Origin of the sequence: Kribbella turkmenica (genome assembly GCF_004348725.1) — a bacterium.
Taxonomy (GTDB): Bacteria; Actinomycetota; Actinomycetes; order Propionibacteriales; family Kribbellaceae; genus Kribbella; species Kribbella turkmenica.
Map to the genome: position 1 here is coordinate 1 of NZ_SMKR01000011.1, position 56143 is coordinate 56143.

Sequence of the window (56143 nt, forward strand, 5' to 3'; positions counted from 1 at the left end):
CCCTCGGTGAGCAGCTCTCCGCCCGGATACGTGCGGTCGAGGATAGCGGCCTTCACGTACGCGTAGACGCGCTCGGCTGCCGGGATCTTCTCCACCCCCGGCGCCGCCTCGACCACCACCCGGGCGATCTCCGCGGTCTCGTCCCCCAACTGGATGTCGGCCCCGGTCCGGGCCCGTGCTGTCGCCGGCTCATGCTCCGGCACCCCGCCTGTCACTGAACTCCCTTACCCATACGACTGGTATCTCTGTTGTATCTATCTTAGCAACCGTCGGCCGTCCACCGTTGTTCCCCAGCTTGTCCACCAGTTATCCACAGGCCAACCCACAGATGTGGGCAACCCGCTGTGCACAACCGGACCGTGGGTAGTGACGAACCGCCTCACCACCGAGAGCAGCGCGACTGCGCGTTGTCGGTCGTGGCTGCAGGTGCAGGGTTTCCCCTGCGTTGTGGATGAAGATCTCCGCCGTCCCGGAAACCGGCCTAGAGTTTCGGGTTACCTAGCTCTTGGGGCCCACCGGCCCCCGCCCCTGGAGGAGTCCGCGTGACCCGAAGCTCCCGTTCCCGCCGGCTGACCGCCGGCCTGGCCGCCGCCGGGCTGGCCCTGACCGCCCTCGGCGCCACCACGGCGAACGCCGTACCGGCCGCCGACCGAGCCACGGTGGCCGCGCCTGGACCGCTGATGAACTACGTCGTCAACAGCAAGGCCTCACCGGGGCACGTCCGCAAGGTCGAGAAGGCGGTCGAGGCGGCCGGCGGCACGGTGCTGCAGGCGTACAGCCAGCTCGGCGTCGTGGTCGCCCAGTCCACGAACCCGGACTTCAAGTCCGCTGTCCGCGCGGGCAAGTACGGGCGGGAGGTGCAGTCCGTCGGCGCCACCCGGACGGCCGCCGTCAGCGAGGGGCCGGCCGCGTCCGGGCTGAAGTCGCTCGGCGAGGCCGAGGCGGCGCCGGTGCCGGATCCGCGCGAGGTCGACCAGTGGGACATGGTCCAGATCAAGGCGGACCTGGCGCACGCGGTCACCGACGGCTCCCGCCGGGTCCTGGTCGGCATCAACGACAGCGGCGTCGACGACGCCCACCCGGACCTCGCGCCGAACTTCTCCGCGGCGGATTCGGTCAGCTGCGTCGACAACGGCGTACCGGACCGGAGCGAGGGTGCCTGGCGGCCGACCACCAGCTCGCACGGCACGCACGTCGCCGGAACCGTCGCGGCCGCACGCAACGGTGTCGGCATCGTCGGGGTCGCGCCAGGCGTCCGGATCGCGTCCGTCAAGGTGGTGAACGACGACGGATTCATCTACCCGGAGTACGCGATCTGTGGTTTCGTGTGGGCCGCCGAGCGCCACATGGACATCACCAACCACAGCTACTTCATCGACCCGTACATGTTCTGGTGCAAGGACAACGGTGACCAGGGCGCCGTGCAGGAAGCGGTGCGCCGTGCGGTCGACTACGCCACCGGGCGCGGTGTCCTGTCCGTCGCGGCGGCCGGCAACGCGAACTACGACCTGGCCAACAAGACCACCGACACCAGCAGCCCGAACGACACCACCCCGGTGACGCGGACGATCGACAACGACTGCCTGGACATGCCGACCGAGTTGCCCGGCGTGGTCACCGTCGCCAGCACGACCCGGACCGGCGTCCGCAGCGGCTTCTCGAACTTCGGACTCGACAAGATCGACGTCGCCGCGCCCGGTAGCTCGATCCTGTCCACACTGCCCGGCGGCGGCTACGGAAACATGAGCGGTACGTCGATGGCGTCGCCGCACGTCGCCGGCGTCGCGGCCCTGATGAAGTCGACCCATCCGTGGTGGGGCCCGCGCCAACTCGAGTCCGCCCTGCGCACGCAGGCCGACGACACGGCCTGCCCGACCGCCCCGGTCGACACCCGCTGCACCGGCACCACCGACAACAACGCCTTCTACGGCGAAGGCCTGGCCGACTCCCTCGACGCCGTCCACCGCTAACCAGTCCGAGAGGGGGTCCCCCGCCCGGGACCCCCTCTCCTCACAACTCGGGTCACCTCACGCGCGGCTCCTTGGTCGCCGTGCCACGCACCCGGCCGTACGCACCGTGTGTGCACTGTGCTCGCGGAGGCGACGGCAGTCACTCGACGGACCACGTTCCGCCGACGACTGTGATCGTCCGGCGGGCGCTCGTGTCTCATCCACCGTCCGTGGTTCAACTCACGCTGATCAGCACGATGCCGGCGACCACTACGACGGCGGCCAAGGCTCGGCGGGGGCCGAAGCGTTCGCCGAAGAAGAGGGTGCCGATGACGGCGCCGAAGATGATGCTGGTTTCGCGAAGGGCGGCGATCGCGGCGAGGGTGCCGCGGGTCTGGGCCCAGAGGACGAGACCGTAGGCGACCATCGAGACGAGGCCGCCGCCGAGGCCGGTGAGGATGGCCGATCGGGGTTGCCGGAAGACACCGGGGCCGCGGACGCCCAGTGAGACGAGCGGGACAAGGAAGCCCTGGATCATGAAAACCCACCCCAGGTACGTGATCACCGGCATCTTGTGGACCGCGATGCCGTCGACCACCGTGTAGGCCGCGATCGCGAGGCCCGTGCCGACGGCGGCGAGCAGGGCCGTCGTCTGCGTCCGTCCGCCGGTCCGCCCGATGAAGACGAGGGCGATCAACCCGGCCGAGATCAGCAGTACGCCGGCCAGCTCGGCCACGGCGAGACGCTGGTGCAGTACGACGATCGACACCACAGCCACCACCCACGGCGACGTACCGCGGGCCAGTGGATACATCTGGCTGAACTGGCCGAGCTCGTACGACACCAGCAACCCCGTGTAGTACAGACAGTGCAGGACAACCGAGGCGGCGATGTACGGCCACGTCCCGGCCGGCGGGGGACCGCTGATCACGACGGCCATCAGCCCGACGACCCCAGTCGACAGGCCGAGCAGCGCGAACCCGGCCACCCGGTCCGGCACCCCGTGCGCCATCGCGTTCCAGGCCGCGTGCAGCACCGCCGCACCGAGCACCACCATCAACACGAGCACCGCTCCACCCTCTCACCAAGGTTCGCGCGCCCATCCAAGTACGAGGCGCGGTATCCGGTCGGCGTGGTACGGCGAGCTCGGGGAGGTGGCTGCCGCGCATCAGCTCGGTGCGGGCGGGCGGGCGACCGTGAAAGCTCGCTCTCACTCTGCGCTGAGATGCGCGAAGGCCCGGGCGGTGGTCGCCCGGGCCTTCGTCGTCCGTCGTACTGCTCAGAACATCAGGGCGCGGGCGGGGTCCTCGAGGATGCCGGCGACGTCGGCGAGGAAGATGGAGCCCTTCTCGCCGTCGATCATCCGGTGGTCGAAGGACAGCGCCAGCGTGGTGATCCAGCGGGGCACGATCTCGTCGTCCACCACCCACGGCTGCTTGCGGACCGCGCCGAACGCGAGGATGGCGGCCTCACCCGGGTTGATGATCGGCGTCCCGGCGTCGACCCCGAACACGCCCACGTTGGTGATCGTGAACGAGCCGCCCGCCTGGTCGGCCGGCTGGGTCTTGCCCTCGCGAGCCGTCGCGACCAGGTCGTTCAGCGCTGCGCAGAGGTCGGGCAGCGTGAGCGAGTCGGCGCGCTTGATGTTCGGCACGATCAGGCCGCGCGGAGTGGCCGCGGCGATCCCGAGGTTCATCGAGGCCTTGTAGACGATCTCCTGGGCCTGCTCGTCCCAGGCCGCGTTGACGATCGGCGTACGGCGGGCCGCCAGGGTGACCGCCTTCGCGACGATCAGCAGCGGCGAGACCCGGAGGTCCCGGAACGCCTTGTCACCCTTCAACCGCTCGACCAGCGCCATCGTCTCGGTGACGTCGACGGTGATCCACTCGGTCACGTGCGGAGCGGTGAACGCGCTGGCCACCATCGCCTGCGCCATCACCTTCTGCACACCCTTGATCGGCACCCGGGTGTCACCCTGCCCGCTCACCACAGGCGCGGCCTCGACCGGCGCGACAGCAACCGTAGGCTCGGCCACCTGAGCACCGGCAGCGTGTGACTCGACGTCCGCCCGGGTGATGATCCCGCCGTCACCGGTCGGAGTCACCGCAGCCAGGTCGATCCCCAGGTCCTTCGCCAACTTCCGCACCGGCGGCTTCGCCAGCACGTGCACGGAGCCAACGTTGCCTTCAGCAACGGGAGACGAGGAGGGGGCGGCCGGAACCGGGGCGCCAACCGGTCCAGGCTGAGCGACGCCTGCGGCACCCACCGCAGTGCCAGGCTGCGCACCACCGGCCGGAGCCGGCGCCGAGCCGGCGGAGGCTGCGGGCTCGGCGCCCTTGCGGGGGCGGCGCTTGGCTTCGGTGGTGCGGGGGCCGTAGCCGACGAGGACCGCGGTGCGGCCACCGGGGGATTCGCCGCCGATCTTGCCGGCTTCGGGCTCGTCCGGGATCGCGGGGACCATGTCGTCGGCGAGCTGACCCTCGTCGCCGGCGGCGGACTCGGTCTGGACGGCGATGATCGGCGTACCGACCGGGACCGTCTCGCCCTCCGGCACGAGCAGCTCGGTGACGGTGCCGGCGAACGGCACCGGCAGCTCGACCAGCGACTTCGCCGTCTCGATCTCGACCACGGTGTCGTTCAGCTTGACCGTGTCGCCGGGCTTGACCTTCCAGCTGACGATCTCGGCCTCGACCAAACCCTCACCGACATCGGGGAGCCGGAACTGCTGGATGCCCATCAGTACTCCATCACCCGGTCGACGACGTCGAGCACGCGGTCGAGGTCGGGCAGGTACTCCTCCTCCATCCGCGACGGCGGATAGGGCATGTCGAACCCGGCGACCCGCAGGACCGGCGCCTCGAGGTGGTAAAAACACTCCTCGGTGATCCGGGCGGCGAGCTCGGCCCCCGGGCCGAGCGTGAACGGCGCCTCGTGGACGACGACCGCGCGCCGGGTCTTCTTCACGGACGCGAAGATCGCCGGCAGGTCCAGCGGCGAGATCGTCCGCAGGTCGACCACCTCGAGCTGCCGTCCGTCCTCGACCGCGGCCTCGGCGGCCTGCACGCAGGTCTTCACCATCGGGCCCCAGCAGAACAGCGTCGCGTCGGTGCCCTCGCGGATCACCTTCGACTGGTGCAGCGGCAGCGCGGGCGGGACGGACTCGTCCAGCTCGGCCTTCTCGTGGTACCGCCGCTTCGGCTCGAAGAAGACGACCGGGTCGTCGGAGGCGATCGCCTGCTGGATCATCCAGTACGCGTCCACCGGGTCGCCGCAGGAGACCACCTTCAGTCCGGCGACGTGCGCGAACAGCGACTCCGGCGACTCCGAGTGGTGCTCGACCGCGCCGATGCCGCCGCCGAACGGGATCCGGATGACGACCGGCATCTTGATCTTGCCGAGCGACCGGTAGTGCATCTTCGCGACCTGGTTGATGATCTGGTCGTACGCCGGGAAGACGAACCCGTCGAACTGGATCTCGCAGACCGGCCGGTAGCCGCGCAGCGCCAGGCCGACCGCGGTGCCGATGATGCCGGACTCGGCCAGCGGGGTGTCGATCACCCGGTCCTCGCCGAAGTCCTTCTGCAGGCCCTCGGTGACCCGGAAGACACCGCCGAGCTTGCCGATGTCCTCACCCATCACGACGACCTTCGGGTCGGCCTCCATGGCCGCCCGCAGGCCCATGTTGATGCCCTTGCCGAGGCTGATCTTCGCCATCAGTGACCCTCACCTTCGAACGAGGCGGCGTACGCGGCGTATTGCTGCTTCTGCTCGGCCAGCTGTGCGGTCTGCTCGACGTACACGTGGTCGAAAAAGTCGGTCAGCGACGGATCCGGCATGGACAGGCAGCCGGCCCGCAGCTCCGCGGCGATCTTGTCCGCGTCGGCGTCGATCTGGTCGAACCACTCGGCGTCGACACCGGCCGAGCGGGTCAGGTAGGCGCGGACGCGGGCGATCGGGTCCTTGAGCTTCCAGTGCTCGAGATCCTCGTTTAGCCGGTACTTCGTGGGGTCGTCGGAGGTGGTGTGCGCACCCATCCGGTACGTGTACGCCTCGACCAGGGTCGGGCCGCTGCCCTCGCGGGCCCGCTTCAGCGCCTGCTGGGAGACGGCGTACGTCGCGAGGACGTCGTTGCCGTCGACGCGGACGCCGGGGAAGCCGAAGCCGGCCGCGCGCTGGTAGAGCGGGATCCGGGTCTGCCGGTCGATCGGCTCGGAGATGGCCCACTGGTTGTTCTGGCAGAAGAACACGACCGGTGCGTTGAACACCGAGGCCCAGATGAACGCCTCGTTGACGTCGCCCTGGCTGCTGGCGCCGTCGCCGAAGTACGCGATCGTCGCCTCGCCGTTCTCGGCGTCGCCGATGGCGTGGTCGCGCTGCTGACCCATCGCGTACCCGGTCGCGTGCAGCGTCTGGGCGCCGATCACGATCGTGTACAGGTGGAAGTTGTTGTCGCGCGGGTCCCAGGCTCCCTGGTCGACGCCGCGGAAGAGGCCGAGCAGCCGCAGCGGGTCGACGCCCTGGCAGAAGGCGACGCCGTGCTCGCGGTAGGTCGGGAAGACCATGTCCTTGCTGTTGAGGGCGCGGCCGGAGCCGATCTGCGCGGCTTCCTGGCCGAGCAGCGATGCCCAGATCCCGAGCTCACCCTGGCGCTGCAGGGCGGTCGCCTCGGTGTCGATCCGGCGGACCAGGACCATGTCCCGGTAGAAGCCCTTGATCGCCTCGTCGTCCAGGTCGAACGAGTAGTCCGGGTGCTTGACGCGCTCACCTTCGGGCGTCAGCAACTGGACGAACTCGACCTCCTCGGAGGCCTGGGGCGGACTGACCGGCGCCTCGTGGGGCGCGAACACTTCCGGGACGGTACCCGGCACCGACTCACTCACATGCACTCCTCGGGTTCGAGCGCGGGATCGCCGCGACCGCAACGTTGCACGGGGGCCGGCCCTTCAGCCGGGTGAGGCTTCGCAGGCAGGACCGCGTGGATCCAGGGGTTGATGCACTGTCTCTCTACCAGTAGACCTCCTCACCGGCCTGCCTGGCTGTATTACTTGCCGCACACCGTACCCAGCAGTTGCCTGATCCGCTAACTGTCTGGACGCTCGCGGGTACGGCGGTACCGAAACTGGTCCTCGGCTGAGACACCAGTCCGTCAAGTGGTCATATCTTTCCGCTCATGTGACAGGCAATCGCTGAGTCGTGCGACAAGCGTCACAACTGGATACCGATTGTGGCAGCTCCTGCTGCCGGACCGACCTGCCCGGCCGGCGCCGACCTCGGCCGGGAGGACCTGACCTGGCGGGAAACAGCGGATTGCTGACCGGAAACCGCCTTGCGCCGATCCGCGCCGACGCCTAGCGTAATGACTGTTCTTGCATTACACCCCTGACGGTGAGGACGAGGATGGCTGCCGCTTCCCCTGCCGCTCTGCCTGACGCCAGCGGCGGCCGGCAGGCGTCCACGGCGATGATCTGGTCCGCGCTCGCGGTGGTGTACGTCGTTTGGGGTTCGACCTACCTCGGGATCCGGGTGGTCGTCGAGGCCGAGATCCCGCCGATGCTCGGCATGTCCGCCCGGTTCCTGGTGGCCGGCGTCCTGCTGGCCGCCTTCCTGAGCCTGAAGTCGGGGTGGCGCCGGCTCCGGATCACCCGGCAGGAGGCGGTCGGCGCGGCGGTCGTCGGCCTGCTGCTTCTCGCCTTCGGCAACGGCGCGGTCGCGATCGCGGAGCAGACTGTGCCGTCCGGGCTCGCGGCACTGCTGGTGGCCGCGATCCCGCTGTGGCTGATGCTGCTGCGCGTCGGTGGCGGCGATCGTCCGCGCGCGCTCACGTGGGTCGGCGTACTGATCGGCTTCGGCGGCGTCGCGCTGCTCGCGCTCTCCGGCGGCGACACGAGTGCGAAGCCGCTGTCGGTCGCGATCCTGGTCGTCGGCACGATCTGCTGGGCGACCGGCTCACGGTTCTCCCCACGCCTCGGTCTGCCGCGCGACCCGCTGGTGGCCGCGCTCTACGAGATGCTGTTCGGCGGTACGGCGATGGTGCTGATCGGCGTACTGCGGGGAGAGCCCGGGCGGCTCCACCTCGACCGGATCGACACGTCCGGGTGGATCGCGCTGGCCTACCTGATCGCGTTCGGGTCGCTGCTCGCGTACACGGCGTACAGCTATCTGCTGGCGAACGCCCCGATCTCGCTGATCGGCACCTACGCCTACGTGAACCCAGGCGTCGCCGTGCTGCTCGGCTGGCTGATCCTGGACGAGCACGTCACCTGGCAGATCCTCTTCGGCGGCGCGGTGATCATCGTCGGCGTGGCGCTGGTGGTGACGGCCGAGCGCCGGCCGCGGACGACGTCCTGAGAAGGAAAGACCCGGGCCCCTGAGGACCCGGGTCTCCCACCGCTGCCGATGCGCGCGGCAGCGGGACCTGGTTGCCGTCCGGCACTGTGCCCCGAAAAAACACGGCGCGGAACTACGGCAATGGTTCCAACGATATTCCGATTCATCATGGTATTGCCAATTCGGCGACCACCGAGCCCACCGAAAACAATCTTCCGAATCACCGGGTTTCATCCGTCACCCGCGCAGACTCAACGACGGACCCCCGCATCGGTTACGGCCCCCGCCGAGCAGGAGAGAGAAGTGTTCCACCTGCCCGGTTACCGGCAAGTTGCCTGGTCAGAGCGGGTTCGTTGCGCTGTCAGCAAACCCATCACGCGGGGGCTATGAGGCCGGCCTGGGTCGAATAGCTGACGAAAAAGTTTGTAACCGTCCCCGCCAGGTGTCGTTACCACTAAGACGAATCCGTCAAACCCGAAAGGAAACCTGGCATAATGCAGGTAACTCGCAAGATCGCCGCTGCCGCGGCCGTGGCGACCGTCGCCACCCTGGGCCTGGCCACCGTCGTGAGCGCGAACATGATCGACGACGCCAAGAGCACCACCGGCCTGGCCGACGCGGCGTCCCTGGCCAGCAAGGGCTACGGCAAGGGCGGCAAGCACTGGTACTGGGTGAAGGGTGACGGCTCGCTCGTCTCCGTCGACCAGAACAACCTCGGCCCGTTCCAGGCGTGCCACAACTTCGTTCCGGTCAACGCGGTCGGCGGCCAGGTGCCCGTCACCGACATCACCGGGATCGTCGGTCTGAGCAACGACGGCAACAGCGCGACCGCCGTCAAGACCTGCGAGCTGGACTCGGAGCAGAACAACAGCAAGTGGTACCGCGTCGGTGACGACGGCCTCGTGTCGGTCAGCCGCAACAACGTCGGCCCGTTCCAGGTCTGCCACAACGACGTTCCGGTGAACGCCGTCGGTGGGCAGGTCCCGGTCAGCGACCTGGCCGGCGTCCTGGGCCTGGGCAACGACGGCAACTCCGTCGACGTGCTCAAGACCTGCGAGCTGGACTCCGAGCAGGACAACTGACCCCTCCCTGGTCAGTGATGCAGGACCCGAAAGAGTCACCTCGGTGGGGCGACTGATTCGGTAACAGCAACGGCGGCGCCGGGAGAAAGCCTCACTCCTCCCGGCGCCGTTCCACCCCCGGCCCCCGTCCCAGCGCGGGCCGGGCGTTTTCTCGTCCTCAGGCGTACCGCGGGCGGGGTGACCACCAGCCGGGGCTTGACCAGGAACTGGTGGCAGACCACCTGAAATATCCTGTTCACGGGCACCGTCGAGTGCTGCCTGCCCCCAGAGCCGGCGCGGCTGAGTGAGCTCCAGCCAGAGGTTCCTCAGGTCCACGCAGGAGCCGTTGGGTAGGTCGCGGGTGAGCAGGGACCAGATGCCGGCGGCTGCCTCGGCGGGGGTGGAGAGGGCGCCGGTGTTCTTGAGGTCGTGGAAGCGGCCGACCGTCGGGAAGTTCTCGGCGGAGGTGGCGCGGATCTCGGACTGCATGGCGGTGTCGACCACGCCGGGGGCCACCGCGATGACCCGGCAGCCGTCGGCAGCTTGTTCGGCGCCGGTGGTGCGGACCCAGTGTTCGACGGCGGCTTTGCCCGCGTTGTAGGAGGACCAGCCGGCGTACGCCGTCTTGGCCGCGCCGGACGACAGCATCACCAGGTGGCGATCGCATCGAAGCGCAGCCGTCGCCCGGAGGAAGGCTCGGCCTAGAACCTGGGGTGCGGCCGAGTTCAGCAGGACCGCGCGGGCGTACTCGTCGCGGTCGGCCGCGGCCGCCGGGGCGATCGGCGTGATCGTGCCGGCGTTGTGGACGAAGACGACCCGCTCGCCGTCGTACCCGGCCAGCTCCTCGCGGAAGTGCTCCTCGACGCGTACCCAGTCACCGGGGTCCGCGAGGTCGGCCTTGAAGTGCTCGGCCGGGCCGCCGCCGCGGCGCGACAGGTCGATGACCCGGGCGTCGGCGTACGGGACCGACGCCGCCAGCGCCGCGCCGATCCCGGCAGACGCGCCCGAGATCCAGACCAGCGAGCTCACTGGCGCCAGGCGCGGGCGACGGAAAGGAACAGGTCGTTGGCTTCGCGTTCGCCGATGCTGACCCGGGCGCCGTCACCGGGGAACGGGCGGACCGAAACGCCTTCGGCCTGGACCGCCTCCGCGAACGCGACGGTGTCGTCGCCGAGCGGCATCCAGACGAAGTTCGCGTGCGTCTCCGGCACGTCCCACCCGGCCGCGCGCAGCTCGCCGACCATTCGCGTCCGCTCGGTCACCAGCGCCTCGACCCGCTCGAGCAGCTCCTCCTCCACGGCCAGCGACGCGATCGCCGCGGCCTGGGCGACGTGGCTGACGCCGAACGGGAGCGCGCACTTGCGGATCGCGGCCACGACCGGCGGGTGCGCGACGGCGTACCCGACCCGGAAGCCGGCCAGGCCGTAGGCCTTCGAGAAAGTCCGCAATACGACCACGTTGGGCCGGTCCCGGTACACGTCGATCCCGTCGACGATCTCGGGTTCGCGGACGAACTCGCGGTACGCCTCGTCGATCACGACCAGCACGTTCGACGGTACGACGTCCAGGAACGCGAGCAACTCGTCCCGGCGTACGACCGGACCGGTGGGGTTGTTCGGCGTGCACACCAGGACGGCCTTGGTGCGCTCGGTGAGCGCGGCCTCCATCGCCTTGAAGTCGTGCCGGGCGTCGTCGGTCAGCGGCACCTGGACCGACGTCGCGCCGGTGAGCTGGACCGCGATCGGGTAGGCCTCGAACGAGCGCCACGCGTAGACGACCTCGTCACCGTCGGTGCACGACGCCTGCAGCAGGTGGTACAGCAGCGCGACCGACCCGGTTGCGACAGCGAGGTCGCTGGTCGGTACGCCGAACCGGGCCGACAGCGCCTCGAGCAGGTCGACCGCGCCCATGTCGGGGTAGCGGTTCATCTGTCCCGCGGCCTCGGTCGCGGCGGCGAGGACACCTGGCAGCGGCGGGTACGGGTTCTCGTTGCTGGACAACTTGTACGTCGGCCGGCCGTCGGTGCGCGCGGGCGGACGACCGGGCTTGTAAGCCGCCACATCGTCCAGACAGCCGCGGAAGCGAACCTCGTTGTCAGGGGTCATGACCGCAGGTTAGTCCTTACACCAGCGGCGGACCAGCCTGTCTTGATCACATCCGACGACTGTGTTGCGTACGGCCGGGCGAGGCTGCACACTGACTGATTGTCGGACAATCAGGGGATCTGGCAAAGGATGTCAAGAGGCACCGCGCCCGTCGCTTCGCTCAGGGGCGCGGGGTGAGTCGGGAGCAGAGGGGTGTGCATGAGTGAGTCGCTGGAGTGGGGTCGCCGGTATCTGATGGTCCGCCCGGACCACTTCCGGATCGACTACGTGATCAACCCGTACATGTCCACGCAGGATCAGCCGGATTCCGAGCTGGCGCTGAAGCAGTGGGACTCGCTGCGACAGGCGATCGCGGACGCCGGCGGCGAGGTCGAGGTGCTCGCGCAGCGGCCCGACTCGCCGGACATGGTCTACGCGATGAACCTGGGGTTGGCGACCGTGGACGGGCGGGCCATGCTCTCGCACATGCGGTTCGAGCCGCGGCGGAGGGAGTCGCTCACGGCGGGCGACTGGTTCACCGAGCACGGGTTCGCGCTCGGCCGGACCGGGTCGGACGGGGTCGGGCCGCACTTCGAGTCCGGGGACGCGTTCGTGTTCGGCGACAGCCTCGTCGTCGGCTACGGGCCGCGCACCGAGGCCGAGGCGCTCGAGCACCTGGCGACCGAGTGGGGTATCCGGGTGCGCGGGATGCGCATCGCGCACGAGGGCATGTACCACCTCGACCTGCCGTTCTGCCCGGTCGACAGCACGCACGCGATGGTCTACCCGCCGGCGTTCGACGCCGAGAGCCAGGCGGAGCTGTTCGGGATCGTGCCGGACCCGATCGTGCTCACCGACGAGGAGGCGTTCGCGTTCAGCGCGAACTCGATCGTGGTGAACGAGACGATCGTCATGCCGGCGTGCTCACCCCGCCTGCGCGAGATCCTCACCGGCCTCGGCCTGCGCGTGGTCGTCCTCGACCTCACCGAGTTCCACAAGGGTGGCGGCTCCGTCCGGTGCCTCACCAACCCCCTCGACTTCCCGCTCACCCGGATCACCAGGCTCGGCGGAGAACTGATCCTCCCCGCCTGAGACCACGGGCTACTTGGTGTAGATCAGTTCCAGGGTCTCGGGCTTGTAGCCGTGGCCGGTGAGCCACTCGAGGGCCTTCTTGCGGCCTTCGGAGTCGGTGATCTTGATGTAGAAGGCGAGGTACTCGGGGTCACCGGGGTGATCCTGCGAGATGCCCTGGTTGACCGTGAAACCGGGCCCGATGTACGGGAGCTCCTGGAGGATCGGGTACTTCGCCTGCAGCCGGGCGTTCAGCTCGTCGAAGCGGCGGCCGGCCTCGGACTCCGCCTCCAACTGCTCCCCCGGGTGCGACTTCTCCCAGGCGCGGCCTTCGGCGCTGTTCGAGAACAGGTACATCTTGTACCGCGAGTCCTTCGTCATTTGGACGGTCTGGGTGTAGCTCTGGAAACCACGCCGCTCACCGGTGAGCGTGTGCGTGCCTTCCTTGACCTTGATCTCTCCGTTGGCCGGGATCTGCCTGCCGTCCAGGGTGAGCGTCAGGTCGCTCGGGATCGACCGCACGGTCAGCGTGTGCTCGGGACTGCCGCGGAAGGCGAGGTACCCGCCGAGCACCACCAGCGCGACCACGATGACCGTGCCGCTGAGAACGAACAGCCGCCGGTTCTCATCCATCAGACGAAGCTCCAGATTGCTTGAGCCGGGCCACCGTGTAGTGGCCGCGGGAGTCGGAGAAGTACACGTGCGACGCCTCCGGCACGTGACCGTACAACGACGCCGACGCGGCGTTGTACGTCCTCCCGTCGCCGCCTTCGTAGTTCCCGGTGTACAGGTAGGTGTGGCCGTCGATGATGAAGATGTCGCCGGGCCGCAGCTGCCCCTCGTTGTTCAGGTTCTCGTAGATGTCGTACCTGCCCGAACTGCGCAGGTAGTCCATCTGGACGCCGGTCCCACGGACGGCGTACTCCGGATCGACACCGCTCATCCTCATCACGGTAGCCACGAACACGCCGCAGTCGGTCAGCACGTCCTCGCCGGAGGAGCCGTTGTAATCCCGCACGGCCTGCTCGTAGGTGGGGTTGATCGGCTTCGGGGAATGGCCGTGTCCCGGCGTGTCCCAGGCCAGCTGGAGGGCGGTCCGGACGATGTCGCCGTTGCCGGCGCCGCAGCTCGCGCCGCCTTCGCCCGGCGCGGCGCCGCCGAAGGTGGACAGCACCTCCCGGGCCGCGGTCTTGCGCTGGGTGTAGCGCGGGTTGCTGAGGTCCTCGGAGCCGGCGAACCGTTCGTAGTACCGGCCGAAGGCGACGGCCGCGTCCTCCGCGGAGTCCGCCTGTTCGAGCATGTCACCGGCGTGCGCCTCCGGGATCGCGGTCTCCCCGGCCAGCTGTTTCTTGAGGAACTCCAGCTGATACTCCAGAGACCCGATGACGGCGTCGTCGACGCCCGCCTCCCGGGACGGCCGGATCATCTTGCCGGCCGGGGTCCACTGCACGATGCCCCAGCCGAGCGGACTGTCGATCGCGTCGGCCGGGTTGGTGACCTGGCCGGGCGGGGTGTTCTGCAGCCGGCCGGGCTCGACGCCCGACTCGTGGATCATGTTGCCGACGATCCCGGCGGCCTGCTCCTTGCTGTACCCGTTCGAGGTGAAGTAGTTGAAGGCCTTCTGCTGGTTGTTCGACCCGACCAGGGTGCTGCAGCCGCAGCCGGACTCGGTCTCGCCGGTGTCCTCGCCGAAGGTGTCGTTGTCCGGGTCGGGGTCGACGGCCTCGAGGTCTCCGCCCTCGTCCTTCTGCACCCACAGCTCGAAGTGCAGGTGGTCACCGGACAGCCCCGGGCTGGCTTCGCTGCCGGAGCCGGAGGTGCCGATCTGGTCGCCGCGCTCGACCTCCTGGTCGACCCGGACGGAGATGTCCTTGAAGTACTTGTACCGGGTCTCGACCCCCTCGTCGTGCCGGATCCTGACCTGGTTGCCGGCGATCGAGACGACCCTGCCGTCCTCGGCGGCGTAGACCTTGCTGCCTTCGTCGACGTCGAAGTCGATGCCGCGATGGGCGCTCCGGCCGCGGCCGCCGGACTCCGACCAGCGCACGTCGATCTCGTGCCGGTCCGTCGGCCAGGCGAAGGCCTTGCCCTCACTCTGGGTGGGCACACAGGCGTCCGCGCTCGCCATCCCGGCCAGGCCGCCGAGGATCAGCGCCAGCACGATCAGCAGCGGCAGGAACAGCACCAGCAGGACGCCGCCGAGGATCGGCAGTGCTTTGCTGTCACCCACGATCGGCTCCTCGCTGGCTCAGCGGCCCTCCACGCCGGATCGTGGAGAGGGGCGGCCACTGGGGAAAATGCTGCCCCAAAACCAGGTCATCACGTCGAGAGTTATCCACAGGCGGGTCGTCAACTGCGCCCGGGAACCGGGTCGCGCGCGACAACGGACCTTGACTGGACGAGAATCTTCCCATGTACGAACGGCTGCGGGTGGACCGCTCGACCACGGTGGACCGGGTGGTCGACGCGCTGCGCGCCGCCCTCTTCGCCGGCGACCTCGAACCCGGGACGCCGCTGCGCGAGCAGCCGCTCGCGGAAGCGCTGGGTGTTGCCCGGAGCACCGTTCGCGAGGCGATGACGATGCTGGTCACCGAGGGGCTGGCGATCCGCGAGCCGAACAAAGGCGTCAGCGTGGCGATCCTCCACCCGGACGCGGTCGCGGACATCTGCCGGGCCCGGTTCGTGCTGGAGTCGGCCGGGATCCGGGCGTGGTTCGACGCCGACGAGGCCGCGCGGGAGCAGGTCCGGGAGGCGATGCGGACGTTCGCCGCGACCGCGAAGGACGGCGCCGACCCGGAGGCGATGACCGAGACGCACCTGGCGATCCACCGCAGCCTGGTCGCGCTGACCGGCAGCGAGCGGCTGATCGCGACCGCGGACGCGGTCACCGGCGAGGCGCGGCTGGCGCTGGCGCGGGTCGACGCCCTGCGCCAGGACGCCCGGCAGCAGGTCGCCTCACACCGCAAACTGGTCCGCCTCCTGGAGCGCGGCGAGCTCGACGAGTGCGTCGAGGAGCTCCGCCGTCACCTCGCCGGCGCCCAGGAGTCCCTGCTCGAAGCGATCGCTACCCCGCCGGGCTGACCCCCGATGCGGCGACGGTGTAGGTCGTGGGGCCGACGCGGAGGCCGGTGAGGCGGGCGTCCGGGTCCAGGGCGGCGACCTGGGGATTCGCGGTGACGGTGCCGTCGAGCGCGACCTCGATGCCGAAGACGCCCTCGATGATCAGGCTGACCCAGGAACCGGACGACGAGCAGGACCAGTCGATCAGGTACGGGAACTGCGGTGGCGACTTCCGCGCACCGCCGGCCATCGCCGGCGCGGCCTCCTCGACGAAGTGGGCCTGACCGCACGGACCCTGGTTCGCCGAGCGCGCCAGCCCGGGCAGCCAGTCGAGTACGACGTCGCCCCGCCCGAGCGCGAACAACGCCCGTCCCGCGTCCGCCGGCCAGGCCGGATACGCCCCGTTCCACTGGTGGTCGGGCCGCAGGCTGAACGCGGCGTCCGCGTCGTACGGCGACAGCGCCCGCATCCACGTCGGCGTCTGCAGCTCCCGCTGGAAGAACGACACCATCTCGGTCTTCTGGGACTCCGAGAGGTCGGCCGCGATCGTCGTACCGACGATGTTGAAGTCGTAGCAGTGCCGGACCGGGACGAGCGAGCCGTCGGGCTGCCGGGCGTGCCAGAAGCCGACGCCCTCGATGTACAGCTCGTTGACGTGACCTGCCTGCTCATCGGCCTCCTTCAGCAGCAGGGTGGCGCGGTCGTCGTCGCGGGCGCGCGCGGCGACCTCGGCGGCCACCCGGAGGCACCAAACGTTGGCCGCGTTGAAGCTGGCCACCTCGTGCACGTAGCTGCTGACGCACTCCAGCAGGTTGTCGATACCGCCGTAGTCCGCGAGCGCGTGCTCACCTCGTAGTCCGCGCCACGCGGTCGCCCAGTCGTGCAGGTGCTCGGCCATCGGCTTGTCGCCCACCGCAGCGTCCAGGAAGCCGGCGTCGCCGGTGAACCGGACGTAGTCGCGGACCAGCCGCGTCATCGCGAAGTCGTTGACCGAGTACCAGTAGCCGACCGGTCCGCCGGTCAGCCACTCGGTACCGAAGTGCTTGTGGATGTCGAGGTCGACCCAGTGCTCGATGTGTTCGCGCATCGGCTCCGGATCGAGCAGGGCGTGCGTCAGCGACGACAGGCTGTAGTCCCAGATGAACGTCGTGGTCTGCCAGTACCGCGGCATCAGCGTGTCGTACGTCCGCCCGAGCACGCTGGCGGGGTTGTCCCGGCGGAACCAGATCACTCCGAGCACGCCCCACCAGTACAGCTTCCGCAGCGCCTCGTTCGAGGTCTCCAGGATCGGCAGCGACCCGCTGAACCCGTCGCCGTCCGGGTCGAAGGCGTCGGCGAGCGCCTTGTCCCACGCCGCCTCCGACGCCGCGAACACCGCCGGTACGTCGGCCGCACACGCGTCGAAGTGCTCGGCGGCCTCGGCCAGGTCGCCGGCCAGCACGTGCACGTAGCCGACCCGGCCGCGCCCGCAGGCATCCAGCTCAACCGTTGCCGTAAGCATCGACCGGTCCACCGACGAGGGCACGTCGAGACCCTGGAGACTCACCGCGGACCCGGACTCCCCGGTACCCGCCACGCGATCGTCAACCTTGGTCAGTGTGTTCGGCTCCGACGGGGGCTCCGGCTTCAGCCACCCGCTCGGCGAGCGCGTCGCCGTACTGTCCAGCGCGAAGCCGAGGCGGACCGTCCGGCCCGGCGTTCCCTCCACGTCGAGCTGGACGACGACGGCCGGCCGGCCGGGCGCACAGGCCGTGACCGACCGCAGTCCGAGTCCGTCGACGACGGTCGAGCGGACCACGCAGTCCGGCCGCCACAGCACCTCGACCGTGCCGCCGTACGAGCGGGCCAGGCGGCCGTCGACGGACAGCTGACCGGTGATGCAGTCGCCGTGCGAGTACGGCGGGAAGTTCACCGAGCGGATCGCGAACACGTCCAGGTCGACCTGCGCGGTGCCCAGGAAGTTGGTCAGCCCGGGCGGATTGAACATGTCGTCGTAGGTGTGCGTGAGGACGTCGCTCGCCAGGTCGGCGGAACGAGGGATCGTCATGGTCATGGGGCCTCCCGGCCTGGACTGAGGAGTGTAGAAAGCGAAGCGCCTGCAACGACGAGGGGGAGCCGGGAATCAGGGCCCCATGACACGGCGTGCCGGAGGCCCGGCAGAAGGTGCGGGGTCGGCCCAATCGGTGTTCGGGAGCAGGGGGTACCAGTCCGGGCGTGCCGGGTCGCGGTCGTACGGGTAGGGGCCGAGCTCGCGGAACAGCTCGGCGTACTCGGCGAGTTTGTCGCGGTCCAGCTCGACGCCCAGGCCGGGACCGTCGGGGACGGCGATCGCGCCGCCGCCGTACGGAAGCTTGCCGCCGGCAATGATGTCGTCCCGCAGGTGGTGGTAGTGGGCGTCGGCCGCGAACGAGAGGTTCGGTACGACGGCACCCAGGTGGAGCATCGTGGCCAGCTGGATGCCGAGCTCGCCCGAGGAGTGCACGGCGACGCCGAGCTGGAACGTCTCGCAGACGCCGGCGGCCTTGATGCACGGCCGGATGCCGCCCCAGAACGTGGTGTCCAGCAGGATCACGTCGACCGCGGGGTCGCGGACGTTGGCAGCGAGCTGCTCGAAGTTCACCACCACGGTGTTGGTGGCCAGTGGGATGGCGGTGTTCTCGCGGACCCGGCGCATCCCGTTCAGGCCCCAGGTCGGGTCCTCCAGGTAGTCGTTGTCGAGGTCCTCGATGCCCCGGGCGAACCGGATCGCCTCCTCGACGCCGAGCGCGCCGTTCGGGTCGAACCGCACCCGGTGACCGGGGAACGCCTCGGCCAGCGCGCGGAAGCACTCGCGCTCATAGTCCGGCGGGAAGACGCCGCCCTTGAGCTTGTGCACGCTGAAGCCGTGCTCGTCGACGAGCTCCCGCGCGTGCTCGACCAGCTGCTCGGCGGTCCGGATCTCCCCGGTGCCGTCGTCGGCCGGGTGCCGGAAGAACAGGTAGCTCGCGAACGGCACCGTCGAGCGGACCTTGCCGCCGAGCAGCTCGTGCACGGGCACGCCGTGCTCCTTGCCCTGCAAATCCAGGCAGGCGAACTCGATCGCCGCGAGCAGCTGCGTGCGGTTGTTGTACAGGCTCGCGGTCGGGTTGGCGAGCATCCAGCGCAGTGCCTCGGTCCGGGCCGGATCGTGGCCGACCAGGTACGGCTTCAGACCGGTGACCGCGGCCTCGGCGCTCTGCCCGCCGCCGCCCATCTCGCCCAGACCGATCAGTCCGTTGTCGGCCTCGACCTCGACGACCGTACGGACGAAGCGGCCCCAGTGCGCGCCGTTGCTGTGCCGCAGCGGCGCCTCGAGCGGCATCGTCACGGTGGTCGCCCGGATGTCCACGATTTTCATGGCTTCCCGCACCCCATCACCCCGGTCCGGCTTCACTTCTGATCCTCCGGCAGGACGACGGCCAAGCCGGCGGTCAGCCCACCATCGACCTTCACGTCCGCCCCGGTGACGAAGGCCGCGGCCGGGGACGCCAGGAAGTGGATGACCTCGGCCACCTCACCCGGGGTCGCCACCCGGCCGATCGGATGCGACCGGCCCCACTCGGCGACCACGTCGCCCGTCGACCGCCCACCACCGAACTCGGCGGCCGACGTCCGCAGCATCGGCGTGTCCACCGAGCCCGGGCAGACCGCGTTCACCCGGATCCCGTCGGCGGCGTGGTCCACCGCCATCGCCCGGACCAGGGACAGCAACGCGCCCTTTCCCATCGAGTACGCCGCCACACTCTTCTGCGCGGCGTACGCCTGCACGGACGCCACCACGACGACACTTCCGCCCCGGGGCAACTTCGGCACGAACGCCTGACAGGCGAAGAACACCCCGCCGACGTTCACCGCCATCACCTCGTCGAAGACCTCCGGCGGGGTGTCCACGACCGTCCCGTACCGCTGCACACCCGCAGCACAAACCAGCACGTCGACACGGCCGAGGTCCGCGGCGGCAGCGGCGAGCGCGGCACGGTCACCGACGTCGACCACCAGACCGCGCACCCCGAGCTCCTTCTCGAGCGCCGCCAGGGCGTCCGCGTCCCGGTCGAGGGCGACGACGCTGTCGCCGGAGGCGGCGAAGCGCTCGACGGCACCTCGCCCGATGCCGGCCGCACCCCCGGTGACGACGACGGTGCGAGTACCGGACGCCAGGGCCATCACAATTCCCCGATCCCGGCCGGCCGACGCTCACCGCGTCCGCCATCGGGCGATTGTGATGGCCTGGCGGTCCATAGCTGCTGCATGAATCCTCCGAGAGATCAGAACTGACCGAGGGCGAGGCCCCGGGAGAAGAAGCGTTGTGCGGCCAGGAAGAGGATGACCGTGGGCAGCGACACCAGCAGACCGCCGGCGAGCACGGTCGGCAGCGCGGCGCCGCCGTACGTGCTCTGCAGGCCGGTGAGCGCCGGCATGATCGGGCGGACCGACTCGGACTGGCTCAGGGTCAGGCCGAGCAGCAGGTCGTTCCAGACGAAGGTGGCCTGCAGGATGAAGATCGCGGCCAGCGCCGACCCGGCCATCGGCAGGTAGATGCTGCGGAAGATCCGGAACATCCCGCCGCCGTCGACGATCGCCGCTTCGAACACGCTACGCGCGATCCCGGTGAAGAAGTTGCGCATCACGAACGCCGAGAACGGAACGCTGATCGCGGTGTAGACGATGATCATGCCGGTCCGGGTGTCGTACAGGCCGGTGTCGGCGTACCCGGAGAACAGCGGCATCAGCACCATCTGCAGCGGGAAGATCGTGCCGCCGAAGATGACGACGAACCAGAGGAAGCCGTAGCGCAGCCGCAGGACGACGATCGCGTACCCTGCGGCCGCCCCGATCAGGACGGCGAGGATCGGCGACACCACGCTGTAGAGGGTCGTCGCGACCAGGGTGTCGCCGAGCGCGGCCTTGTCCCACGCCTCGGCGAAGTTGCCGAACAGCGAGAACCCGGACGGTTCCCACACCGTCGCCGCATCGTACCCGTCGACGGACTTCGACGCGTTCACGATCAGCAGGTAGAGCGGTGTCAGCCAGATCAGGCCGAGGACGACGAGCACCGCCGTCCGGACCGGCCCGGAGGAGGTCTTGTTCACTTCGGCTCCCCCAGTTGGTAGCGCAGGTACAGGATCGACGCGGCGAACGTGACCAGGCTCAGGAACAGCGCGATCGCGGAGCCCTGGCCGTAGTCGTTCAGCACGAACGTCTCCTTGTACATCGAGAGCGCGAGCGTCTCGGACGACGTACCAGGACCGCCCTGGGTCATCACCCAGACGACGTCGAAGGTCTTCAGGCTGCCGACGATCGACAGTCCGATGACCACCGTGGTGATCGGCCGGAGCTGCGGCCACAGGTGGTGCGAGAAGAGCCGCAAGCCCTCGGCGCCGTCCAGCCGGGCGGCCTCGAGCGGCTCGGCCGGGATGGACTGCAGCCCGACCACGAACAGCAGCGCGTTCACGCCGGCCGCCTGCCAGGTGACGGCGACGATCATCATCAGCGTGTTGCCCGGACCGGCCTGCAGCCAGCCGGTGTGCTCACCCGGCAGCCCGAAGAACCCCAATGCTTGTCCGAGCGCGCCGTCCGGCTGCAGCACGAACCCCCAGATGACACCCACGGCCACACCGGAGATCGCGTACGGCAGCAGGAACGGCAACCGCAGCCACGTGCCCCACTTGTGACCGTACGTCAGTACGGCGACCAGCAGCCCGAGCACCACGGGGAGCGACACCATGCCGACAACCCACAGCAGGGTGTTGACCAGCGCCCCTACCAGATCCGGGTCGCTGAACATCGCCTGGTAGTTGGCCAGCCCGGACCACACCGGCGACGCGAGCCCGTCGTAGTCGGTGAAGCTGACATATGTCGTCCACAGGAACGGCAGGTACAGCAGCAGCGCGACCACGGCCACGGCCGGCACCCCGAAGAGCGGCGCCACCCGGGCACCGGTCCGTGCCGAGGTGCTGGCCGGCGCCGCGCCGGCCCGCTGCTTGGCAGGGGCCGGCGGCTGGATGGTCGACGTCACTTCTGCTTGGCCCAGTACGCGTCCGCCTCGGCCTGGATCTTCTGCAGGCCGGGCATCGGATCGCCCGGCTTGGTGACGAACGCGCCGAACACCTCGAGCGCCTTGTTCGCGACCGGGACCGGCGTCGCCTCGAACCACCGGTTGATCAGCCGGTAACTAGCACTGCCGTCGCCGCCGACATCCTTGTTCAGCGCCGCCAGGCTCGGGTCCTTGACCTCGGCCTTCGGGTTGAAGGACAGGTCGCCGCGGGAGTTCGCCCACGCGGTCTGCGCCTGCGGGGTGACCCACCACTCGGTCCACTTCTTCACCGTGGAGGTGTGCTCGCTCTGAGCCGCCGAGCACACCGGGCCGGTCTCGAAGATCATCGAGGTCTTCGGCAGCGACGCGTTCACGTTCGGGATGACGAAGAAGTCGTAGTCGGTGCCCGCCTTCATCTTCAGCGAGTTCAGGTTCCCGCTGAACCAGGTGCCGAAGTTGATCATGCCGACGTCACCGTTCTTCAGCTGCGCCTGCGGCTCGGTCTTCGCGCCCGGGTCGCTGAAGTAGCCGGCGTCGATCATCTTCTTCCAGTCGTTCATCACCTCGACCACACCCGGGTCGGTGTACTTCGCCTTGCCCGCGGCCAGGGCGTCGTACAGGTCCGGGTCCTTGCCGGCCAGCAGCGTCTCGAACCAGACGAAGCTGAACAGGATGTTGGTCTGGTAGAACGGTTTCACCCCGGCCGCCTTGACCTTGTCGGCGACCGCGAGCAGCTCCGGCCAGGTCTTCGGAGTCTGGGTGATCCCGGCCTTCTTGAAGACGGCCTTGTTGTAGTACATCACCCAGTAGCCTGCGAGCAGCGGGAGGCAGTACTGCTTGTCGTCGTAGGTGAAGTACTGCTTGAGCTGCTCCGGTACGTTGCCGTCGGCAATCGCCTTGTCCCACTGCTCGGTGGTCTCGGCGACCAGCTTCTGGTCGACCAGGTCCTCCAGCTCCTTGCCGGTGTGCCAGGTGAACAGATCCGCCTTCTCCTTGGTCCGGAACGACGACCGGATGAACGCGGTGTAGGTGTTGGAGTCGGAATACCCGACCGGCTCCATCCCGACGCCGATGTCCTTCTTGCTGGCCGCGCCGACCTGGACGAAGGCGTCCTTCCAGCCGCCCTTGTCGTTGTAGAACTTGAGCGAGTCGACCGGCTTGTCCTCGCCCTCGGCGCCTTCCGGGCCGCCACCCCCGCCGCCGCAGGCGGACAGCACGAGCGCACCGGCCACCGCCAGAGCGGTCAGTGCTTTCCGGTTCGTGATGCGTTGCATGGTGCGTCCTCTCAGCTTCGGGGGTGCTGAAGTCGGTTGTTGATGACGGCAAGGACTCCGTCGAGGTGTTCGCGGGTGAGGAGTTCGGCCAGGTCCGGGTCACCGGCCAGCACGGCCTCGTAGATCGCCCGGTGCTCGTCCAGGTCGGCCTGCCGGTCGCCGTGGAGGTGCAGGATTTCCAGCTGCTCGCGGACGTTGACGACCGTGACGGACTCGACCACCTCGGCCAGCGTCGCGTTCCCGGACGCCTGCGCGAGCGAGCGGTGGAAGTCCATGTTGACCTCGGCCAGCTGGGCGTGGTCGGCGGCCGCGATCAGCTCAGCCGCGGCGGTCAGGTCCATGTTGACCTCGGCCAGCTGGGCGTGGTCGGCGGCCGCGATCAGCTCAGCCGCGGCGGTCAGGTCCTTGTCCATCCGGTGCAGCGCGGCCTCGGTCCGCACCCGCGCGGCCAGTGCGGCGACCGGCGGCTCGATCAGCGCCCGCGCCTGCAGGAGCTCGATCAACCGGTCGGACGACGGCGGCGGTGCCAGCGGGTTCGGCAGCACCAGGCGGCCGATGTGCCGACCGACGTACACGCCGGAACCGTGCCGGAGCTCGACCGCCCCGGTTGCCTCGAGCCGGCGGAGCGCCTCCCGGACGGTCGGTACGGCGACCTTGAACCGGTCGGCGAGCGACCTGACCGACTCGAACTGGTCGCCGGACGCGAGTTTGCGGTCGGCGATCAGGGTCAGCATCGACGTCGCCAGGTCGTCGAGCAGACTCCGCCGGACGACACCACCCGGCGCACTCATCGAGTGCCGGCCGCGGTGAGCGTGACGCCGACGAATCTCGGGCGGTAGATGCTGACGTCCGCATACAGGTCGTCGTTGGGGTCGAGGCTGTTGACGTTATAGCTGACCAAGAGCGTGTTGCCGCTGCGCAGGTCGGGGTGGTCGTGTGAGTTGTAGGTGATGATGTCGCCGTCCCCGTAGCTGCCGTACGCGCCGGTCTCCGGCGTCTGGTAGAGCTCGACCGGGTTCACGAACGGGCCGGTCGGCGAGCAGGAGAAGTACCCGAGGACCCGCCTGCTGAACGGCTCGGTGGTGTCATGCGTGACCAGCACATAGCCGTCGCCCCACCGGGTCACGCTGTGCTCGTTGGCGACGCCTCCCAGCACGCGCACCGAGGCGTGCTCGTCGGGCGACCATCCGATGCCGGTCCAGTACTCCCATCGTGCGGCCGCAAGGTCGTCGCCGCGGACTCGCGCGACATGCTGGAACTTCAAGGATCCGAGGTCCTCGACGCCGTAGACGTAGGTGTATTCGCCGTCACGCTGCAGCCAGGCCGACCACTGCACGTTGGCCGCAGAGGGGATCGGAATCAGCTTCTGGAGCTTGAGTGACGCACTGTCGAACCTGGCCAGGTAGTTGCTGTGCCAGCGCCAGTCCCACTGACCTGGGCCGGTCTTCTCGAACCGGATCGCCACGACGTCGAGGTTGCGGCCTGAGTTGCTGGTGGCAGCGGCGCCGAACCAGTACCAGCCGTTGTCCGGCGGTGGCACGAGCGCGGTCGGGTCGGCCGCCGTACCGCCAGTCACGGTTTTCACCGCGTCACCGCGCTGGACGACGAACGAGTTGTTGATGAACGGCGTCGTGGTCGGGCGGCTGCCGTCGGGGTTGACCGGGCCGAGGAACGTGTCGGAGAAGATCCAGGCGGTCCGGCCGCCGGAGAGCTTGACCGAGTAGGTGCTGTCGCCGCCGGTCCAGCCCTTGCCGGTGTTGCTGTAGGCGTTCAGCAGGGACTCCGGGTCGGCCTGTGGCTTCGCTTGGGCCGTCCAGTCGGTCCGGACCGCGTCGCACTGCACCGCGCCCACGGCCTCGGGCTCGGCTGCCTGCGCGGACGGGATGCCGGTTGCCACCAGCACGAGGGCGGCCGCAGCGATGCCGAGTCGTCGGTTGATTGGCTGTGACTTGTTGGCTCTCACGCTGATCCCTCCGGCAATCATTCACCTCACGAGAAAATGATCAGATCACTTGGTCATTTGCGTGTCAAGAGTCAGGGTCGGTTCAGGGCGAGTACGGGCCGTCGCGCTACCGGCGGGGTGGGAGGATCGACCGCATGAAGAACTTGATCATCAAGTTGCTCGCCAACGCGGTCGCGCTGGCGATCGCGGCCTGGCTCATCAGCGGGATCACCATCCAGGGTGCGACCACCGGCCGGCGGATCCTCACCCTGCTGATCGTGGCGGCGATCTTCGGCCTGGTGAACGCGGTGGTGAAGCCGATCGTCAAGCTGCTGTCGCTGCCGTTCATCATCCTGACGCTGGGGCTGCTGATCTTCGTCATCAACGCCGCGATGCTGCTGCTCACCTCGTGGATCACCGGGAAGCTGGACGTCCAGTTCCACGTCGCGGACTTCTGGCCGTCCGCGCTGCTCGGCGCCCTCGTGATCACGATCGTCGGCATGCTGCTCAACGCCGTCCTGCCGGACAAGGCGGAGCTCCGCTGATGCTCCCCGGTGCGGAGCACTTGGGAGACGTGGTCCAGATGCGGAAGGTCGAGATCGTCTGCAGCGGCAACATCTGCCGGTCGCCGATCGGGGAGGTGGTGCTGCGCGCGAAGCTGGCCGAGGCCGGGATCGACGACGTGGTCGTCACCAGCTCGGGGACCGGCGGGTGGCACGTCGGCGACCCGATGGACCCGCGGGCCGCGGCGGCGCTGCGCCGCCGCGGGTACGACGGCAGCGCCCACCGGGCGCAGCAGTTCCGGGCCGACTGGTTCGGCGACCGGGACCTCGTGCTGGCGATGGACTCCGGGCATCTCTCGGAGCTGACCCGGCGCGGCGGGACGGTCCAGCTGTTCGCCGACATCGACGTACCGGACCCGTACTACGGCGAGGAGGAAGGGTTCGACGAGATCCTCGACCAGATCGAGAAGGCGGCCGACGTGTGGGTCGGCCGCCTCCGCACTCCGTCCTAGGGCTGGCCGACCTCGGCCTTCAGGGCGACGAACCAGTCGACGCCCGGGTCGAACTCCTTGCCGCCGGCGATCCGCGGGAACTCGATCGCGCGCAACTCGTCGCCGCGCTCCTCGTCGTGGCCGACCACGCCGCTCTCACCACGCAGCGCGGCGTCGACGGCGAAGTCGGTGCACTCCTTGATCAGCGCGAGGTCGCGGTCGTTCGCCGCGGCCGAGCGGCTGAAGTAGCCGCTCTTCTGCACCATCGTCTTCTCCGCGCCGATGCGCTCGGCGAACTGCTTGGCGAACCAGGCACCCGGGTTGATGGTGTCCAGCTTGACGTGGCCGAACGGGTCCCGGGCGACGGTCTCACCGCGCGCCTCCAGCTCCGCCACGATGGCCGGTACGCCGGCGCCCTCGGACAGGAAGATGTTCACGCAGTCCTCGCGGTCCATCGCCGCCTTGAGCCGCTCCGCCTCGGCGTCCAGGTCGATCGACTCCTCCGGCACGTAGACGGCGTCGACGTCCCAGCGGCCGGCGGACAGGCCGATCCCCGGGTTCCACTCCTGCTCGGCCCACCAGTCCCGGTAGGACTGCGCCGTTGCCGCGGTCAACCATCCGCAGTTGCGGCCCATCACCTCGTGGACGATCAGCATCCGTGGGTTCGAGGAGTGCTCCGCGATGATGTTGCGCGCGTACAGCGCACCCTGCTCGGCCGCGGTCCAGGCACCCAGGCTCTGCCTGATCGGGATCACGTCGTTGTCGATCGTCTTCGGCAGGCCGACCACGGTCAGGTCGTAGTCGTGCTCCTGCAGGTACGCCGCCAGGTCCGCGGCGGTGGTGTTGGTGTCGTCACCGCCGATGGTGTGCAGCACGCCGACGCCGTCCGCGACCAGCCGCTCGGCCGCGACCTGGAGCGCGTTCTGGCCGTCGGCGATCAAGCCGCGCTTCACCAGGTCGGCGGTGTTGGTCAGCTTGACCCGGCTGTTGCCAATCGGGCTGCCGCCGAACTTGTGCAGCACCGAGGCCTTCGCCCGCACGTCCGGGGTGATGTCGAGGTGCCGCCCGCTGAGCAGACCGTGGTAACCGTTCAGGTAGGCGATGATCTCCACGTCGGGCGCTACTTCGGTGTAGCGCTCGATCAGCCCGCCGACGGCGGACGACAGGCAGGGTGCGAGCCCGCCGGCGGTGAGCAGGGCAACTCTGCGGACGGGCTTGTCGGCAGCCATGGGTCAGGGTCCTTCCGAACGTCCATGAATGTCACTGAAGTCGCCACCAGACTAGTGATGCAGACCACTCCCGACAGTGGTTGGGGGGTCACCCTGCGGACGGCCGGTCGAGCGGGACCGCGCGGGGTGGCACCGGGGTGGAGACGACGAACGAACTGTTCGTCCGGCCGTACGGCGCGAACCGGTCGAGCAGGTCCTCGAGCTTGTCGATCGCCGGCACCTGGACCCGCATCAGGAAGCAGTCCTCACCGGAGATGCGATGGCACTCGACGACTTCCGGCGTACTGCGGGCCAACTCGGCGATCCGCAGCACCTGGCCGGGGCCGGGCTGGAGCCGGACCCACGCGGCCACCGGCCGGCCGAGCGCCGCCGGATCGATGTCCAGGCGGTAGCCGCGGATCACCCCGGCCTCTTCCAGCCGGGTCACCCGCTCCCGCACGGTCGGAGTGGAGACACCGAGCCGGCGAGCCAGCTCGGTGGTCCGCAACCGGGCGTCCGTGGTCAGCTCTTCGAGAATCCGGACGTTCAACTCATCCAGCAATGTGCTTTTCGTTTCGGTAAGCAAAACCCTCACCTCAGCTCCGATTCGGCATGGGAACCTACGGAATCAGTTCTTAGGGTAATCATCGTGACCGCACTTGTTGAAGCTCCGCCCCAACGGGGGCTCGCAACCGGCGCGGCGGCCGTGACCGTGCTGCTCTGGGCCTCGTCGTTCGTCGCCATCCGGCACGCCGGCACGGAGTTCTCGGCCGGGGCGCTGTCGTTGGCCCGCCTCGGGCTCGGCAGCGTCTTGCTCGGCGCTCTGCTCTTCGTCCGGCCTCGCGGTGTCCCCCGGCGGGCGGCACGCCGTTGGCCGGGGAAGGGCGACTGGCCGCTGCTGCTGGCCTGCGGGCTGCTCTGGTTCGGCGTCTACAACGTCGCCCTGAACGAGGCCGAACGCCGCCTCGACGCCGGTACCGCGGCCATGCTCGTCCACATCGCGCCGCTGCTGATCGCCGTACTGGCTGGTCTGGGCCTCGGCGAAGGGTTCCCTCGCCAACTCGTGCTCGGCGGCCTGATCGCGTTCGCCGGTGTGGTCCTGATCGGTACGTCGACCTCCACCGGCCGGGCGGAGACGTGGGGCGTCGTCCTGTGCGTGACCGCAGCCGTCTCGTACGCGGTCGGAGTGGTCACGCAGAAGCCGCTGCTCAGCCGGCTCCCGGCGGCTGAGGTGACCTGGCTCGCGTGCACGATCGGCGCCGTCGTCTGCCTTCCCTTCGCCCCCGCCCTGGTCGATGAGGTCCGGTCCGCGAGCGGTTCGACGATCTGGTGGGTGGTGTACCTGGCGGCGTTTCCCACGGCGCTCGGCTTCACCACCTGGGCCTTCGCCCTGCGCCGTACCAGCGCCGGCAGGATGGGCGTCACGGTCTACGCGGTACCGGTGGTCGCCATCATCCTCGGCTGGCTCTTCCTCAGCGAGACTCCCACCCTGCTCGCCCTGGCAGGCGGAGCGTTGTGCCTCGCGGGAGTCGCCGTCTCCCGCCGGCCGGGGAGATCCCGCTGAGATCCGGGATCGCCGACCGGCCCTCAGCTGAGCGAGGCCGCGAGGTCGCGCAGGTGGCGGTGGATGCCGCTGTAGACGTCTGCCGTCGGTAGCAGGCGCTTCGGGACTCTGGTGACCACGCTGTAGTTGACGTCAACCACATTGGCCAGCGGTACTTCGCTCACCTGGCTGAGCAACTGGTAGGCGTCCAGCTTGTCCAGGCCGTAGAGCGAACCGAGCCACCCGACCATGTCGACCTGACCGGCCCGCCACGCGTCCTCCAGTGGCCGGCTCGACCCGACGACGGCCAGGTAGTCGTCGTTCTCGATCCGCGGCCACACCGGTCCGGGCGTCTTGAGCAGGTCCACGATCAGGACGACGTTCATCGCGCCCTCGACCGCGGTCCCGCAGGACTCGCCCTCGCCCTGGCGGTAGTGCCCGTCGCCGACCGAGAACAGCGCGCCCTCGACGTTGACCCGCAGGAAGCACGTCGCGCCCGCGCGCATCTCCGGAGTGTCCATGTTGCCGCCGAACATGTCCGGCACCAGCGACGACCGGGCCTCCCCCGCGGCCGGCGCCACGCCGACTGTGCCCAGCATCGGTTCCAGCGGCAGCGCGAGCTCCAGCGGGGCGCTCTGCGCCACGAACCCGACGGTCTGCTTGTCGGAGTCGACCTCGTAGATCCAGGTCCGCTCCGGCAGCGGGTCCTGCAGGGTCGCCGTGCGGTCGGTGCTGGTCAGACCGCCGAAGAACGGGATCGTGGTGGACACACCCCAGGTCCTGGCGGGCGTGAGCTCGACGAGGTGCAGGACCAGGGTGTCCCCCGGCTCGGCGCCCTCGACGTAGAACGGGCCGGTCTGCGGGTTCACGAACGGCATCCGCAGCGAGGCGCTGGGTAGGTCGGCCGTGCTGCGCAGGGTGCCGCAGTACGCGTCCTCGGTCCACAGCCGCAGCGCGGTCCCGGGCCTGATCCGGCGAACCGGGGCCACTCCGCCGAAGGTCCAGGCGTACTGATCGGGCTCCGGGGTGAATTCGGCGACGTCCACGACTGCCCAACCTAGAGTGTGCAGCGGGGATTGGCGAGGGATCCGCGGGTTCTCAGGGGATTCTCAAACAGACGGCCTAATCTCACGGTGGAGACACCTTTCGAGCGGAGCGGGGAACGAGATGCGCGTACTGGTGGTGGACGACGACCGGGCGGTCCGGGACTCGCTGCGCCGTTCGCTGGAGTTCAACGACTTCGAGGTGGTGACCGCGTCCGACGGCGCCGAGGCGCTCGCGGTGATCGGCAACGTCGAGCCGGACGTCGTGGTGATGGACGTGATGATGCCGCGGCTGGACGGCCTGGAGACCACCAAGGCCCTGCGGGCCGCGGGCAACAACGTGCCGATCCTGGTGCTGACCGCGCGGGACGCGGTCGCCGACCGGGTGGACGGCCTGGACGCCGGCGGCGACGACTACCTGACCAAGCCGTTCGCGCTGGAGGAGCTGCTCGCCCGGCTGCGGGCCCTGCTCCGCCGCAGCAGCGCGCCCGGCGAGGGCGGCCAGCGCGGCGAGGTGCTCCAGTACGCCGACCTCGTGGTCGACGTGGACGCGCACGAGGTGCACCGCGGTGACGTCCCGATCCCGCTCACCCGGACCGAGTTCTCGCTGCTCGAGCTGCTGATCCGCAACCCGCGCCGGGTGCTCGAACGTGCGGTGATCCTGGACGCCGTCTGGGGCTACGACTTCCCGACCACCGCCAACTCCCTCGAGGTCTACATCGGCTACCTGCGCCGTAAGACCGAGGTGAACAACCTGCCGCGGCTGATCCACACCGTCCGCGGCATCGGCTACGTCCTGAGAGACACCCCACCGTGAGCCCGTCCAACCCCGACTTCCCGTCGTACGCCGAACGCCCGAACGACCCGCAGCACCCCGGTGCCCCCGGCCGGCACCCCGCACCGGCCGGTGAGCCACCTGTTGCCCACGGCAACCGAGTGGCCGCGACCGCGGCCCGCACCCAGAGCTGGGCCCAGCAGAAGCTGCATCAGCTCAGCCTGCACGCCCGCGTCACGCTGCTCGCCGCGGTCGCGGTCGGCCTGGCGGTCGCGTTCGTGAGCGCGGCGGCCTACCTCACGGTGCGGCAGCAGATGTACCGCAACCTGGACGACAGCCTGATCCAGCGCACCGAGCTCGCCGCCCAAGGCCCCGTGCTGACCAGCCCGCAGCTGGTCCAGGGCCTGCCCCCGGAGGCGCTGGGACTGGCCGACATCCGGATGGGCCTGCTGGCCGCGGACGGCCGGACCGCGGTGAGCCCGAAGTCGTACCTCCCACCGATCGGCCCGGAAGAGCTGGCTGTTGCGCAGGCGGATCCCGGCAGCGAGGCCAGCATCCGTACCGCGGGCTCCCCGAACAACCACCATTACCGGGTCGTCGCCGTACCGCTGGGTGACGACACGGCGCTCGTGGTGGCCCAGTCACTCGGCCCGATCGACCACACCTTGCACAACCTCGGCATCGTGTTGTGGGCCGTCGGGCTGCTCGGCGTGATCGGCGCAGCGATCGCCGGCAACGCCGTCGCCGCGTCCGGACTGCGGCCGCTCGCGCGGCTGACCGGAGCCGCCGAGCACGTCGCCCGGACCGAGGATCTGCAGCCGATCCCGGTGAGCGGGTCGGACGAGATCTCGCGGCTGGCGCAGGCGTTCAACGCGATGCTGGCCGCACTGGCGCGGTCGCAGGACCGGCAGCGGCGGCTGGTCGGGGACGCCGGGCACGAGTTGCGGACGCCGCTGACCAGCATCCGGACCAACCTCGACCTGCTCGCGCAGGCGGACAAGCGCGGCGGTCTCCGCCCGGAGGACCGGCAGCAGCTGCTGGACGACGTCCGGGCGCAGATGGACGAGCTGACCACCCTGATCGGCGACCTGACCGAGCTGGCCCGCGACACCCCGCAGGTCCGCAACGCCGAGCTGATCGAGCTGGCGAACGTGGTCGAGGACGCGGTGATCAAGGTACGGCGCCGCGCGCCCGGGCTGGAGTGGGACGTCCAGCTCGCCCCGTTCCCGGTGTGGGGCGACGAACGGCTGCTGGGCCGGGCGGTGACGAACCTGCTCGATAACGCCGCGAAGTACAGCGTGCCGGAGGGTGCCGGCACGCGTGCCGACGGTGAGCCGGTCGGGCGGGTCACGGTGCGCCTACTGGACGGCGTACTCACGGTGACCGACTCCGGGCCGGGCATCGCCGAGTCTGATCTGCCGCACGTGTTCGAGCGGTTCTACCGCTCCAGCGAGGCGCGCAGCCGACCCGGCTCCGGCCTGGGGCTGGCGATCGTCAAGCATGCGGCCGAGCAGCACGGCGGGGTGATCTACGCCCGCAACACGCCCGGTGCCGGCGCACAGTTCACGCTCTGGCTCCCGCATGCGGCCACCCAGACGCGCTGAGCGGTCTGAAGAGGTGCTGACAGATCCTTCAGGGGATCTTCATGGAGTTCTTCGGTAGCTCTGACGGGATCTTCAGGGGCTTCTCAGGTCCGGCCGACAGAGTACTCGTCATGACCGAGAACCAGCCGCAGCAGCCGCAGAACCAGCCGGGTCAGAACCCGCAGCAGCCGGAGCGGACGCAGCAGATGCCGATGGGCGGCTATGGCCAGCATCAGCAGCAGCAGTTCGCCCCGGCAGGCGGGCAGCCGCGGCCGGGTCAGCACCCATCGGGCGGGAGTGCTCACCCACAGTTCGGTGCCCCGGGGCCGCATCAGGGGGCGTCTCCGGGCCCGAACTGGCCTTTCGGTCCGCAGCCCGCGCAAAGCGCGGCGCCCGCGCCGGCCAAGCCGAAGCGGCTGGGTCTGGCCCTGGTGGCCGCGACGGCCCTGCTCGTCGGCACCGCCGGCGGTGTGGGCGGCGCGGCCGTCTACTCGGCGACGAACGATTCCAACAGCAGCCCGTCCGTGACGGCGCCGCTGAACGGGAATCAGGCCGCGCCCGCGTCGGCGCCCGACGGTTCGGTGCAGGCGGCCGCCGCGAAGGTGCTTCCGAGCACGGTGAAGATCGCGGTCGCGACCTCGCGGGGCTCCGCGGGCGGCTCCGGCATCGTGATCAGCAAGGACGGCCTGATCGTCACTAACAACCACGTGGTGGCGGGCGCCGGCAACGGCGGCCGGATCTCCGTGATCCTGAACGACGGCCGCACGGTGCCGGCCACCATCAAGGGCACCGACCCGCTCACCGACCTCGCGGTGATCAAGGCGGACGCGACCGATCTGACCCCGGCCACGCTCGGCAGCAGTGGCAAGCTCGCCGTCGGGCAGGGCGTGGTCGCGATCGGTTCGCCGTTCGGGCTGGAGGCGACCGTGACGAGCGGCATCGTCTCCGCCCTGGACCGCCCGGTGACGTCGGGCGACGACGAGCCGGGCAGTACGACGGTCTTCCCAGCAGTACAGACGGACGCCGCCATCAACCCGGGGAACTCCGGTGGCGCCCTGATCGACCTCGCCGGCCAGGTGGTCGGGATCAACAGCGCGATCAAGACCGCCGGAGGATCGGGACAATCCGAAGGCGGCAACATCGGCCTGGGCTTCGCAATCCCGATCGACCAGGCCAAGCCGATCATCGACGAGCTGGTGGCCAAGGGCAAGGCCACGCATGCGCGGCTCGGCGTCCAGGTCGGCGACGCGCAGTCGTCCGACGGGCTCTCGAACGGAGCACGCCTCGGCGAGGTGACGCCTGGCGGTGCGGCGGACAAGGCCGGTCTGCAAGCGGGTGATGTGGTGACCGCTGTGGACGGCAAGGTGATCGCGTCAGGGGACGCGCTGGTCGCCGCGGTCCGTTCGCACCGCCCGGGCGACGAGGTGAAGATCACCATCGTCCGCGGCGGCAAGACGCAGACGATCACCGCCACCCTCGGCTCCGACAACGGCAACCCCACCGGCTGACCCCCACGTCATCCCTCCCTGGTCGGGACTGCGGCCGCCCACCGAGCGGCCGCAGTCCCGCTGGTGCGGCTCACGTCGGCCAGCTGGACGCTGCGCGAGCTCCTCGACGGCCGGAAGGGGTACTACTAGATGTCATGAGTGTGCAGATCAGGCGGGCCGGGGACCGGTTCCGGACGTCGAGCGAGTGGTTGGAGTCCCGGCACTCGTTCTCGTTCGGGCCGCACTATGATCCGGCGAACGTCGGCTTCGGCTTCCTGGTCGCCCACAACGACGAGACCGTTGCCCCGGGCACCGGATTCGGCACGCATCCGCACCAGGACCTGGAGATCGTCACCTGGGTACTGCGAGGCGCGTTGGCGCACCGGGACTCGGAGGGCAACAGCGGAATCGTGCACCCGGGGCTGGCACAGCGGATGAGCGCCGGCTCGGGCATCCGGCACTCAGAGTGGAACGACGGTGGCCAGCCGGTGCACTACGTGCAGATGTGGGTCCGCCCGGACGAGCTCGACCTGCCCCCGTCGTACCAGCAGAGCGAGGTCGATCTCGCGTCCGGGGAGCTGGTTCCGATCGCGTCCGGTCTGCCGAAGCACGCGCGCAGTACAGCGATCCGGATCAACCAGCGGTCCGCCGGAATGTCCGTGGCCCGCCTGGGGCCGGGGCGCACCGTGGACCTGCCGGCAGCGCCGTACGTCCACCTTTTCGTTGCCCAAGGCACCGTAGATCTCGAGGGCGCCGGCGACCTGGGGACAGCGGACGCGGTCCGGCTGACCGGCGTCGACGGCCCCCGCGTCACAGCAGGACCGGACGGCGCCGAGGTGCTCGTGTGGGAGATGTCCGACTAGGGTGCGTCGCGCTGCTCGCTCATCGTCCAGACGTGGCGGAGGGCCTGGCCGGCGACGCCTTCGGGGTTCTGGGCGAAGCCCTCGACGAACTGGCTCATGTGCTGCTGCCAGCGCTGGTCGACCGGGTCGTCCTTGAGTCGCGCGACCGCGGCCTCGAAGTCGGCGCACACGACCAGGTGGAAGAGGTCGCGGCCACTGCGCCAGATGGACCAGTCGTCGATGCCGGCGGCACGCATCACGGCGATCAGTTCCGGCCAGACGCGGGCGTGCTCGAGCTCGTAGGCCTCTTCGGTACCGGGGATCAGTCGGCTGTGGAGAGCTAGGCGGGTCGTCACAAGGGAGCAGAATACGCCGCGCCACCGCAGGGGTGACCGAACCGTTACGCAGCCGGATGGCCTGATCGTCTCGACGGGGCGCGCCGGTGACTGGCAGGTTTGGGGCTCACTCGGACAACGTCTTCCCGGAGGGCTCATGGGCGAGCGGACCCGGCCATGGCCGGCAGGTACGCCGAACTGGGTCGACCTGTCCGTCGACGACCCGGTGGCGGCGACGGCGTCGTACGCCGAGCTTTTCGGCTGGACGTGTGTCCGGCGGGGGACCGATGAGTACTGGCTGTCCTCGGTGGACGGCCGGGACGTCGGCGGGATCGGCGCGAAGCGGACCAGGGACGCCCCCAGCCGGTGGACGACGTACCTCGCGACCGACCAGGTGGAGCGGACGCTCGACGCGGTGATCGCGCACGGCGGCCGGGTGGTCTCCGAGCCGCGCGAGGTCCAGGAGCTTGGCCGGCTGGCGACCGCGGCCGACCCCGGCGGCGCGGTCTTCGGTCTCTGGCAGGCGGGCGAGCACATCGGCACCGATCGCCGGACCGACCCCGGATCGCTCGTCTGGAGTGAGGCGCTCAGCCGCGACTTCGAGGCCGCGAAGGCGTTCTACACGACGGTGTTCGGCTACGAGGCCGAAGAGATCGGCGGCGACGGACCCCGGTACGCCGCGCTGTACGCCGGCGGACGGCCGGTCGCGGGGGTCGCCGAGCTGCACCCGGATCTGCCGGCCGGAAAGCTCTCGCCACAGTGGCTGCCCATCTTCGCGACCGACGCGACCGACGCGGCGGTCGGTCGAGTGTGTGCGGGCGGCGGTGACGTGGTCTGCGATCCGTTCGCCACCGACTTCGGCCGGATGGCGATCCTGCGGGACGCCGAATCCGCGCCGTTCGCCGTCATTCGCCTGGGCTGAGGTCGATTCGTCCTGGCTCTTGCCGTTGATTCACAGCAGCGATCAGTACCTTCCTGATCAGGTGAAATCCGCCGATCGGCGCCAACTCGGTCCGCTTCGCGGGCGTCGGACTTGAGTGGCTTGAGTAGTTTCGCCCTCGTGGGCCGGGGGCTACACGCCGAAGACTGTGCCAGGTCTCCATCCGTCATCGTGCGAGAGTTGAGAACGTGAAGCGAACCACTGCCATCGCCTGTCTGAGTAGTCTGCTGATCACCGCCGGTTGTTCCGACAACCTGTCCGGCAGCGACGGCCCACCGGATCCGAACGACGAGAAGCAGGCGTCCGCCGAGGTGGTGAAGCAGTTCGCCGCCGCCTGGGTCGCCGCCTGGGCACCCGAGGGCAAACCGGACGCGGCCGGCGCCCTGACGGACAACCCGACGGTGTTCACCAAGCGGCTGGACGACGTCGACTCCGCCCTGGTCGCGAGCACCGTGAAGGTGGAGCCGCAGGGCGAACCGGAGTGCGCCGACGACACCAACTGCACCCAGGACCTGGCTGTCGAGGCCGAACTGCGCGGCATCGGCCCGATGAAGTGGACCAGTACCGCGACCGCCACGAAGGTCGGTGACGCCTGGAAGATCAAGGCCTCCGGCGACACCATCTACCCGGGCCTCGGCGACGCGAACTACCTCAAGCGGGTCCGTGCCCTGCCCGCGCGGGCGTCGATCCTGGACCGCAACGGCGTCGCGCTGACCGCGAACCGACCGGTCGTGATCGTCGGGGTCGCGTCCGGCAACGTGGCGACCGCGGCGACGTACGCCGCCTTCACCAAGAACCTCGACGTGGACGGCGCGAAGCTGGCCGCCCGCGCGAAGGCCGCGCCGGCCGGCCAGTTCGTCGACGCGATCACCATCCGGGCCGAGGAGTGGGAGAAGCTGCGGCCGACGATGGGCAAGCTGCCCGGTCTGCTGACGATGGGCGGCACGCAGTCCCTGCCGCCGACCTCGTCGTTCGCCCGGTCGGTGCTCGGCACGATGAGGACCGCGACCGCCGAGACCCTGAAGAACGCCGGCCCGACCGCGTCCGCGCAGGACCAGGTCGGCACCACCGGCCTGCAGTACGCCTTCCAGCAGCAGCTCGCCGGGACGCCGGGCGGCACCGTCACCCTGCGGGACGGCAAGACCAAGATGACGATCGAGGTGGTCCACAGCCAGAAGGGCACCGCCGGGAAGCCGGTGAAGACCACCCTCGACCTGAAGCTGCAGACCGCCGCCGAGGCCGCGCTGGCCACCAGCAAGCTGCCCGCGTCCCTGGTCGCCGTACAGGCCTCGACCGGCCAGATCCTGGCCGCCGCGAACGGGCCGACGGCGACGAGCTACAACCGCGCCTTCCAGGGCCACTACGCGCCCGGGTCGACGTTCAAGGTCGTCACCTCGGCGGCCCTGCTGGGCAGCGGGCAGACCGCGGCGACCTCGCTCCCCTGCACGAACACGATCACCGTGTTCGGCAAGTCGTTCAAGAACTACGACGGCCTGGCGGCGTACGGCGCGGGGACCATGCAGAAGGCGTTCAACGAGTCCTGCAACACCGCGTTCATCTCCCAGCACGGCCGGCTGCCGAAGGACGCGATGACCAAGGCGGCGGCGATGTTCGGGATCGGCCCGGAGCTGAACCTGTCGATCCCGGCGTACGGCGGCGCGGTGCCGGCTCCCAAGGACGACGTCGCCGAGGCGGCGTCGATGATCGGCCAGGGCACGGTGACCGCGAGCCCGCTCGGGGTCGCGATGATCGGCGCGACGGTCGCCCACGGGACGGCGATGAAGCCGGTCCTGGTCCCGGGCAAGGACGCGTCCGGCCCGGCCGCCTCCCCGTTGCCTGCGGCAACTGTCGGCGCACTGCGGACGTTCATGCGGACGACCGTCACCGGCGGCACCGCAAGCGTCCTGGCCGGGAACGGCGCCGTGGCCGCGAAGACCGGGACCGCCGAGGTGGTCCAGAACGGCAAGGTGGTCACCAACGGCTGGATGGTCGGCTACCGCGGCGACGTGGCGTTCGCGGTGATCGTCGAGGGCGGCGAGTCCGGCAGCAAGGCGGCCGGCCCGATCCTGAAGAACTTCCTCGGTCGCTTCAAGTAGGACAATGGCGAACGGCGGCACCTCGACGGGGCCGCCGTTCCGCTGTCTACCACCGGATGTTGTGGTTGCCGGCGAACAGGTTGCCGGGGTCGTACTCGCGTTTGACCGCGGCGAGCCGCTCGTAGGTCGCCGCCGGGTAGACCGCGGCGACGTCCTCCTCGGTGGCCGTGGTCAGGAAGTTGGCGTACGCGCCGCTGACATGCGGTGCGAGCCGCGACCAGATCGCGTCCAGCCCCGGGCGGGCGCCCTCGACGACCGGAGCCGGCCCGACCGTCATGGTCACGATCATCAACTCCGCCTGCCGGTGCGCGTAGGCGGTGGCGTCGGCCGGAACCCGGGCGACCGCGCCGCCGACACTGCGGATGGAGATGACCGGCGACCGCTCCGAGGTAGCGACGTCGGCGAGGATCCGCAGCGCCTCGGCCACCGACTCCTTGGCGACGAAGCCGCTTCTGGTGGTGATCCGGATGCCCGGCGGCGGGGTCATGCCGTCCTGGAGGATCTCGGCGGCGGGCGTCGGCACCACCGCGTCCTCGAGCACCGTGCCGAGCCGGCGGATCGGGTCGATCGCCGCCGCGGCGGCGTCCGCGTCGTCACCGTCGTACGCGAGATGGATCTCGACCGGCGCCTCCGGCCCGCCCGCGAACGGGTTCGCACAGGTCACGATCGCGGTGAGTTCCTCGGGCGCCGTGCGCAGGTACTCCGCCCAGCCCTGGAGGACCGTGGCCGCCTCGGCCGCCGGGAAAGTCATCCTGCCGAAGAAGATGTCCGTCGTCGGGTGCGCGGCGAACTCGAAGGCGGTCACGATCCCGAAGTTGCCGCCGCCACCACGCAGCGCCCAGAACAGCTCCGCGTTCTCGGTCGCACCGGCCCTGACGACGGAGCCGTCGGCGGTGACCAGTTGCGCGCCGACCAGGCTGTCCAGGGCCAGGCCGTACTTCCGGACCTTCCAGCCGATGCCGCCGGACAAGGTCAGCCCGCCGACGCCGACGCTCTTGGTGTCACCGGAGGAGATCGCCAGCCCGTGCGGGGCCAGGGCGGCCGCGACCGCACCCCAGGTGGCACCGCCGCCGATCCGGACCAGATGACGGCCGGCGTCGACGATCTCGACGCTCGCGAGCCTGCCGAGGTCGATGACGACTCCGCCGTCGTTCGTCCCGAAACCGGGGAACGCATGACCGCCACCACGGACCGCCAGCCGCAACCCCGACCCGGCGGCGAACCGCACCGCCGCCTGCACGTCCTCGACGCTCTCCGGCCGCAGCACACAGACCGGGCTCCCCACCACCAGCACCGAACGAGCGGCCGCCTCGTACTCCGCTGCTCCCGGTTCGATCACCTCTCCGCCGAAGTCACGACGAATGCTCTCCAGCGCTGAACTCATGACGTCATTCCTCACAGCCGATCCGATTGTTCACACAGCACTGACGAGACCGGCGACGCGGATGTGAGACCGTACGAGTGTGACCTGAGTCACGCCGAACGGTGGCTGTCGGTGGCTGTCGGTGGCTGTCGGTGGCTCGGTCTAGCGTGCGGGCATGAGTACTCGGGATGTGGTGGGGCGGTACTTCGAGACGATGCGGCAGCGGGACTGGGACGCGTTCGCGGAGGTGGTCGCGGACGACGTCCGGTACGAGTTGCCGCAGACCCGGGAGGTGATCTCGGGCAAGGCGAAGTACGTCGCCTTCAACCGGGAGTACCCGGGCGACTGGGAGCTCACGCTGACGCGGCTGGTCGTGGACGGCGAGACCGCGGCCGGGTCGATGAACTTCACCGTCGGTGACCAGGAGCTGGTCGGCCTGGTGTTCCTCGAGGTGCGGGACGGCCTGGTCAGCAAGGTGACCGACTTCTGGCCGGAGCCGTACGAACCACCCGCCGGGCGAGAGCACCTCGTTGACCGGGAGCCGGCGTCGGTCGACCGGCTGTCAATGCCTTGAGCCGCCGATCGGTTGCACGCTCCAACCATTCTGCCGGGTTCTACCTGAAAGTTCCCTGAGGTCCCGTCGTTCCGGGGAAATCGTCACTTAGGGTGGCTGGATGGAGAGCCTGACCTGTCCCAAGTGCCGAGGCGCGATGCGCACCTACGAACGCAGCGGCGTCACCGTCGACCAGTGCACCGAGTGCCGCGGGATCTTCCTCGACCGTGGTGAGCTGGAGCGGCTCGTCGACGCCGAGCTGAAGTACAACGCGCCGGCGCAGCAGCCTCGCTACGAGGAGAAGCGGTACGACAACGACCGCCGCGACGACCGCCGGTACGACGACGACCGCCGCCGTTACGACGACGACCGCCGCTACGACTCGCGGTACGGCAACCAGCACCCGCGCAAGAAGAAGAAGTCCTTCCTGGAGGAGCTCTTCGACTGACCTGACTCGTTACCGGCGGGCCGCGAGCACCGTCCCTTGGGCGATCGCGGTCAGCCTGGTGGCACCGGCCTCGTCGACGGTCGACAGCTCACACGTACAGGTGACCTGTCGGCTGCCGGCGTGGGCGACTCTTGCCTCCGCCCGCAGCAGCAGCCCTTGAGCGGGCCGGAGATAGCTGATCGTGAAGCCGCCGGTCAGCACCTCGGGTCCCAGGGCGGTGCCGGCGGCGAACGTGATCGCGTTGTCCGCCGCGTAGCCGAGCACCCCGCCGTGCAGGAAGCCGTTCTGCTGCTGCAGCTCAGGGCGGACGTCGAGCTCCAAGGTCGCGGCGCCGTCGCCGAACGCCGTCAGCCGGGCACCGAGCAACACGCTGAACGGCTGCTGGGCCAGAACCTTCTCGGCCACTTCGCGGGTCAGCTCCATGCCCACAGGTTAACCGGTGGGTAACGCCGAACCTCAGTGGCGCCGGGCGTGCAGCGCGGGCTCGCGTTCCTCCTCGGTGGTCCCGCCCCAGACGCCGTACGCCTCGCCGACGACCAGCGCGTGCTCGCGGCACTCGCGCCGTACCGGGCAGGTGCCGCAGAGCGACTTGGCCAGCACCTCGCGGGCGTGCTTGCGCAGACCGCGCTCGGACTCGGCGGCGAAGAACAGCTCGGGGTCGACGTCGCGGCAGGCGGCTCGGTCCTGCCATGCCCAGTTCTCCATCAGCGGGTCCGGCAGGCCGACAGGTGCTTTCGCGACTGCCCCGGCGGGCGGTTTGCGCCGTCTCATGACGGGCTCCTCACGTGCGACCTGATCACATGTTCTGGTACCCGCCGTGCAAACCCCGGAGCTATGGTCGGCAGATGACCACGCCGTCCACCACGCCGTCCACCACGCCGTCCACCACGCCGCCCACCACACCCACCGTCACGCTCCGCCCGATGACCGTGACCGAGTTCGAGGCCTGGAAGCACCGCAACGCCGAGTCGTTCGCCGCCGGGATGGGACCGGCCCGCGGGCTCGGACCGGAGGAGGCGATCGAGGTCGCGCACCGCGAGGTGGACAAGCTGCTGCCCGACGGCCGGGACACCGACCAGCACGTGATCTGGACGGCCTGCGACGGCGACGAGCCGGTCGGCAGCCTGTGGATCACCACCAAGCCGCGGATCCCGTTCGTCTACGGTCTCGAGGTCGACGAGCAGCACCGCGGCAAGGGGTACGGGCGCTCGATCATGCTGGCCGGGGAGGAGAAGTGCCGCCGACTCGGTCACCGGTACCTCGACCTGAACGTGTTCGGCAACAACACCACCGCGATCAACCTCTACAGGTCGCTCGGCTACACGGTCACCTCCCAGCAGATGCGCAAAGTGCTCTGATGTCCCGCGCGCCGAACTGGTGGATCCTGCACGTGGACATGGACCAGTTCATCGCGGCCGTGGAGATCCGGCGCCGGCCGGAGCTGAAGGGCCTGCCGGTGGTGGTCGGCGGGTCCGGGGACCCGACCCAGCCGCGGCAGGTCGTCGCGACCGCGTCGTACGAGGCCCGCGAGTTCGGTGTGCACTCGGGGATGCCGGTGCGGGCGGCGTACAAGAAGTGTCCGCACGCTGTCTTCGTGCCCTCGGACGCGGCCGCCTACGAGGCCGCGTCGACCGAGGTGATGGACACGCTCCGGTCGTTCCCGGTGGTGGTCGAGGTCTGGGGCTGGGACGAGTGCTTCGTCGGTGCGCAGACCGATGATCCCGAGCGACTGGCGGCCGATCTGCGGACGGCCGTGGTCGAGCGGACGACGCTCACCTGCTCGATCGGCATCGGTGACAACAAGGTCCGGGCCAAGCTGGCGACCACGTTCGCCAAGCACGCGCGGTCGCACGCCGGGCCGTTCGAGGAGGCCGGCCGGCGTGCGGCCGAGGGGATCTACCGGCTGACCGGCGAGAACTGGCGGGAGGTGATGGACCACCGGCCCGTACGCGAGCTCTGGGGCATCGGCAGCCGGATGGAACGCAACCTGAACGAGCTCGGGATCGTCACCGTCGCCGACCTCGCCGCCGCCGACCTGGACGTCCTCCGCAAGCGCTTCGGTCCGAGAATGGGTGCCTGGTACGCCGCCCTCGGCCGCGGTCTCGGCGACACCGAGGTCACCGACGTCCCCCGCGAACCGGTCTCGCGAAGCCGCGAGGAAACCTTCCCCGAGGACCTGGCCGAGCGCGAGCAGATCGTCGAGCAGGTCCGCCGGATCGCCGTCGAGGTCACCCGGGACGTGGTGGCCGAGGGCCGCAGCATCCGCCGGATCGCGGTGAAGGTCCGGTTCAGGAACTTCTACACCCCGATCAAGAGCCGCAAACTCCCGGCCGTCACCCAGGACCCCGAGGTGGTCGCGGCCGCGGCCCTGGAGGTCCTGGAGAAGTTCGACCTGAAGCGCCCGGTGCGGCTGCTCGGCGTCCGGGTGGAGTTCGCGCAGCCGGAGACGAGCTAGAGGTTGTAGGCGCGGGTGGCGGTGGCACGGAAGACCGCGTCGCGTTCGGCGGGGGTGAGGCCGGCGGTGAGGGTTTCGGCGGTTTCCACGACCTGGGCGTAGGTGGCGGCCAGGAGGCAGACGGGCCAGTCCGAGCCGAACATGACCCGGTCGGGCCCGAAAGCGTCGAGGACGACGTCGGCGTACGGCTGGAGGTCGGCCGGTTTCCAGTCGGTCCAGGAAGCCTCGGTGACCATGCCGGAGAGCTTGCAGGTCACGTTCGGCAGGGCAGCCAACCGGCGAAGGTCGGTGGCCCAGGGCTCGAAGGGCTCGCCGACGACCGGCTTGGAGATGTGGTCGACGACGAAGTGCAGCTGCGGCAGCGCCCGGGCCGTCTCGACGGCGGACGGCAGGTGCGGGGCCTTGGTGAGCAGGTCGTAGACGAGACCGGCCTCGGCGACGGCGGCCAGACCGCGCTGGACGTCAGGGCGGACGAGCCAGTCGACGTCGGGCTCGTCGTGGACCTGGTGGCGGATTCCCTTGAGACAGGCACCGTCGGACCGGGCCCGCAGCCCGTCCAGCTGGTCTGCCACGTCCGCGGCGGTCAGGTCGACCCAACCGACCACTCCCGCGACCAAGTCGTTGCTGGCAGCAACCTCAAGGAGCTCGACGGTCTCGTCGACGATGCCGACGGTCTGCACGAGCACCGTCGCGGTGACGTCGGCGGCCGCGGCCTGGGGAGCCAGGTCGCCCACCCCGAAGCTGCGCCGGATCGGATCCATCGCGGGACCGGTCATCCAGGTCTGCTCCCGGACGGTCAGGTCCCAGACGTGGTGGTGGGCGTCGACTCTGCTCATGCGGCTGTGGTCCTCTCCACGCTGACGACTCCGGTCATCCGACGCGCCGGTCGTCGATCGCGTCCTGGTCCCAGTCGATCCCGAGCCCGGGGGCGTCCGGGGCCACCGCGTGACCGTCGGCGACCACCATCTCGGACCGCGTGATCGCCCGCAACTGCGGGATGTGCTCGACGTACCGCCCGTTCGGTACGGCGGCCGTCAGGCTGACGTGCAGCTCCATCAGGAAGTGCGGGCAGACCTCGAGGTTGAACGTCTCGGCCAGGTGCGCGACCTTCAGCCACGGCGTGATCCCGCCGACCCGGGCGATGTCGACCTGGACGATCCCGGCCGCGCCGGCGGCGGCGTACTCGCGGAACTGCGAGACCGAGTACAGCGACTCGCCGACCGCGACCGGGATCGACGTGGACCCGGCCAGCCGGACGTGCCCGGTGAGGTCGTCGGCCGGGAGCGGCTCCTCGAACCACGACAGGTCCACGGCCTCGAAGGCGGCGGCCCGGCGTTTCGCCTCGGCGTAGGTCATCGACTGGTTCGCGTCGACCATAATGTCCATCGACGGGCCGACCGCGTCCCGCACCGCCTGCAGTCGCTCGAGGTCCTCGTGCACCCGCGGCTTGCCGACCTTGAGCTTGACCCCGGGCCAGCCGGCCTTCTGCGAGGCCAGCGCGCCGGCGACCAGTCGATCGGTTGTCAGGTGCAACCAGCCGCCCTCGGTGTCGTACAGCGGAACACGCTGCCGGTAACCGCCGGCCAGGCGCCACAACGGCTCACCGGCCCGCAGGCAGCGCAGATCCCACAGCGCGGTGTCGACGGCGGCGAGCGCGAGCGACGTGATCGCCCCGACCGTGGTCGCCCGGGTCGACCGGAACAGGTCCGACCAGACCGCCTCCACGTTCCGCGCGTCCACGCCGACGAGTCTCGGCAGCAGATGGTCCCGCAGCAACGCCAGTACGGCGGTGCCGCCGGTGCCGATCGTGTAGGAGTAGCCCAGCCCGGTGAGCCCGTCGGCCGTTTCCAGCGAGACGAAGATCGTCTCCTGCTTCAGGAACGACTGCACCGCGTCGGTGCGGACCGTTTCGACCTCGAGGTCGACCAGGAACGCCTCGGCCCGGACGATCGGCGTAGTCACCGGCTTGCCTCCAGATCCTATAGGATATTGCGCACCTGATGCTGCCGCTTCACACTGGAGCCGTCAAGTGTGGGGCAGAATGAGAGCCCCCTGGGAGGAGCGACAGTGACAGATGCGCATGTGGGTCTGGCGGGGCAGCTCACGCGCCTGCCCCAGCGACAGGTACTGAGCGACGACGTCTACGAGACGGTCAAGGGCCTGATCATGGACAGCGTGGTCGAGCCGGGCACGCGGCTGAACATCGACGCGCTGACCCGGGAGCTGGGCATCTCCCAGACACCGATCCGGGAGTCGCTGGCGCGGCTGGAGTCCGACGGACTCGTGATCAAGGAGCCGCTGCGCGGCTACCGGGTGTCCTCGCGGCTCACGCTGGCCGAGTTCGAGGACCTCTTCGAGTACCGGCTGCACATCGAGCCGTGGGCGGCCGGCCGCGCGGCCGAGCGGGCCGGCACCGAGGACCTGTCCCGGCTCAAGGCGGAGATGCTGAGCTACACCGACGTACCGGACCGGCCGGCGTACGAGAGTTACCGCGCGATGGCTGCCCACGACCAGCGCTTCCACGACCTCGTGCTGGAGCTCTCCGGCAACGAGACCGCCCGGACGTCGTTCGCCCGGACACACTGCCATCTGCACCTGTTCCGGTTGTACTACGGAGGTGGCATCGCGACGAAGGCGTTGCGTGAGCACAAGGCGGTGGTGACCGCGGTCCGCAAGGGCGACCCGGAGGAGGCGGCCGCCGCGATGCGGGCGCACATCGAAGCCTCCCGGGCCCGGCTTCGGCCGATGTTCGACAAGGTGTGAGCCGTCGGACGGCGCCTCCCCGGGCCGAAAACTGTCCCCGTCCGGGCCTAGTGTCGGCCGGGTGACCGACTTCCTGGACGACATCCGGACCTCGTACGACACCGTCGCGACCTCGTACGCCGAACTCGTGCAGGACGGGGCGGCCGGCGAGACGGAGTGCCTCGACCTGTTCGCGCAGATTGCCGCCCCGGGGCCGGTGCTCGATGCCGGCTGCGGGCCAGGCCGGCTGGCCGGTCGTCTGCACGAGCGCGGTCTCCAGGTGATCGGCGTCGACCTGTCACCCGGCATGATCGCGGTCGCCCGCCGCGACCATCCGGACCTCGACTTCCGCGTCGGCTCGATGACCGCGCTCGACCTGCCGGACGGCTCGGCCGGCGGAGTCGTCGCCTGGTGGTCGGTCATCCACCTGCCGCGTGACGTCGTCCCGCAGGCGTTCGCCGAGTTCCATCGCGTCCTCGTACCCGGTGGAGCGTTGATGCTCGGCTTCCATGTCGGCGCGGAGACCACGCACAAGACCAGCGGGTACGGCGGCCACCCGATGAACGTCCACGTCCACCGGTGGACCGCACCCGGCCTCACCGAGCTCGCGGTCGCCGCCGGATTCACGCCGTACCCGGACCGGGTGATCTCGGACGACCGCGTGTGCTTCCGGAAGTAGGGTCGGCAGATGACATCGCGCGTGCGTACCGTGACCTTCGACAGCCACGACCCCTACGAACTGGCCGGCTTCTGGCTCAAGGTGCTCAAGGCCCCACGCCCCGACGACGACCAGCCCGGCGACCCGTACGCCGCCGTCGTCACGGACTCGGTGACCCTGCTGTTCGAGCAGAACGACGACGAGAAGGCGGTCAAGAACCGCGTCCACCTGGACCTCGAGCCCGACGGTCCACGGGACGAGGAGGTCGAGTGGCTCCTCACCCTCGGCGCCACCATCGCCCACGATCGCCGCGAACCCGACGGCACCGGGTGGGTCGTGATGCGCGACCCGGAGGGCAACGAGTTCTGCGTACTGCGGAGTGCGGCTGAGCGGGGGTAGTCCCTTCCTACGCGGGGAATGGAGCTACCCAGCGATGCGCGGGGTTTCGCCGGAGACCGTCAGCCGCCAGTCGCCGTCCCACCCGTGGACGGTGACCTGAAAGCCGTCCCGTTGCGCGGTGGCGCGGTAGTGGCCGTCTTCGACCGGAGCGATGTCGGTTGCCCAGCCGCGGGCGGTCAGCGCGGCGACGGCGGCGGCGACCTGGCCGGCTGGGTCGACGACGGCGGGGTCGCCGTTTTCGACAGTGATCGAGCAGATCGTGTCCGGTCCGCTGCCGTCGGAGAGTACGTCGGGGTTCACCGGGCCCACGTCGTTCGTGACCACGCCGTCGTACCCGGGTACGGCGGCCGCGGCGACGGCGAGCAGTTCGGCGCGGAGGAAGTCCCTGGCCTCGGTCAACGTCATCGTGCGGGTCCTTCCGGTGTGCGTGCGGTGCTGCTGCCCGGGCGCTTCCGGGCACTGTCGAGCGCCTGCTGCCGAGACGGCGTCGTGCTGATCGTTCGCAGGGCCGCGAGACCATCGAACACCTTGGAGATCGGCTCCGCGGCCTCGGAGTGGGCGAGCGTGCGCAGCGGACCGGCCCAGGAGACTCCGAGCACCCTGGTCTCCTCCTCGGGGGTGGTCTTCGCGGCGCGGGTGACCGCAGCGAGGTCGCCGCGGATGATCCGGCCGACGTTGATCATCGACTCGCTGTTCTTCTCGAAGTAGCTCATGTGCCCGGTGATCGAGACCTTGTCGTTGTCGGTCTCGAACCGGAACATGTCCGGGAAGCCGGCCGGATCCGGGCCGTGCTGCTCGGCGTACGAGACGTAGTCGCCCCGGGAGCGGGCGACGAAGAGCTGGGTGCCGGGCGGGGTGAGCTGCGCGGCGGAGTGGACGGCCGGATCGACACCCGGGCATCCGGTCAGCACCACCCGGTCGGCCCGGACACCTGCCAGCATCGCCCGGCCGACCAGTTGGGCGCCGTAGCTGTTGCCGATCAGCGTGGTCTTGGCGTCCGCCGACTTCACCACATCGAGCCCGGCCTGGAACCGGCAGAGCTGCGGCGCGCCCGCGCGTGAGCTCTCGGTGGACCGGGCAGCGGTCAACCCGATCGGTGCGTGGTACCCGAGCCAGACCACGGTCGCGGTCTTCCGGGGGCCAACTTCCTCCCGGATCTCCTTGGCCCGGACCGACTGCGAGCGGACCCGTTCGAGGTCGTTGTTCATCCCAGGGACCAGGACGGCGACGTTCTCGGCCTGTTCGAGGTCACCCTGGACCTCGATCATCCGGCCCTGGCCTTCCGGATCGACCAAGAGGTACTGGCGAGGCTCGGGTACGACGACGCGGTTGCCGCCGGCGTCCACGTCCAGGCGGGTGGAGATCGGCTGCAGCATCTCGGTCAGCGTGACCAGCCGCCGGCGCTGCTCCAGGGTCGCCTGCCGGCTCTCGACGAGGGCGTGCAGCCGCTGGTGCGCCGCGACCAGAATCAGGTGGTTGGCGCGGTACCGCAGCTGCGGCGGTGCTCCGTCCAGCGGCCCGATTTGCTCGGGCCGGCTCTCGGCCAGTGCCCAGGCGGTGGCCTCGGGCAACGAACGGAAGAAGTCGTTCACCTCCCGGACCGCCACCTCGTGCGGCAGATCCCGGGTGCGCAGGATCAGTCGGTCGACCTGGTCCGCGTCAGTCACGGGGCCGCCGGGAGTCGAAGCCCCAGGACTCGCCGCGCCGGAGGCGTGGCAGCACTACAGTCATGACCCTTCCTTCTCCCCAGGGGGCCTTGGACAAGCGGTTGTCAGTTAACCGCAGAGGGTGGGTCAGTGGAAGGCGAGTGACCAGGAGCCGGCGTGCAGGGAGAGGGTGACGGTGGCGAGCGGGCGGACGTCGACGTGCCGCAGTGACGCCGCGGGCGCGTCGAGGACGTAGAGGACGATCGCCCGGACGACCGACGGGTGGGCGACGGCGACGACCGTACGGCGTTCGCCGTCCTGCGCACCGAGGTCGCCGAGCCAGTCCGCGACCCGGGTGAGTACGTCGTTCTCGGTCTCGCCACCGGGCGTCGCGGTGTGCGGTCGCTCGAGCCAGCCGGCCGCCCGTTCCGGATCGGCGGCCAGCAACGCCTCGAGGTCACGGCCGGTCCATTCGCCGTACTCGCGGTCGCGCAGCGCCGGCTCGACGACCGCCGTCAGCCCGAGCGCCTCGGCCGTGCGTACGGCGGCCCGCTCCGGACCCGCGTACACCGCGTCGGCCTCGAGCTCGAGCGCGCGGACTGCCGACAGGCCGGCAGGATCCGGGTCGGCGTCTCCCCCGAGGACGAGGCCGCGCAACGCGGGTGTGAGGGCGTGCGCGACCAGCGTCAGCGTGCTCAAGCGGCTACCACCTTCTGTCGGGTCAGCCGGCGGTCCACCGCGGCGGCGAACCCGAATCCGAGCAGGAGCCACAGTGTCGCCTGCGTACCGAGGGAGGCGAACCGGAACTGCCACAGCAGCGTAGCGGGGAACGACCCCGGAACCTCGTTGATCGCGGGCAGGATCAGGTACGCCGCCACGATCGTCGCGAGGAACGCCGCGGCCCCACCGGCCAACCGGGCGAGGTCACCGTGTCGGGCGGCCCAGCGCGAGCCCGCGACGCCGGCCCACACGGCGAGCAGCCCGATCACGATCGTCAGCAGGTAGGTCACCGTCCGCTTGGTGATCGTGTCGGGATCACCGACCGCCGGCGGGCTCGGCGGGTACTTCAGGAACGGCACGAGCACGATCCCGAGGAACCCGGCCGCGGCCAGGCTGAGCGCGGCGTACGAGTCGTCACCGGTCCGGAGCTTGCGCCGGAGCAGGGTGAAGGCGACGGCGAAGATGCCGCCGAGCACCACGCCGTACAGGGTGGTGGCCAGGAACAGGCCGGCCCGCTGGCCGTCCCGGGAGACGAGTGGTCGGGCAGCAGCGTCCTCGCCGTGGTCGTGGGTGTGCGCGGCACCGGCTTCCTCGATCGCGATCGCGGCGTCGATGTGCGGTTCGCCCATCGTGTACGCGAAAGCTCCGGCCAGCAGGCCGGCGAGGAGTCCGACGATCAGTCCGCGCACCAGGAGCGATCCGAAGGTGCGCATGTCGCTAGTGGCAGGGAACGCCGAGCAGGTGACGGCCGTCGTGCATCACCTCGTGCAGGTACATGCCCGACTGAGACACGGCACCCTGGTCGAAGGCGACCAGATAGCCGAGCAGGAGCAGTAGGCCGACGCTGAGCAACGCGACAGCGAGCAGACGGGGTGAAACGGCCGGTACGGCGATCGAGCGGGCAGGAGCTGCCATCTGAACCTCCTGGGGAAGTGCGCGTCCCCTTCGAAAGGCTGCTGATGCCCGAGCGTCCTGACTCACGAGCAGTGCTCGCTCACAGTGGCGCGGCCGTGCCGGACTCTCACCGGCTTCCCTCATGGCACCGCAGGTTGTCCCCCGAACCGTAGCGGCAGCACCTGGCACGGTCAACGCGTGAGAGCGCGGGGGTGAGCTTCCCCACCCCGCGCCGGCTCCGGCCGACGACTGGTGATCTGTCCCACCCGGCGGAATTGGCGGTGCGCGTCGTGGCGCCCGTCCCTACTCTGAGGAGATGCCGTCAGCTCACCACCTGGTCGCGTTCGCGATCACCGCGTTCGTCATCATCGTCGTTCCCGGTCCGAGCGTGTTGTTCATCGTCGGCCGCGCGCTGGCCGTCGGGCGCCGGGAGGCGGTGCTGACCATGCTCGGCAACACCCTCGGCGCCGCGGTCATGCTGGTCGCGGTCGCTCTCGGTCTCGGCACGCTGATCGCCGCCAGCGCGGTCGCCCTGACCGTGGTGAAGCTCGCGGGCGCGGCGTACCTGATCTTCCTCGGCGTGCAGGCGTTTCGCAGCCGGAAGTCGCTGGTCGCCGCGATGGCCGGCGGCGTGCAGCCGGGCAACAGCCGCAAGACGATGCGTCAGGGCTTCCTGGTCGGAGTGACCAACGCGAAGACGGCGGTCTTCTTCGCTGCCGCGCTGCCCCAGTTCGTCGACAAGAGCGCGAGCGGTCCGGCGTGGCTGCAGATCCTGCTGCTCGGCCTGATCTTCATCCTGATCGCGCTCGTCTCGGACAGCGTCTGGGCCCTGGTCGCCGGCACGGCGCGCGAGTGGTTCGCCCGCTCGCCGCGCCGGCTCGAACTGGTCGGCGGCACCGGCGGCCTGATGATCATCGGGCTCGGCGCCGGCATCGCGGTCACGGGGTCGAAGGAGTAACGGACACGACCTGGGTCCGCCGGCCGGCCTGAACGCCGAGCAGCGCGAGCAGCGCCGGAAGACCGAAGGCGACCAGGTAGGCGGTCATCGCGGAGTGCGGCTCCAGCGCGGCGAAGAGCGACCCGCCGACGGCCAGAACCGTTGCCGTGGACAACGAGTCGCTGAGCTGCAACGCGGAGCTGTTGGCACCCTGTTCGTCGCGCTCGGAGTACTCGAGGACCAGCACCGACAGGGTCGGGAAGACCGTGCCCATGCCGAGGCCGGTCAAGCCCCAGCCGAGGATGCCGACGACGACCGGGACGTTGTCGTTCAGGGTCAGGGCCGCGGTGACGATACCGAGCAGGATCGCGACCATCCCGGCCTGCAGGAAGACGGCGTGCGAGAACGGCTGGTCGGTGCGGCCGCGGTACCAGGAGGCCGCCGTCCAGCTCAGCGCACTGACGGTCAGCACGAGGCCGGCGAGCGCCGGCGACAGGCCACGCTCCCGGGTGAGCATCAGCGGCAGGAAGACCTCGGCCCCGAATCCGGCCGCGGCGACCAGACCGCGCAGGGCGACGACGGACGGCAGCCCTGCCGCGAAGGTGAACGTCCCGCTGGGCAGGAGCCGCGGCGCGAACGCGACCACACCGGCCAGTCCGACAGCAAGCAGCCCCACCTGGAGTACGCCGTGCTGCTGGCCACCGAAGTGAAGCAGGCCGACACCGGTCGCGGCGGCGACCGCCAGCAGCGCCCGCTGGTCCCAGAGCCGGCCGTCACGCGCCTCGTAGGCGTCGCCGCGCGCCAGTCCGGGGCGCATCACCAGCACGGCCGGGATCGCGATCGCCGGCACGGCGAGGAACACGATCCGCCAGCTCGTGTGCTCGACGATCAGCCCGGCGATCGCGGGACCGACCAGCGAGGGCACGACCCAGCCGGTGGCGAAGGCGGCGAAGATGCGGGGCCGCAGCCGGGCCGGGTACAGCCGGCCGACGACGACGTACAGGGCGACCGTCAGCAGGCCGCTGCCGAAGCCCTGGATGATGCGCCCGGCGACCAGCACCTCCATCGTCGGCGCCAGCCCGGCGATGATCAGGCCGGCCAGGAACCAGGCGGTTCCGTGCCAGAGCGGGCAGGTCGGCCCCTTGAGGTCGCTCCAGGTGCCGGAGACCACCATTGCGACGACACCGGAGGCGAGCGGTCCGCCGAACGCGAGCGCGTACAGGTACAGCCCGTCGAGCGCCTGCGCGACGGTGGGCATCGCGGTGGTCACGGCCAGGGACTCGAACGCGACCAGGGTGATCAGCGCCACCATCCCGATCGTCAGGGCCCGGTACTGCGGCGAGAGCACGCCGCCACCGGACGCGGTGCCGTGGTCGATCGAGGGCTCGACAGTAGTGGTCATGCCGAGAACTCTCAGACATCAAGTGCGCTTCAAGTCAACTAGATCGTGGCTGGCAATTCCGCGCATAGACGGGGAACGCCAGACACGGCCTCGGAGAAGACGGCGAGCACCAGGGCCGCGATCTGCGGGATGGCCCGGGACGCCGCGGCCTGCGCGATTCCGGCGGTCGGAGGCGATCAGCACGAGACCGGCGCCGGCCATGCACGCACAGCTGAACAACGCGACCGCATGGCCTTCGTCACCACCCACGCTCAGGCCGCCGAGCGCCGCGAGCGCGAGAAACAGGCGAACGCGGCCCCGGGTTGCCCGCCCGCACCTGGATGCGGGCCGGTCGCCGTGGCGGAAGATCACCGAGAACCGACCTGGTAACGGTGGCCTCGGCGGCAACCAGACGCGGCCCGAGCCGAGACCTCAGCGCCCCCGGCGGGAGCTGCCGGACCGGGTGCCGGCGGAGAAGGCAGCGGCTCCGGCCGTGCGGCTGCCCGCACCCGGCGTACTCGTGCTGTAGGTCTTCGGCGTGCTCGCGGACTTGGACCGCCCGCGGCCGCGTCCCGACTTACCCGCCTGAGCAGCGCCCGGGTCACCGCCGCGCTGAGCGCCCGACCGCTGACCGCCGGAGCCGCGGCCGCCCGGCCGCTGCTCGGCCGCCGACTGCGCGCCGCGCCGACGCCGGTTGCCTCGCCCGCTCGTCCGTCCGGTTCCCGCGCCCGCGACTTCCGTCCTGGCTGGTGGCTCGACGAAGGTGCGTTCGCCCGGAGCCAGCTCGGACAGGAACGGGTCACCGGTGCTGAGCTTGGTGACCGTCGCGGCGATGCCGGCCTTACGGGTGAGGTCGCGGACGTCGCGGACCTGGTCGTCGGTCATCAGGGTGACGACCGTGCCTTCGGCGCCGGCGCGGGCGGTGCGGCCGGAGCGGTGCAGGTACGCCTTGTGCTCGATCGGCGGGTCCGCGTGGATGACGAGGGTGACGTCGTCGACGTGGATGCCGCGGGCGGCGATGTCGGTGGCCACCAGCGTCTTCGCCGTACCGTTCCCGAAGGCTTCGAGGTTGCGGGTCCGGGCGCCCTGCGAGAGGTTGCCGTGCAGTTCGACGGCCGGGACGCCCTGAGCGATCAGCTTCTTGGTCAGCGCCTTGGCGCCGTACTTCGTCCGGGTGAAGACGAGCGACCGGCCCGGCGCCGCGGTCAGGTCGACGAGCACCGGCAGCCGGGTGTCGGCCTGGACGTGCAGGACGTGGTGGGTCATCTTCGCGACCGGTGACTGGGCCGAGTCGACGCTGTGCGTGACCGGGTCGGTCATGAACCGCTGCACGAGTACGTCGACACCGGCGTCGAGCGTGGCCGAGAACAGCAGCCGCTGCGCGCCGGCCGGCGTCGCCTCGAGGATCCGCCGGACGGCGGGCAGGAAGCCGAGGTCGGCCATGTGGTCGGCCTCGTCGAGCACGGTGATCTCGACCGCGTCGAGCTTCACGTGCCCGGCCTGGAGGTGGTCCTCGAGCCGGCCCGGGCAGGCGACCACGATGTCGGCGCCCTTGCGCAGACCGGTGATCTGCGGGCCGGCTCCGACGCCGCCGAAGATGGTCATCGTGCGCAGGTCGAGCGCGTCGGTCAGCGGCGTGATCGAGGCCTGGATCTGGGTGGCCAGCTCACGGGTCGGCGCCAGGATCAGCGCCCGTGGGTGGTTCGGCCGGCGCTTCGGCCGGCTCGCCGCCAGCCGGGCGAGCATCGGCAGCACGAACGCGTAGGTCTTGCCGGAGCCGGTCCGGCCGCGACCGAGAACGTCCTTGCCGGCCAGCGAGTCCGGCAGCGTGGCCGCCTGGATCGGGAACGGCTTGGACACCCCGGCGGCCGCCAGCGCGGTCACCAGCGGAGCCGGTACGCCGAGATCGGCGAACGTGAGGTCGTCCGGGACGACGACCGGTGCGACGTCGTCGTACCCGGCCGTCACGGTTTCGTTGCTCTTAGCAACATTGGGGCCGGCTGAATTGTTGCGTGAAGCACCGGACCTGCGCCGGCGGCGCGGTCGCGCGGATTCCTGCGCGGGGTTGGTGGATCGGTTCTGGGAAGAGGTGAACGTGGGGCGGCGGGCCGCCATGTGGTACTCCAAAATGTCGGGGGGTCGTCCTGCCCGGCGCGGCTCCGGCCGCGGCGCGTGGTAGTCGACTGCTGGCGCAGAGTGTTTGCGCTCACCGGCCCGAGGCAGAACTGGGCGGGCCGTCTCCGACAGTCTACGGCACGGAGGCCAACACCTCGGTGGTTGTGCACAGGAGACACGTCACACCGGCCTAAGGTTTGCCTGTGACAACTGAGTTTCGGACGGACCCGCCCACCGCCGCCGGTGAACGCGAGCTCCTGCAGGGCTTCCTGGACTACCACCGCGGGACTCTCCTCTGGAAGGTGTCCGGTCTCACCGGCGAGCAACTGGTCCACCGCAGTGTCGAGCCGTCCAGCATGTCGCTCATCGGCCTGGTACGGCACCTGTCCGAGGTGGAGAAGTACTGGTTTCACCGCGCCCTCGCCCAGCACCCGTCCGAGCCGAAGCACTGGACCGCCGAGCACCCCGACGGCGACTTCGACCTCGCCGACCCGGCCCAGGCCGAGCACGACCTCGCGGAGTACCGGCAGATCGTCAAGACCTCCGACGAGCTCGCCGCCCGCCATCACCTGGACGACACGTTCGTCCGGCCGCGTCACGAGGGCGCCCACTCGCTGCGCTACCTCTACCTGCACCTGATCGAGGAGTACGCCCGCCACAACGGCCACGCCGACTTCCTCCGCGAGCGGATCGACGGCCTGACCGGCGAATAGCTACGGCTTGATCGAGCGGATCAGGCCGACGACGTCGTTCGCCACGCCGCGCACTCCCGGGACCCGGGTCAGCCGGAGCAGGCGGTCGACCAGCGGCACCGACCGGTCGATCAGCGCCTTGGTCCGGCGCACGTCCGCGCTCTTGTCGTGCACCCAGAACAGCACGATCCCCATGTGCATCAGCCACAGCAACTCCGGCAGCTCGGCCTCGAGGTCGGCCGGCAGCTTGAGGTCGGAACCGTCGACGACCTGACGGAAGATCTTCACACTAGCGTCCCGTGCCGGCCGGGACTCGTCGCTGAACGGTGACAACGGGCTGGTCGGCTCCGCCGCGGTCTTGAAGAACGTCCCGGCGAACTCGTGGTACGGCGCCGACACCTCGAGCCACGTCCGCAGTACGCCGGTCAGTCGCGGCACGAACGCCTTCTCCGTGCTCAGGATCGGCGCGACCGCGTCCCGGTGCTGCTCCTGCAAATGGTCGTAGTACGCCTGCATGAGGTGCTCTTTGGAGCTGTAGTAGTAGTACGCGTTGCCGACCGAGACCCCCGCCTCGGTCGCGATCGCGCGCATCGTGGTCCTGCCGTACCCCTGCTCGCGGAACAGCCGCAGCGCGGTCGACAGGATCAGCTCCCGGGTCTGCTCACCCCTGGACGTGGCACTTTCCGTCACATCCGTCAGCGTAGCCACCTCCCTTGCTCCAGCTCCGAAGGCCGGCGGCCGCCTGGACCATGGCCCGCGCCACCGGCCGCATCGCCGGACTCGCCAGCCGTACGGCGGTGTGCCGGTGCTCCCACGTGGTCCACAGGCACACGATCCACGCCCGGTCGCCGACGTACACCGAGCCGTCGTCGGCGACCACCGTCACCTCGCGCAGCGTGGCCGCGTGGTCCAGACCGGGGTAGAGCGCCTTCGCTTCCGTCGACCCCGCCGCGACGAACCTCAGGCGCACCACCCCTCCCTGCCCGTCCGACGCCGGCCGCTGGGCCGCCAGCCACGTCGTGAACAGGCGGCACAGCCCACAGCCGGCGTCGTACAGGACGGTCGACTCGCGCATCGTCAGTAGCCGGCCGGAAGGACTTCGTTCGGCGGGACCGGCGGCTCGGTCATCGCCTGGAGCTGACTGCGCTGCCGGATCTTGGTGAAGATCCAGACGTTCGCCAGGTGCAGCCCACCGAGCACCAGCATCACGACGCCGAGCTTCACGCTGAGCTGCTCGAACACTCCGCGGGCGTCGACGACCACCTTGTCGGCGCGCAGGAACAGCGTCACGAAGCCGAGGTTCACCAGGTAGAACCCGACCACCAGCAGCCGGTTCACCGCGTCGGCGAAGTCCTCGTTGCCATGGAACACGTCGACCAGGAAGATCCGTCCGTTGTGGCTCAGCGTCCGCGCTACCCAGATCGTCAGCGGCACCGCGATCACCAGGTACAGCAGGTACGTCGTCACCGTCATG

57 protein-coding genes, 2 pseudogenes and 1 riboswitch (1 of these 60 cut by a window edge) are annotated in these 56143 nt (G+C 69.9%); of the genes and pseudogenes, 23 read left to right on the forward strand and 36 right to left on the reverse strand.

Translation table 11 applies throughout. The features are described 5' to 3' along the window. Positions 1-215, reverse strand: a pseudogene (locus E1218_RS36995) (hypothetical protein); the annotation flags it as partial. A gap of 327 nt (positions 216-542) precedes the next feature. On the opposite strand from E1218_RS36995, the gene E1218_RS04110 reads away from it, so the two are divergent. Next, entirely contained in the window at positions 543-1970 is a 1428-nt protein-coding gene (locus tag E1218_RS04110) for a S8 family peptidase (protein ID WP_132316389.1), read from the forward strand. Positions 1971-2184: 214 nt separating this feature from the next. On the opposite strand, the gene E1218_RS04115 is transcribed toward E1218_RS04110, so the two are convergent. From E1218_RS04115 to pdhA, 4 genes are all read right to left on the reverse strand, one after another. Beyond that, positions 2185-3018 (reverse strand): DMT family transporter, encoded by an 834-nt coding sequence (locus E1218_RS04115; protein WP_202865762.1) that lies wholly within the window; start codon positions 3016-3018, stop codon positions 2185-2187. Between the two features lie 210 nt (positions 3019-3228). After that, on the reverse strand, positions 3229-4686 hold the full coding sequence (locus E1218_RS04120; RefSeq protein ID WP_202865763.1) for a dihydrolipoamide acetyltransferase family protein: 1458 nt from the start codon (positions 4684-4686) through the stop codon (positions 3229-3231). Beyond that, entirely contained in the window at positions 4686-5663 is a 978-nt protein-coding gene (locus E1218_RS04125; protein WP_202865764.1) for an alpha-ketoacid dehydrogenase subunit beta, read from the reverse strand. Before E1218_RS04125 ends, E1218_RS04120 begins: the two co-directional genes overlap by 1 nt. After that, positions 5663-6829, reverse strand: coding sequence for a pyruvate dehydrogenase (acetyl-transferring) E1 component subunit alpha (gene pdhA, locus E1218_RS04130; RefSeq protein ID WP_132316393.1), 1167 nt, complete (start codon positions 6827-6829; stop codon positions 5663-5665). The genes E1218_RS04125 and pdhA overlap by 1 nt, the downstream gene beginning before the upstream one ends. Before the next feature lie 517 nt (positions 6830-7346). Here pdhA and E1218_RS04135 point away from each other — a divergent pair. Both E1218_RS04135 and E1218_RS04140 read left to right on the forward strand, forming a co-directional pair. Beyond that, positions 7347-8297, forward strand: a complete 951-nt coding sequence (locus tag E1218_RS04135) for an EamA family transporter (protein WP_132316395.1) — start codon at positions 7347-7349, stop codon at positions 8295-8297. Positions 8298-8770: 473 nt separating this feature from the next. After that, a complete protein-coding gene (locus tag E1218_RS04140) occupies positions 8771-9358 on the forward strand; it encodes a hypothetical protein (protein ID WP_132316397.1) in 588 nt (195 codons plus the stop codon). 369 nt (positions 9359-9727) lie between these two features. Here E1218_RS04140 and E1218_RS38080 read toward each other — a convergent pair. Next, positions 9728-10366: pseudogene (locus E1218_RS38080) on the reverse strand (SDR family NAD(P)-dependent oxidoreductase); the annotation flags it as partial. Beyond that, a complete protein-coding gene (hisC, locus tag E1218_RS04150) occupies positions 10363-11442 on the reverse strand; it encodes a histidinol-phosphate transaminase (protein WP_132316399.1) in 1080 nt (359 codons plus the stop codon). The gene hisC and the pseudogene E1218_RS38080, both read right to left, overlap by 4 nt. A gap of 198 nt (positions 11443-11640) precedes the next feature. Between hisC and E1218_RS04155 the strand changes: the two genes are divergently transcribed. After that, positions 11641-12513 (forward strand): dimethylarginine dimethylaminohydrolase family protein, encoded by an 873-nt coding sequence (locus E1218_RS04155; protein WP_132316401.1) that lies wholly within the window; start codon positions 11641-11643, stop codon positions 12511-12513. Between the two features lie 9 nt (positions 12514-12522). On the opposite strand, the gene E1218_RS04160 is transcribed toward E1218_RS04155, so the two are convergent. Further along, positions 12523-13125 carry a PEGA domain-containing protein gene (locus tag E1218_RS04160; protein ID WP_132316403.1) on the reverse strand — a complete coding sequence of 201 codons (603 nt, stop codon included), beginning with the start codon at positions 13123-13125 and terminating at the stop codon, positions 12523-12525. Beyond that, a complete protein-coding gene (locus tag E1218_RS04165; RefSeq protein ID WP_132316405.1) occupies positions 13118-14722 on the reverse strand; it encodes a phage tail tip lysozyme in 1605 nt (534 codons plus the stop codon). The genes E1218_RS04160 and E1218_RS04165 overlap by 8 nt, the downstream gene beginning before the upstream one ends. A gap of 182 nt (positions 14723-14904) precedes the next feature. Here E1218_RS04165 and E1218_RS04170 point away from each other — a divergent pair, with 182 nt between their 5' ends. Beyond that, positions 14905-15573 (forward strand): GntR family transcriptional regulator, encoded by a 669-nt coding sequence (locus E1218_RS04170; RefSeq protein ID WP_132316406.1) that lies wholly within the window; start codon positions 14905-14907, stop codon positions 15571-15573. Here the strand turns inward: E1218_RS04170 and E1218_RS04175 are convergent. From E1218_RS04175 to E1218_RS04210, 8 genes are all read right to left on the reverse strand, one after another. Continuing rightward, complete coding sequence (locus E1218_RS04175; RefSeq protein WP_132316408.1) at positions 15557-17605, reverse strand: hypothetical protein; 2049 nt, start codon at positions 17603-17605, stop codon at positions 15557-15559. The genes E1218_RS04170 and E1218_RS04175 overlap by 17 nt on opposite strands. Positions 17606-17674: 69 nt before the next feature. Then, positions 17675-18928: an enolase C-terminal domain-like protein gene (locus E1218_RS04180; protein ID WP_132316410.1), complete on the reverse strand. Its 1254-nt coding sequence runs from the start codon at positions 18926-18928 to the stop codon at positions 17675-17677. Between the two features lie 32 nt (positions 18929-18960). Then, positions 18961-19734 carry an SDR family NAD(P)-dependent oxidoreductase gene (locus E1218_RS04185; protein WP_132316412.1) on the reverse strand — a complete coding sequence of 258 codons (774 nt, stop codon included), beginning with the start codon at positions 19732-19734 and terminating at the stop codon, positions 18961-18963. Positions 19735-19835: 101 nt separating this feature from the next. Further along, on the reverse strand, positions 19836-20660 hold the full coding sequence (locus tag E1218_RS04190) for a carbohydrate ABC transporter permease (RefSeq protein ID WP_132316413.1): 825 nt from the start codon (positions 20658-20660) through the stop codon (positions 19836-19838). Next, the gene (locus tag E1218_RS04195) at positions 20657-21586 is read right to left on the reverse strand and encodes a carbohydrate ABC transporter permease (RefSeq protein ID WP_233711993.1); all 930 of its coding nucleotides are present in this window, start codon (positions 21584-21586) and stop codon (positions 20657-20659) included. The genes E1218_RS04190 and E1218_RS04195 overlap by 4 nt, the downstream gene beginning before the upstream one ends. Continuing rightward, the gene (locus tag E1218_RS04200) at positions 21583-22878 is read right to left on the reverse strand and encodes an ABC transporter substrate-binding protein (RefSeq protein WP_202865765.1); all 1296 of its coding nucleotides are present in this window, start codon (positions 22876-22878) and stop codon (positions 21583-21585) included. The genes E1218_RS04195 and E1218_RS04200 overlap by 4 nt, the downstream gene beginning before the upstream one ends. Positions 22879-22889: 11 nt before the next feature. After that, positions 22890-23669: a FadR/GntR family transcriptional regulator gene (locus E1218_RS04205; RefSeq protein WP_132316415.1), complete on the reverse strand. Its 780-nt coding sequence runs from the start codon at positions 23667-23669 to the stop codon at positions 22890-22892. Next, positions 23666-24841, reverse strand: a complete 1176-nt coding sequence (locus E1218_RS04210; protein WP_202865766.1) for a DUF4185 domain-containing protein — start codon at positions 24839-24841, stop codon at positions 23666-23668. Before E1218_RS04210 ends, E1218_RS04205 begins: the two co-directional genes overlap by 4 nt. 134 nt (positions 24842-24975) lie before the next feature. Here E1218_RS04210 and E1218_RS04215 point away from each other — a divergent pair, with 134 nt between their 5' ends. Further along, positions 24976-25365, forward strand: a complete 390-nt coding sequence (locus E1218_RS04215) for a phage holin family protein (protein WP_132316419.1) — start codon at positions 24976-24978, stop codon at positions 25363-25365. Beyond that, entirely contained in the window at positions 25365-25835 is a 471-nt protein-coding gene (locus tag E1218_RS04220; RefSeq protein ID WP_233711994.1) for a low molecular weight protein-tyrosine-phosphatase, read from the forward strand. The genes E1218_RS04215 and E1218_RS04220 overlap by 1 nt, the downstream gene beginning before the upstream one ends. On the opposite strand, the gene E1218_RS04225 is transcribed toward E1218_RS04220, so the two are convergent. Both E1218_RS04225 and E1218_RS04230 read right to left on the reverse strand, forming a co-directional pair. After that, the gene (locus tag E1218_RS04225; protein ID WP_132316423.1) at positions 25832-27043 is read right to left on the reverse strand and encodes a pyrophosphate--fructose-6-phosphate 1-phosphotransferase; all 1212 of its coding nucleotides are present in this window, start codon (positions 27041-27043) and stop codon (positions 25832-25834) included. The genes E1218_RS04220 and E1218_RS04225 overlap by 4 nt on opposite strands. An 88-nt stretch (positions 27044-27131) precedes the next feature. Next, positions 27132-27572, reverse strand: coding sequence for an Lrp/AsnC family transcriptional regulator (locus tag E1218_RS04230; RefSeq protein ID WP_233711995.1), 441 nt, complete (start codon positions 27570-27572; stop codon positions 27132-27134). Between the two features lie 99 nt (positions 27573-27671). On the opposite strand from E1218_RS04230, the gene E1218_RS04235 reads away from it, so the two are divergent. Continuing rightward, entirely contained in the window at positions 27672-28586 is a 915-nt protein-coding gene (locus E1218_RS04235) for a DMT family transporter (protein WP_202865768.1), read from the forward strand. 23 nt (positions 28587-28609) lie between these two features. Here the strand turns inward: E1218_RS04235 and E1218_RS04240 are convergent, their stop codons facing one another. Further along, positions 28610-29611 carry an acetamidase/formamidase family protein gene (locus tag E1218_RS04240; RefSeq protein ID WP_132316425.1) on the reverse strand — a complete coding sequence of 334 codons (1002 nt, stop codon included), beginning with the start codon at positions 29609-29611 and terminating at the stop codon, positions 28610-28612. A gap of 121 nt (positions 29612-29732) precedes the next feature. Here E1218_RS04240 and E1218_RS04245 point away from each other — a divergent pair, with 121 nt between their 5' ends. The 4 genes from E1218_RS04245 (at position 29733) to E1218_RS04260 (ending at position 34316) form a co-directional block, all read left to right on the forward strand. Continuing rightward, positions 29733-30425, forward strand: coding sequence for a response regulator transcription factor (locus tag E1218_RS04245; protein ID WP_132316427.1), 693 nt, complete (start codon positions 29733-29735; stop codon positions 30423-30425). Then, the gene (locus tag E1218_RS04250; protein WP_233711996.1) at positions 30422-31987 is read left to right on the forward strand and encodes a sensor histidine kinase; all 1566 of its coding nucleotides are present in this window, start codon (positions 30422-30424) and stop codon (positions 31985-31987) included. Before E1218_RS04245 ends, E1218_RS04250 begins: the two co-directional genes overlap by 4 nt. Positions 31988-32097: 110 nt before the next feature. Next, positions 32098-33474, forward strand: a complete 1377-nt coding sequence (locus tag E1218_RS04255) for a S1C family serine protease (RefSeq protein WP_132316429.1) — start codon at positions 32098-32100, stop codon at positions 33472-33474. A 134-nt stretch (positions 33475-33608) separates the two neighbouring features. Then, positions 33609-34316 (forward strand): pirin family protein, encoded by a 708-nt coding sequence (locus E1218_RS04260; protein WP_132316431.1) that lies wholly within the window; start codon positions 33609-33611, stop codon positions 34314-34316. Here the strand turns inward: E1218_RS04260 and E1218_RS04265 are convergent. Further along, a complete protein-coding gene (locus E1218_RS04265; RefSeq protein ID WP_233711997.1) occupies positions 34313-34651 on the reverse strand; it encodes an L-rhamnose mutarotase in 339 nt (112 codons plus the stop codon). The two genes, E1218_RS04260 and E1218_RS04265, sit on opposite strands and share 4 nt — an antisense overlap. 136 nt (positions 34652-34787) lie before the next feature. On the opposite strand from E1218_RS04265, the gene E1218_RS04270 reads away from it, so the two are divergent. Both E1218_RS04270 and E1218_RS04275 read left to right on the forward strand, forming a co-directional pair. Continuing rightward, a complete protein-coding gene (locus tag E1218_RS04270; RefSeq protein WP_132316435.1) occupies positions 34788-35552 on the forward strand; it encodes a VOC family protein in 765 nt (254 codons plus the stop codon). A gap of 206 nt (positions 35553-35758) precedes the next feature. After that, positions 35759-37666, forward strand: a complete 1908-nt coding sequence (locus tag E1218_RS04275) for a penicillin-binding transpeptidase domain-containing protein (RefSeq protein WP_132316437.1) — start codon at positions 35759-35761, stop codon at positions 37664-37666. Positions 37667-37712: 46 nt separating this feature from the next. Here the strand turns inward: E1218_RS04275 and E1218_RS04280 are convergent, their stop codons facing one another. Further along, positions 37713-39050 (reverse strand): FAD-binding oxidoreductase, encoded by a 1338-nt coding sequence (locus E1218_RS04280; protein WP_132316439.1) that lies wholly within the window; start codon positions 39048-39050, stop codon positions 37713-37715. A gap of 154 nt (positions 39051-39204) precedes the next feature. On the opposite strand from E1218_RS04280, the gene E1218_RS04285 reads away from it, so the two are divergent. Then, positions 39205-39603, forward strand: a complete 399-nt coding sequence (locus tag E1218_RS04285) for a nuclear transport factor 2 family protein (RefSeq protein ID WP_132316441.1) — start codon at positions 39205-39207, stop codon at positions 39601-39603. A gap of 100 nt (positions 39604-39703) precedes the next feature. After that, complete coding sequence (locus tag E1218_RS04290) at positions 39704-40030, forward strand: TFIIB-type zinc ribbon-containing protein (protein WP_132316443.1); 327 nt, start codon at positions 39704-39706, stop codon at positions 40028-40030. Positions 40031-40039: 9 nt separating this feature from the next. On the opposite strand, the gene E1218_RS04295 is transcribed toward E1218_RS04290, so the two are convergent. Both E1218_RS04295 and E1218_RS04300 read right to left on the reverse strand, forming a co-directional pair. Next, entirely contained in the window at positions 40040-40453 is a 414-nt protein-coding gene (locus E1218_RS04295) for a PaaI family thioesterase (protein ID WP_132316445.1), read from the reverse strand. A gap of 33 nt (positions 40454-40486) precedes the next feature. Then, positions 40487-40801, reverse strand: coding sequence for a WhiB family transcriptional regulator (locus tag E1218_RS04300; protein WP_132316447.1), 315 nt, complete (start codon positions 40799-40801; stop codon positions 40487-40489). Between the two features lie 74 nt (positions 40802-40875). On the opposite strand from E1218_RS04300, the gene E1218_RS04305 reads away from it, so the two are divergent. Further along, positions 40876-41388, forward strand: a complete 513-nt coding sequence (locus tag E1218_RS04305; protein ID WP_132316449.1) for a GNAT family N-acetyltransferase — start codon at positions 40876-40878, stop codon at positions 41386-41388. Next, positions 41388-42485, forward strand: a complete 1098-nt coding sequence (locus E1218_RS04310; protein ID WP_132316451.1) for a DNA polymerase IV — start codon at positions 41388-41390, stop codon at positions 42483-42485. Before E1218_RS04305 ends, E1218_RS04310 begins: the two co-directional genes overlap by 1 nt. On the opposite strand, the gene E1218_RS04315 is transcribed toward E1218_RS04310, so the two are convergent. Then, positions 42482-43321, reverse strand: a complete 840-nt coding sequence (locus E1218_RS04315) for an amidohydrolase family protein (RefSeq protein WP_132316453.1) — start codon at positions 43319-43321, stop codon at positions 42482-42484. The two genes, E1218_RS04310 and E1218_RS04315, sit on opposite strands and share 4 nt — an antisense overlap. Before the next feature lie 34 nt (positions 43322-43355). Then, entirely contained in the window at positions 43356-44447 is a 1092-nt protein-coding gene (locus E1218_RS04320) for a mandelate racemase/muconate lactonizing enzyme family protein (protein ID WP_233711998.1), read from the reverse strand. Between the two features lie 105 nt (positions 44448-44552). On the opposite strand from E1218_RS04320, the gene E1218_RS04325 reads away from it, so the two are divergent. The 3 genes from E1218_RS04325 to E1218_RS04335 all read left to right on the forward strand — a co-directional run bounded on the left by E1218_RS04325 (position 44553) and on the right by E1218_RS04335 (position 46284). After that, on the forward strand, positions 44553-45248 hold the full coding sequence (locus E1218_RS04325) for a GntR family transcriptional regulator (RefSeq protein WP_132316455.1): 696 nt from the start codon (positions 44553-44555) through the stop codon (positions 45246-45248). Between the two features lie 61 nt (positions 45249-45309). Next, positions 45310-45906, forward strand: a complete 597-nt coding sequence (locus E1218_RS04330; protein WP_132316457.1) for a class I SAM-dependent methyltransferase — start codon at positions 45310-45312, stop codon at positions 45904-45906. A 9-nt stretch (positions 45907-45915) separates the two neighbouring features. After that, positions 45916-46284, forward strand: a complete 369-nt coding sequence (locus tag E1218_RS04335) for a VOC family protein (protein ID WP_132316459.1) — start codon at positions 45916-45918, stop codon at positions 46282-46284. 24 nt (positions 46285-46308) lie between these two features. Here the strand turns inward: E1218_RS04335 and E1218_RS04340 are convergent, their stop codons facing one another. The 5 genes from E1218_RS04340 to E1218_RS04360 all read right to left on the reverse strand — a co-directional run bounded on the left by E1218_RS04340 (position 46309) and on the right by E1218_RS04360 (position 49565). After that, on the reverse strand, positions 46309-46689 hold the full coding sequence (locus E1218_RS04340; protein WP_233711999.1) for a hypothetical protein: 381 nt from the start codon (positions 46687-46689) through the stop codon (positions 46309-46311). Next, positions 46686-47951: an alpha/beta hydrolase gene (locus tag E1218_RS04345; protein WP_132316461.1), complete on the reverse strand. Its 1266-nt coding sequence runs from the start codon at positions 47949-47951 to the stop codon at positions 46686-46688. The genes E1218_RS04340 and E1218_RS04345 overlap by 4 nt, the downstream gene beginning before the upstream one ends. A 126-nt stretch (positions 47952-48077) precedes the next feature. Then, on the reverse strand, positions 48078-48629 hold the full coding sequence (locus E1218_RS04350; protein ID WP_132316463.1) for a histidine phosphatase family protein: 552 nt from the start codon (positions 48627-48629) through the stop codon (positions 48078-48080). Then, positions 48626-49363: a CbtA family protein gene (locus tag E1218_RS04355; protein WP_132316465.1), complete on the reverse strand. Its 738-nt coding sequence runs from the start codon at positions 49361-49363 to the stop codon at positions 48626-48628. Before E1218_RS04355 ends, E1218_RS04350 begins: the two co-directional genes overlap by 4 nt. Before the next feature lie 4 nt (positions 49364-49367). Next, positions 49368-49565 (reverse strand): CbtB domain-containing protein, encoded by a 198-nt coding sequence (locus E1218_RS04360; protein WP_132316467.1) that lies wholly within the window; start codon positions 49563-49565, stop codon positions 49368-49370. Between the two features lie 29 nt (positions 49566-49594). Further along, a riboswitch (cobalamin riboswitch) is annotated at positions 49595-49742 on the reverse strand. A gap of 118 nt (positions 49743-49860) precedes the next feature. Here E1218_RS04360 and E1218_RS04365 point away from each other — a divergent pair. Continuing rightward, positions 49861-50502: a LysE family translocator gene (locus tag E1218_RS04365; protein WP_132316469.1), complete on the forward strand. Its 642-nt coding sequence runs from the start codon at positions 49861-49863 to the stop codon at positions 50500-50502. On the opposite strand, the gene E1218_RS04370 is transcribed toward E1218_RS04365, so the two are convergent. Beyond that, complete coding sequence (locus E1218_RS04370) at positions 50483-51883, reverse strand: MFS transporter (protein ID WP_132316471.1); 1401 nt, start codon at positions 51881-51883, stop codon at positions 50483-50485. The two genes, E1218_RS04365 and E1218_RS04370, sit on opposite strands and share 20 nt — an antisense overlap. Before the next feature lie 411 nt (positions 51884-52294). Beyond that, positions 52295-53830, reverse strand: a complete 1536-nt coding sequence (locus E1218_RS04375; protein WP_132316473.1) for a DEAD/DEAH box helicase — start codon at positions 53828-53830, stop codon at positions 52295-52297. Between the two features lie 350 nt (positions 53831-54180). Here E1218_RS04375 and E1218_RS04380 point away from each other — a divergent pair, with 350 nt between their 5' ends. Next, positions 54181-54690, forward strand: coding sequence for a DinB family protein (locus tag E1218_RS04380; RefSeq protein WP_132316475.1), 510 nt, complete (start codon positions 54181-54183; stop codon positions 54688-54690). Here the strand turns inward: E1218_RS04380 and E1218_RS04385 are convergent, their stop codons facing one another. The 3 genes in view from E1218_RS04385 to E1218_RS04395 are tightly spaced (at most 2 nt apart) and all read right to left on the reverse strand, a layout consistent with a single transcriptional unit that may run on beyond the window. Continuing rightward, positions 54691-55359: a TetR family transcriptional regulator gene (locus tag E1218_RS04385; protein ID WP_132316477.1), complete on the reverse strand. Its 669-nt coding sequence runs from the start codon at positions 55357-55359 to the stop codon at positions 54691-54693. Beyond that, on the reverse strand, positions 55331-55744 hold the full coding sequence (locus E1218_RS04390) for a thiol-disulfide oxidoreductase DCC family protein (protein ID WP_132316479.1): 414 nt from the start codon (positions 55742-55744) through the stop codon (positions 55331-55333). Before E1218_RS04390 ends, E1218_RS04385 begins: the two co-directional genes overlap by 29 nt. A 2-nt stretch (positions 55745-55746) precedes the next feature. Continuing rightward, on the reverse strand, positions 55747-56143 hold the 3' portion of the coding sequence (locus E1218_RS04395; protein WP_132316481.1) for a hypothetical protein. Its footprint extends 5 nt past the window's final position; only the last 397 of its 402 coding nucleotides appear in the window; the start codon falls outside the window, past its right edge — the gene reads right to left on this strand; it ends in the stop codon at positions 55747-55749.

Coding starts and splice junctions, on each gene's coding strand:
- E1218_RS04120 (WP_202865763.1), bottom strand. CDS start 4,686: ATGGGCATCCAGCAGTTCCGGCTCCCCGATGTCGGTGAGGGTTTGGTC.
- E1218_RS04125 (WP_202865764.1), bottom strand. CDS start 5,663: ATGGCGAAGATCAGCCTCGGCAAGGGCATCAACATGGGCCTGCGGGCG.
- E1218_RS04135 (WP_132316395.1), top strand. CDS start 7,347: ATGGCTGCCGCTTCCCCTGCCGCTCTGCCTGACGCCAGCGGCGGCCGG.
- E1218_RS04140 (WP_132316397.1), top strand. CDS start 8,771: ATGCAGGTAACTCGCAAGATCGCCGCTGCCGCGGCCGTGGCGACCGTC.
- hisC (WP_132316399.1), bottom strand. CDS start 11,442: ATGACCCCTGACAACGAGGTTCGCTTCCGCGGCTGTCTGGACGATGTG.
- E1218_RS04155 (WP_132316401.1), top strand. CDS start 11,641: ATGAGTGAGTCGCTGGAGTGGGGTCGCCGGTATCTGATGGTCCGCCCG.
- E1218_RS04160 (WP_132316403.1), bottom strand. CDS start 13,125: ATGGATGAGAACCGGCGGCTGTTCGTTCTCAGCGGCACGGTCATCGTG.
- E1218_RS04170 (WP_132316406.1), top strand. CDS start 14,905: ATGTACGAACGGCTGCGGGTGGACCGCTCGACCACGGTGGACCGGGTG.
- E1218_RS04175 (WP_132316408.1), bottom strand. CDS start 17,605: ATGACCATGACGATCCCTCGTTCCGCCGACCTGGCGAGCGACGTCCTC.
- E1218_RS04180 (WP_132316410.1), bottom strand. CDS start 18,928: ATGAAAATCGTGGACATCCGGGCGACCACCGTGACGATGCCGCTCGAG.
- E1218_RS04185 (WP_132316412.1), bottom strand. CDS start 19,734: ATGGCCCTGGCGTCCGGTACTCGCACCGTCGTCGTCACCGGGGGTGCG.
- E1218_RS04200 (WP_202865765.1), bottom strand. CDS start 22,878: ATGCAACGCATCACGAACCGGAAAGCACTGACCGCTCTGGCGGTGGCC.
- E1218_RS04205 (WP_132316415.1), bottom strand. CDS start 23,669: ATGAGTGCGCCGGGTGGTGTCGTCCGGCGGAGTCTGCTCGACGACCTG.
- E1218_RS04215 (WP_132316419.1), top strand. CDS start 24,976: ATGAAGAACTTGATCATCAAGTTGCTCGCCAACGCGGTCGCGCTGGCG.
- E1218_RS04220 (WP_233711994.1), top strand. CDS start 25,365: ATGCTCCCCGGTGCGGAGCACTTGGGAGACGTGGTCCAGATGCGGAAG.
- E1218_RS04225 (WP_132316423.1), bottom strand. CDS start 27,043: ATGGCTGCCGACAAGCCCGTCCGCAGAGTTGCCCTGCTCACCGCCGGC.
- E1218_RS04245 (WP_132316427.1), top strand. CDS start 29,733: ATGCGCGTACTGGTGGTGGACGACGACCGGGCGGTCCGGGACTCGCTG.
- E1218_RS04255 (WP_132316429.1), top strand. CDS start 32,098: ATGACCGAGAACCAGCCGCAGCAGCCGCAGAACCAGCCGGGTCAGAAC.
- E1218_RS04260 (WP_132316431.1), top strand. CDS start 33,609: ATGAGTGTGCAGATCAGGCGGGCCGGGGACCGGTTCCGGACGTCGAGC.
- E1218_RS04270 (WP_132316435.1), top strand. CDS start 34,788: ATGGGCGAGCGGACCCGGCCATGGCCGGCAGGTACGCCGAACTGGGTC.
- E1218_RS04280 (WP_132316439.1), bottom strand. CDS start 39,050: ATGAGTTCAGCGCTGGAGAGCATTCGTCGTGACTTCGGCGGAGAGGTG.
- E1218_RS04285 (WP_132316441.1), top strand. CDS start 39,205: ATGAGTACTCGGGATGTGGTGGGGCGGTACTTCGAGACGATGCGGCAG.
- E1218_RS04290 (WP_132316443.1), top strand. CDS start 39,704: ATGGAGAGCCTGACCTGTCCCAAGTGCCGAGGCGCGATGCGCACCTAC.
- E1218_RS04295 (WP_132316445.1), bottom strand. CDS start 40,453: ATGGAGCTGACCCGCGAAGTGGCCGAGAAGGTTCTGGCCCAGCAGCCG.
- E1218_RS04300 (WP_132316447.1), bottom strand. CDS start 40,801: ATGAGACGGCGCAAACCGCCCGCCGGGGCAGTCGCGAAAGCACCTGTC.
- E1218_RS04305 (WP_132316449.1), top strand. CDS start 40,876: ATGACCACGCCGTCCACCACGCCGTCCACCACGCCGTCCACCACGCCG.
- E1218_RS04310 (WP_132316451.1), top strand. CDS start 41,388: ATGTCCCGCGCGCCGAACTGGTGGATCCTGCACGTGGACATGGACCAG.
- E1218_RS04315 (WP_132316453.1), bottom strand. CDS start 43,321: ATGAGCAGAGTCGACGCCCACCACCACGTCTGGGACCTGACCGTCCGG.
- E1218_RS04335 (WP_132316459.1), top strand. CDS start 45,916: ATGACATCGCGCGTGCGTACCGTGACCTTCGACAGCCACGACCCCTAC.
- E1218_RS04340 (WP_233711999.1), bottom strand. CDS start 46,689: ATGACGTTGACCGAGGCCAGGGACTTCCTCCGCGCCGAACTGCTCGCC.
- E1218_RS04355 (WP_132316465.1), bottom strand. CDS start 49,363: ATGCGCACCTTCGGATCGCTCCTGGTGCGCGGACTGATCGTCGGACTC.
- E1218_RS04360 (WP_132316467.1), bottom strand. CDS start 49,565: ATGGCAGCTCCTGCCCGCTCGATCGCCGTACCGGCCGTTTCACCCCGT.
- E1218_RS04365 (WP_132316469.1), top strand. CDS start 49,861: ATGCCGTCAGCTCACCACCTGGTCGCGTTCGCGATCACCGCGTTCGTC.
- E1218_RS04370 (WP_132316471.1), bottom strand. CDS start 51,883: ATGACCACTACTGTCGAGCCCTCGATCGACCACGGCACCGCGTCCGGT.
- E1218_RS04390 (WP_132316479.1), bottom strand. CDS start 55,744: ATGCGCGAGTCGACCGTCCTGTACGACGCCGGCTGTGGGCTGTGCCGC.